The organism is Bradyrhizobium manausense (genome assembly GCF_001440035.1).
Taxonomy (GTDB): domain Bacteria; phylum Pseudomonadota; class Alphaproteobacteria; order Rhizobiales; family Xanthobacteraceae; genus Bradyrhizobium; species Bradyrhizobium manausense.
In genome coordinates, this window is the sequence record NZ_LJYG01000088.1 from 1 (window position 1) to 40,850 (window position 40,850).

At 56.6% G+C, this 40,850-nt stretch carries 28 protein-coding genes and 2 pseudogenes; 15 read left to right on the forward strand and 15 right to left on the reverse strand.

Going from position 1 to position 40,850, the window contains the following annotated elements; genetic code table 11:
* The first annotated feature begins 89 nt into the window (after positions 1–89).
* From AOQ71_RS20595 to AOQ71_RS20635, 9 genes are all read left to right on the forward strand, one after another.
* A complete protein-coding gene (locus AOQ71_RS20595) occupies positions 90–1,115 on the forward strand; it encodes an IS110 family RNA-guided transposase (RefSeq protein WP_057748104.1) in 1,026 nt (341 codons plus the stop codon).
* Between the two features lie 2,286 nt (positions 1,116–3,401).
* Positions 3,402–4,877 carry an acetyl-CoA carboxylase biotin carboxylase subunit gene (locus tag AOQ71_RS20600; protein WP_057750111.1) on the forward strand — a complete coding sequence of 492 codons (1,476 nt, stop codon included), beginning with the start codon at positions 3,402–3,404 and terminating at the stop codon, positions 4,875–4,877.
* 1 nt (position 4,878) lies between these two features.
* Positions 4,879–5,382, forward strand: coding sequence for an acyl-CoA carboxylase biotin carboxyl carrier protein subunit (locus AOQ71_RS43560; protein WP_162268386.1), 504 nt, complete (start codon positions 4,879–4,881; stop codon positions 5,380–5,382).
* Between the two features lies 1 nt (position 5,383).
* Positions 5,384–6,991 (forward strand): acyl-CoA carboxylase subunit beta, encoded by a 1,608-nt coding sequence (locus tag AOQ71_RS20610; RefSeq protein WP_057750117.1) that lies wholly within the window; start codon positions 5,384–5,386, stop codon positions 6,989–6,991.
* Between the two features lie 175 nt (positions 6,992–7,166).
* On the forward strand, positions 7,167–7,421 hold the full coding sequence (locus AOQ71_RS20615; protein WP_157083596.1) for a hypothetical protein: 255 nt from the start codon (positions 7,167–7,169) through the stop codon (positions 7,419–7,421).
* 488 nt (positions 7,422–7,909) lie between these two features.
* Complete coding sequence (locus AOQ71_RS20620; RefSeq protein WP_057750123.1) at positions 7,910–8,659, forward strand: P-loop NTPase family protein; 750 nt, start codon at positions 7,910–7,912, stop codon at positions 8,657–8,659.
* A gap of 32 nt (positions 8,660–8,691) precedes the next feature.
* Positions 8,692–9,363, forward strand: coding sequence for a hypothetical protein (locus tag AOQ71_RS20625; RefSeq protein WP_057750126.1), 672 nt, complete (start codon positions 8,692–8,694; stop codon positions 9,361–9,363).
* Between the two features lie 160 nt (positions 9,364–9,523).
* Complete coding sequence (locus tag AOQ71_RS20630) at positions 9,524–11,056, forward strand: class I adenylate-forming enzyme family protein (RefSeq protein WP_057750130.1); 1,533 nt, start codon at positions 9,524–9,526, stop codon at positions 11,054–11,056.
* 1,036 nt (positions 11,057–12,092) lie between these two features.
* Entirely contained in the window at positions 12,093–12,791 is a 699-nt protein-coding gene (locus AOQ71_RS20635; protein WP_205668244.1) for a transglycosylase domain-containing protein, read from the forward strand.
* Between the two features lie 1,472 nt (positions 12,792–14,263).
* On the opposite strand, the gene nifA is transcribed toward AOQ71_RS20635, so the two are convergent.
* The 10 genes from nifA to AOQ71_RS20685 all read right to left on the reverse strand — a co-directional run bounded on the left by nifA (position 14,264) and on the right by AOQ71_RS20685 (position 27,392).
* A complete protein-coding gene (nifA, locus tag AOQ71_RS20640; RefSeq protein WP_083514364.1) occupies positions 14,264–16,081 on the reverse strand; it encodes a nif-specific transcriptional activator NifA in 1,818 nt (605 codons plus the stop codon).
* A gap of 1,180 nt (positions 16,082–17,261) precedes the next feature.
* Positions 17,262–18,251 (reverse strand): nodulation protein NodZ, encoded by a 990-nt coding sequence (locus AOQ71_RS20645; RefSeq protein ID WP_057750136.1) that lies wholly within the window; start codon positions 18,249–18,251, stop codon positions 17,262–17,264.
* Positions 18,252–18,505: 254 nt separating this feature from the next.
* Positions 18,506–20,554 (reverse strand): carbamoyltransferase family protein, encoded by a 2,049-nt coding sequence (locus AOQ71_RS20650; RefSeq protein WP_057750139.1) that lies wholly within the window; start codon positions 20,552–20,554, stop codon positions 18,506–18,508.
* 164 nt (positions 20,555–20,718) lie between these two features.
* Positions 20,719–21,510: an ABC transporter permease gene (locus AOQ71_RS20655; RefSeq protein WP_430648638.1), complete on the reverse strand. Its 792-nt coding sequence runs from the start codon at positions 21,508–21,510 to the stop codon at positions 20,719–20,721.
* Positions 21,507–22,421, reverse strand: coding sequence for a nodulation factor ABC transporter ATP-binding protein NodI (nodI, locus tag AOQ71_RS20660; protein ID WP_057750143.1), 915 nt, complete (start codon positions 22,419–22,421; stop codon positions 21,507–21,509). Before nodI ends, AOQ71_RS20655 begins: the two co-directional genes overlap by 4 nt.
* The gene (nodU, locus tag AOQ71_RS20665; RefSeq protein WP_057750146.1) at positions 22,409–24,130 is read right to left on the reverse strand and encodes a nodulation protein NodU; all 1,722 of its coding nucleotides are present in this window, start codon (positions 24,128–24,130) and stop codon (positions 22,409–22,411) included. The genes nodI and nodU overlap by 13 nt, the downstream gene beginning before the upstream one ends.
* An 11-nt stretch (positions 24,131–24,141) precedes the next feature.
* Entirely contained in the window at positions 24,142–24,771 is a 630-nt protein-coding gene (gene nodS / locus AOQ71_RS20670) for a nodulation methyltransferase NodS (protein ID WP_057750197.1), read from the reverse strand.
* Between the two features lie 13 nt (positions 24,772–24,784).
* Entirely contained in the window at positions 24,785–26,128 is a 1,344-nt protein-coding gene (gene nodC / locus AOQ71_RS20675) for a chitooligosaccharide synthase NodC (protein ID WP_057750149.1), read from the reverse strand.
* A gap of 14 nt (positions 26,129–26,142) precedes the next feature.
* On the reverse strand, positions 26,143–26,802 hold the full coding sequence (gene nodB, locus AOQ71_RS20680) for a chitooligosaccharide deacetylase NodB (protein ID WP_057750152.1): 660 nt from the start codon (positions 26,800–26,802) through the stop codon (positions 26,143–26,145).
* A complete protein-coding gene (locus AOQ71_RS20685) occupies positions 26,799–27,392 on the reverse strand; it encodes a NodA family N-acyltransferase (RefSeq protein WP_057750156.1) in 594 nt (197 codons plus the stop codon). The genes nodB and AOQ71_RS20685 overlap by 4 nt, the downstream gene beginning before the upstream one ends.
* A gap of 974 nt (positions 27,393–28,366) precedes the next feature.
* Between AOQ71_RS20685 and AOQ71_RS20690 the strand changes: the two are divergent.
* A pseudogene (locus AOQ71_RS20690) lies at positions 28,367–29,299 on the forward strand (LysR family transcriptional regulator); the annotation flags it as partial.
* 212 nt (positions 29,300–29,511) lie between these two features.
* Positions 29,512–30,272, forward strand: a pseudogene (locus tag AOQ71_RS43570) (IS5 family transposase).
* A 256-nt stretch (positions 30,273–30,528) separates the two neighbouring features.
* Here AOQ71_RS43570 and AOQ71_RS20705 read toward each other — a convergent pair.
* Positions 30,529–31,638 (reverse strand): branched-chain amino acid ABC transporter substrate-binding protein, encoded by a 1,110-nt coding sequence (locus tag AOQ71_RS20705; protein WP_057750164.1) that lies wholly within the window; start codon positions 31,636–31,638, stop codon positions 30,529–30,531.
* 141 nt (positions 31,639–31,779) lie between these two features.
* Positions 31,780–32,238, reverse strand: a complete 459-nt coding sequence (locus AOQ71_RS43575; RefSeq protein ID WP_083514366.1) for a MerR family transcriptional regulator — start codon at positions 32,236–32,238, stop codon at positions 31,780–31,782.
* Between the two features lie 1,287 nt (positions 32,239–33,525).
* Between AOQ71_RS43575 and AOQ71_RS20710 the strand changes: the two genes are divergently transcribed.
* Positions 33,526–34,425: a LysR family transcriptional regulator gene (locus tag AOQ71_RS20710; RefSeq protein WP_057750167.1), complete on the forward strand. Its 900-nt coding sequence runs from the start codon at positions 33,526–33,528 to the stop codon at positions 34,423–34,425.
* A 396-nt stretch (positions 34,426–34,821) separates the two neighbouring features.
* Here AOQ71_RS20710 and metC read toward each other — a convergent pair whose 3' ends face one another.
* Positions 34,822–36,066 carry a cystathionine beta-lyase gene (gene metC / locus AOQ71_RS20715; RefSeq protein ID WP_057750170.1) on the reverse strand — a complete coding sequence of 415 codons (1,245 nt, stop codon included), beginning with the start codon at positions 36,064–36,066 and terminating at the stop codon, positions 34,822–34,824.
* A gap of 968 nt (positions 36,067–37,034) precedes the next feature.
* Between metC and AOQ71_RS20720 the strand changes: the two genes are divergently transcribed.
* Together AOQ71_RS20720 and AOQ71_RS20725 are read left to right on the forward strand one after the other, a co-directional pair.
* Entirely contained in the window at positions 37,035–38,120 is a 1,086-nt protein-coding gene (locus AOQ71_RS20720; RefSeq protein ID WP_057750199.1) for a pyridoxal phosphate-dependent aminotransferase, read from the forward strand.
* Positions 38,121–38,165: 45 nt separating this feature from the next.
* Positions 38,166–39,197 (forward strand): LLM class flavin-dependent oxidoreductase, encoded by a 1,032-nt coding sequence (locus AOQ71_RS20725; protein WP_057750172.1) that lies wholly within the window; start codon positions 38,166–38,168, stop codon positions 39,195–39,197.
* 481 nt (positions 39,198–39,678) lie between these two features.
* On the opposite strand, the gene AOQ71_RS48235 is transcribed toward AOQ71_RS20725, so the two are convergent.
* Positions 39,679–39,891: a flavin reductase family protein gene (locus tag AOQ71_RS48235; protein WP_245317027.1), complete on the reverse strand. Its 213-nt coding sequence runs from the start codon at positions 39,889–39,891 to the stop codon at positions 39,679–39,681.
* A gap of 68 nt (positions 39,892–39,959) precedes the next feature.
* On the opposite strand from AOQ71_RS48235, the gene AOQ71_RS48240 reads away from it, so the two are divergent.
* Positions 39,960–40,115, forward strand: a complete 156-nt coding sequence (locus AOQ71_RS48240) for a hypothetical protein (protein WP_245317029.1) — start codon at positions 39,960–39,962, stop codon at positions 40,113–40,115.
* Between the two features lie 284 nt (positions 40,116–40,399).
* Here AOQ71_RS48240 and AOQ71_RS48245 read toward each other — a convergent pair.
* The coding region (locus AOQ71_RS48245) for an indole-3-glycerol phosphate synthase TrpC (RefSeq protein WP_245317030.1) at positions 40,400–40,850 on the reverse strand (451 nt) is incomplete at its 5' end.

Below are 40,850 nucleotides of genomic sequence, written 5' to 3' on the forward strand. Positions count from 1 at the left end.
TCTTCACATGGCGTAATCGCGGCTGACGTCTTCTTGAGAACACGAGGATCGGTACGATCGGCGTCAGCAAATCGAAAAGGAGCCGCGCTATGAAGCAGTACGTTGGTCTGGACATCTCTATGGAAGAAACCAGCATTTGCGTTTTGGACCAGGCCGGCGGCGTGACATTCGAAGGTTGTGCGCCGACCAATCCGGAGGCGATCGCTGAGCTCCTAAGGCGTCATGCCGGCAATGCTGAGCGGATCGTCTTTGAAACGGGCTCGCTATCCAATTGGCTTTGGCATCAACTCAGGGCACTGGGCTTTCCGGTGATTTGCCTTGATGCGCGTCACGCCAACGCGGCGTTATCAATGCGTATCAACAAGTCGGATCAAAACGATGCCAAGGGATTGGCCGAAATGGCCCGCATGGGATGGTACCGGGAAGCTGCCGTGAAGGGGGCGGAGAGCTGGAAAACCCGTTCGATGCTGGCGGCTCGAAGCAAGCTGGTGGATCTGCGGCGTGACCTCGACAACCAGATGCGTGGTCTTTGTAAGGGGCTGGGAATATTGCTCGGCAGGGCCGGTTCGACCAATCTGGCTCGCAAAGTCAACGCCGTCCTCGCTGAATCGCCGGATTTGCAAAGTATTTTCGCGCCGCTACTCCTTGCTCAGTCCTGTTTGACCGAGCAAATTGAAAAATTTGATCGAGAACTTCTGGTGATGGCGAAGGGTGACCAAACTGTTCGGCGAATGATGACCGTTCCCGGTATCGGTCCCCTGACCGCTCTGGCCTTCGTCGTTACCATCGACAACCCCGCTCGCTTCAGACATTCCGCCGACGTTGGTGCCTATCTCGGCCTGACACCAAGACGTCATCAATCCGGCGAGATCGACCGCACTGGCCGCATCTCCAAACGCGGCAACCATCAGGTTCGGACTTATCTGTTCGAAGCCGCGAACGTCCTGCTGACCGTTGTCAGGCGAGGTTCTGCGCTCAAGCGCTGGGGCAGCAAACTGACAAAAAGGATCGGCGCCAAAAAGACGAAGGTTGCCGTTGCTCGCAAAATGGCTGTCATCCTCCACTCCATCTGGACCGACGGCACTGAGTTCCAGGCAGAGATGCGCGCCGCATGAAGTAACCCTAAACCGACACCCAGATCCGCCTCCGGCGGAACAAGCGTCCCTGCCGGGACGAAGGTGTTGGCAATCTCGAAGTCGTCCCTGCGGGCGTTACGCACCGCGCTCTTCACATCGAGATGCACACCTCTTGAACGCCATCATGCGGCGGCTGTAGAGACGACCGCGGAAAGAACCATGAACCCGGCAGTGGATGATTTTTGTCTAATCGGGGTTGACACCGTGCCCGCGATTAAAGAACGGACGACTATCAAAAGTGGCGTCGGGATGCATTCGTCCCCGTGGGTTGGCTCGATAGTAGCGAGAGCGCTCTCGAGCAAGCCGCTGCTTCTAAAAGCTTATGGCGGGCTGGGCTCGTTTCGCGGCGTCGCTCGACGTTCGCTCAATCACCTGACCGAGCCTCCGCACGAGGACCCATGGAAGGGACCATCGCTTGGCATGTTGTCGGCATGGTAGTTGGGGTTCGCAGACGCTCGGACGCTCGGGAGCTTTCTCGCGCTCAATCGGTCCGAGCTTATTCAATAAAGTCCCTTTGTTCGCAGAACCCGCCTAACTTGCCAACGCTTAGACTAGCGGACCGATCGAATCACGGCGAGGACAAAGATTAACCAAGTAGCGACGCAGAACAATAAAGCGAGGCGCCACGCTCTTACCCTGAATCGACGTCGCCATTTTACCAGCTCCGATGCGCAGCCGGTAAAACAGTGCCCCCGAACGACGCTTACGATCTGACAATAATCGTGAAATTCAAACTGCGAGCGATTTTTCCGGATGTACTTGATCCGCTCCCGAGGCGAGAAGCAGTAGGCCCATATGTTATGCGCCTCGTCGTCGTTCGACCCGCGGCATTCATTAGATAGAGCACGCTGGACTTCCGGCGTATCGATATGATGATCTATGTCGAGCGCATAAACGCGTAGCATGTGCAGTAGAAGCATGATGCGTATCTTTCGTGTTCCGCGATCCACGCCTACAATGTGACGCTGCGTGAGATTCAAGCTATTCCTTCGATCGCCCACCAGATCTAGTAAATACCGGCCGCGGTCTCGCCCGCGTTCCCGAACCTCGCAACAGTCGCGGAACTCGCGAAGTCGATTGATAGCAGCTCGGCACGCCGCAAAAGCGCCGCTTCTCTAGCGACAGCGGCTCTTCGAGCAATTTCAAGGATCGCCAGAGGAACAGCCCGGCCAATCCCGGTGCTTCGTAGAGGTGGCTTTTCGTCTACCTTGGCGGCCCACCCGCTAGTCTCGCGAATGACGCGTCTGCCGCCGGCACTGGAATTAACATATTTCGTCCGACCAGCCGTTCGGAGGGGTTGAACCGCACGCAGCGTCAAATTGTAGGATCTCGAACAAGTAGGCTCACCGGCCAGGCCGACGCCACTAACGAGTTCAAGGATCGCCAATGTCTCAGCCTGTTAAGATCTACGCCACACCATGCTGCGAGGATCCATACCTCCTTCGTGCATGCAATTTGGTATCATTTTTGGACAGCAAGCACTCCAAACACGACTGCGGAGATGGGCGCGTCGTAGTAGGCCAACTGCAAGAGCGGCCTCCAGGGCGCATTCTGCCGCGTACTCTAAGTCACAAATTACCGACATCCAATCTACAACCGGTCCGATGCGCGACCAAGCTGTCCGACACCGAACAGCGTGATTTTGGTAGTCGACGCGTAGCTTCCCTGCCCCTCCGACAATTGTAGACCTCTCTCTCATTGGTCACTTTCCGTAGCCGCTCCCACCACTGAGCCTTTGGCCTACTGTGTCTACAGGCACCGTTGAGCGTCCTGCTCCACGCCGCCCCCCAAGAGGATATCGTGAATCGAACGCATTGCCCCCTTTCTCGTCAGACCTATAGAGCGGTTTGGCATGTAGGAGCTTTCATTGCTTTTACGACAACGAGCTCTCTCAGCGCTGTCGCTCGAGAGCTTCGTGCCATGGAGGAAGAGCTACCGGCTTGCACCCCGGATGTGCTTCGCTTGTGTCGCAATGAGATACCGAACGTCGACGCTATCACTGCTTGCCTGCGAACCAAGCTCAACAGCTTGAGCGACCATTGTCGCTACGTGATGTCAGCGCATATTAGCGCGAAACCAAAAGCAGGCTCGAAATGACATTGCGGCACACATTCGATCGGTCCTGGTTCGTTTGGCTTCCCTGATCCATAGGATTATTCCTGGCGTGTCGTCGTTATGACCAGCCGGGACAACTCTTCTCGGAACCGTAAGTCCCCGCAGCTTTCGAGCGTCGCGCTCTCGAGCTGTGCTTGAGCAAATAGACGAATGCAGAAACTACCATTCGATACGGTTTTGATCGCCAATAGGGGCGAAATAGCCGTGCGCATCATCAAGACGTTGCGTAAATTGGGTTTGCGCTCAGCAATCGTCTACCACGAGGTGGATGCGGCGACATTAGCCGTTTCTATGGCGGACACAGCGATTGCCATCGAGGGTAGTTCCCCGATCGCGGCCTATCTTGATGCTGAGCAAATCATCGCTTCCGCCCGCAGAGCCAATGTGGGCGCGTTGCATCCCGGCTATGGGTTTCTGTCGGAGAGCCCCGAATTCGCGAGGGCCGTTTCGAACGCTTGCATCGCATTCGTCGGGCCAACTCCGGAAAGCATCGAATTGATGGGCGATAAAATCCGCGCCCGGAAATTTGTTCAGCAGGCTGGATTTCTTGTCGCACCGTCAGCCGTAGAAGAAGACGATCCAGAGACCTTCGCGTCCCGCGCGCGGGACCTTGGCTTACCTTTGCTGGTGAAACCTTCGGCAGGTGGTGGAGGCAAGGGGATTCAGATTGTGCGCGACCTCGGCGCCCTCGATGATGCGATTGTTCAAGCTCGTCGTGAGGGATTGCGGTATTTTGGAGATGGCCGGCTCTACGTCGAACGGTGTTTTGAGAAACCACGCCACATCGAAGTGCAGGTGCTCGGGGATTTCTTCGGAAACGTTGTCCATCTCTTTGAGCGCGAGTGCTCCGTCCAGCGACGCTTTCAGAAGATCATCGAGGAGACGCCCTCGCCCGCCTTGTCCGCCAATCTGCAGAAGCGTGTTTGTGAAATGGCGGTTGGTATCGCCCGTAGCGCCAATTATCGAAATGCTGGCACCGTCGAGTTCATCTTCGATGGGCATGAGTTCCATTTTCTCGAGATGAACACTCGACTTCAGGTTGAACATCCAGTGACCGAGATGGTCACCGGCATCGATCTGGTCGCCGAACAACTCCATGTGGCCGCGGGTTACGAGCTTACCCTCTCACAATCCGACATTGTGTCCAACGGTCACGCAATTGAAGCGAGGCTATACGCCGAGGCTCCTGAACGGGAATACGCTCCGACAACCGGAAAGATCCTCATGTTGGAGTACCCAGAGTACGAAGGCGTACGAATCGACAGCGGTATAGTCCAGGGTCAGAAAATCTCGACGGCGTTTGATCCGATGCTCGCAAAGATCGTCGTACATTCGGCCACGCGCCGTGAAGCCGCATTGAAGGCGGCCCACGTGATGCGCCAGTTGGTGCTCCTCGGCTGTGAGACCAACGCCGATTTTCTGGCTCGCCTGCTCATGGACGACACTTTTTTGAGCGGACAGATTCATACCGGTTATCTCGATGAGAACCCGCACCTGGCCGTCGGCCAATGCGGAAGCGATCTGCCCGCCATCTTGGCAGCCGCGGCACTTCTGACCAAGCCCGTTCGCGATGCGGCAGACAACGTGCCCAAGCTCCATGCAGAGCTCGGCAAGTGGAGAAACTAACGTGAGGCATTCTTTTGCGCTTAAGGCCGAGAGCTATGAATTATGGCTTTCACCAGGCCAACGCGACTATCGCCTTCACCTAGGCGGAGAGGTCATTGCGCCAGTGGCGTTCTCCCATCATCTCGGCGGCAGCGGCATACTGGAAATTGCGAACGAGACTGTGCCAGTCAGATTTGCAATCGATGGCGACGTGCTTCACCTGCATGTCCGCGGCAGGACGCACATCCTGCGATACCGCGATAGACTAAGTGAATTCGATTTATCTGAGGTGCTGGCAAGTCATGATGCGGCCCGAGCGCCGATGCCCGGCGTCGTGGTTGCGATCAACGTTTCGCGGGGCGATGCGGTCAGCCGAGGCGCAACGCTGATGTTGGTCGAAAGCATGAAGCTGGAATTTGTCGTACGTGCCCCTCGGGGCGGTGTGGTCGATCGCGTTCACTTTGAAGTGGGCCAAAGCTTCGAACAAGGCGCTGCGCTGGTTACGTTTTCCGACGAAGGGCGGTAACATGCAGCGGATTATTTCTCGGGTGGATACCACCTCGCAAGAATTTCGCGTTAACGAGCTCCACAACCGAAGGCTTGCTGCCGAGCTGAAGGAGCGCCAGCGTTCCGCTCGCTTCGATCGGCCGACACGAGACATTGAGCGCCTGCGGCGGCAAAACAAGCTATTTGTTCGTGATCGGATCGAAGCGTTGCTCGATCCCGAAACTCCGTTTCTCGAGCTTTCGACGCTTGCTGGCAACAAGGCTTATGATGGCGAGGTACCGGGCGCCGGGCAGATCGTCGGCCTCGGCATCGTGGCGGGTCGCGAGGTCATTGTTCACGCAGATGATGCCAGTGTGAAGGGCGGAGCTTGGTATCCACTATCCGTGAAGAAGATTGTGCGGGCATTGGATATCGCAATTGAGAACCGCCTCATGGTGGTCCATCTTTGCGACTGCGCCGGCGGCTTCTTGCCTCTGCAGGCTGAGTTTTTCGCTGATCGCTACCACGCGGGTCGAATCCTCCGTAACCAATCAATCCTCGCCAAGATGGGAGTACCGCAGGTCGCCATCGTCATGGGGCACTGTAGCGCGGGAGGGGCCTACGTTCCGGCACTGAGCGATTACAACATCATCGTGCAGGGAACGGGGGCCATCTTTCTCGGTGGACCTCCAGTCGTAAAAGCCGCCACCGGGGAGGTGGTATCTGCCGAAGAGCTGGGTGGCGCTGACATGCATACGCGCGTTTCGGGAACGAGCGACTACTTTGCGACTTGCGAAGTGCATGCGATCGCCATCGCGCGGGACATCGTCGCTCGCATAAAGCGCCCAACGAAAGAAGCGATTGATCAATCCGCTCCGGAGCCTCCGGCCTATAACGCATCCGAACTATACGGCATCATTCCGAAGGATCCTCGCGTTCAGTTCGACATTCTGGAGATCATCGCGCGCCTCGTGGATGGCAGCCGATTCCATGAATACCAGCCGTGCTATGACCGCTCCCTGATATGCGGTTTCGCACGTCTCCAGGGATATCAGATCGGGGTCATCGCAAACAATGGCGTGTTGCAGAACCACAGCGTCCTGAAGGGCGCTCACTTTATCCAACTCTGCGATGAGAACCGGACGCCCCTGCTCTTCCTGCAGAACACCACCGGCTTTATGGTTGGACGAGAATACGAACATGGCGGCATCACCAAGCACGGCACCAACCTCATCATGGCCGTCTCCGCCGCGTCGGTACCCAAACTCACCGTGATCTGCAATGGCTCCCACGGAGCAGGAACATACGCTATGGCGGGGCGAGCATTCGATCCACGTTTCTTGTTTACCTGGCCACAATCGCAGATTTCGGCCATGGGGGCGGAACAAGCGGCGGGCGTACTCACCCATGTCAAAGCAAGGCAATTGGCGCGTGAAGGCGGGCGTTTGTCCGACCAGGAACTGGCAGTCATTCGAGAGCCGATCATGAAAGAGTACCGGGCGCGATCGAGCGCCTATTATGCAACTTCCGAGCTTTGGGATGACGGTATTCTTGATCCCGTAGATACGCGAACCGCACTGTCAATTGCCTTGAGCGCTTCGCTTAATACTCCAATCGAAGCGCCGCGTTACGGTGTCTTTAGAATGTAGCTGCGGGCAACGCATTGAGCACGCGCTCTCGCGCAACAGGCACTTCGCAAGGAGAGCTCCAATTCAACGGGACCGGCCTTTCACTCAATCCGACGCATTGTTCCCGTCCAGCGGAGCGAGCGCGTTCTCACCACCACGAAGTCACTCACGCACTGAACCACCCGAAAGCCTGCCCATGCAATGCCCGAAATGTCATGCCAATGATCAAAGCGCATTACACGACCCCTGGAGCGGCCGTCCGGTGATCGCCTGCAACGCTTGCGCCGACTATGTTGAGGACGAGCTGGCCGAGCACAAAAGAGCGTGCGCCATAGTCGCCGATGTCGTTGCACCCGACTTGATCGGCAGAGACAACGGTGGTGCTCAGCGCGCTGCAAGCGAGATCCTCCAGGCGCTTGAGAATTCCGGCTTGACAATCCGTCGCGCCTGAACCTGTAGGAGCTCACCCGTGGTCGAACACTTTTTCCATCATTTTAGTCGCGGCTTTGCGGCCGTCTACTGTGATGGTTTTCTCTTCGCGTTCCGCGCGAGCAGAGCTTCTCGCGTAGAGATCCTGCCGAGGAATGGAAGAGGAGCGACATACGGGCTTGGTGTGTGCGCCCTGCTCAGCCGCATGATCCTGCCTACCAAGAGCTAAGTGTAACGCAGGTTAAGATCACACCACGACCTCTATGGCTGCGGCATACAGCGCGAAACCGAGGAAAAGTATCAAAACATGCAGAATCCGACAACGAACAAGATGCAGCCGATTCCGGAGCGACAATAGACGGGGCCCTCCGGCAACAATAGCTGCAAACGACATTCACAAATCGGACGATCTCCTCTTTCGGTCAACACAGGGTCGAAGGCAGGACCGGAAACACACAGACCGCTCGCTTCGCGATCGCACGTATGAAGCGATAACCTGAGAGGACTTCTATGGTAAAGCCAGTTGTAATTGTGGTCGGCGCAGACAAGGGAGGAGTCGGCAAGACGACCGTATCTCGGACGCTTCTGGATTATTTCAGCGCGAATAATGTGCAGACCCGCGCATTTGATACCGAGTCGCCCCGCGGCACGCTGAAGCGCTTTCACCCTGCGATCACCGAGATCGTTGACATGACGAGAACCGCGGACCAGATGAAGATCTTTGATACGCTGAACTCCAGTCTATCAGTTACCGTCATCGATGTTCGTGCCGGATTGATGTCCCCAGCGTTGGCGTCCCTGCGCGACATAGGTTTTTTGGAGGCCGCGCGGTCAGGCCAACTCACCTTCGCAGTATTTCACGTATTGGGATCGTCCATCGCCTCGCTAGATGAGATCGCTGAAACAAGCGATTTCATGGCCGGCGCAAAATACTATCTAGTCAAGAACTTCATCAACGACACCCAGTTCTTTCAGTGGGACCAGTCGACCTACGATTCCTATTTTAAGCGAATCAAAGACGCCACCGATCTGACCATCCCGAAGCTCAACGAGATGGCCTATGAACAGGTCGAGGTCTCCTCCGTTCCTTTCGTCAATTTCGTCGCGAACAAGGGACTACACGACGACGCCGCGAACTTCTCGTTCGTGCTGCGCGGCTACGTACGGCATTGGCTCGCCAATGTCTGGAGCGAGTATGACCGCATCAACCTGACCGATCTCGCCGGCGCTAAGTCGGTGACCCGTGCGGGCGAAAGATAGTCCCTTGCGGATCCATACGCGCTGGATTAGCGATTTTGGCCACCCCGGTCTACATCATCTGCTCTGCAAGCCCGCAAGTCGGCAAGACGCTGATTGCTCGGCTCTTGAGCGAGTTCTTGCTACTGAAGAACGGTGCGGTGCTCTCCTTCGATATCAACTTGAAGGAGCCGTCGTTGCTCGACTACCTCCCCTCCATCACAGAGACGGCGGATGTCACCGATACCTATGGCAAAATGCAGCTCGTTGATCGACTCATTCTTGACGACGGGGTAGCCAAGGTGATCGACCTTGGCTTCCACGCTTTCGACGAGTTCTTCAAGATGTGCGGCGAGATCGGCTTCCTCAGCGAAGCGATACGACAAAACGTTGTGCCAATCATTCTATTTGTCGCAGATATTAATCGCGTGTCAGCTCGTGCGCATGAGATGCTGCGGCGGCAGATCCCGAAGCAAATCCTAATCACCGTACATAACGAATTCTTTGTCCGCGGCGAACTGTTCGAGGCTATGCACCACGGGCCCGTGGTGCGTTTTGCGGCACTGCCGGTATTTCTCAATAATTACATCTGCCGGCTAGGTTTGTCCTTCACCGGCTATCTGCGCCACGAGAAGGACACTTCGACGGAACTTCATCAGTGGATTCGGCGGAATTACACTATCTTCCGCGATATCGAGCTGAGTGTGATCCCCCAATGGTCCTGTTAAGTGAGGCCCGACAGGGGAAACAATGCGGTCCATCGTAGCTTAAGCTGCATTTGCCGAAGGGGCGTAACACACGATCACGGCCCTCAAGAGCGCTGAGAAGCGATGGTTTGGCGAACGGGGATAGCTACTGTAAGCACCCAACGACACAGGATGAAGGATAGTGAATCTTTCCACGTTGATTGAGCGTAACGCGGCGTTCGCTCCTAACAAACCTGCGATCCAGTTCCAAGGCGACACCTTAAGTTACGCCGACTTTAATCAGCGTATCGGCCGGGCGGCACGGACCCTGCAAACTGCATTCGGCGTCAAGAGGGGCGATCGCGTCGCTGTCCTGAGCCTCAACCGCCCTGATTATCTAGTTCTCCTCTACGCTTGCGCACGGATCGGGGCGATATTGGTGCCGATGAATTGGCGATTGGCGTTGGCTGAGCAGCTTTTCATCCTTTCGAACGTTGGCGCTAAGGTTCTGGTCCTCGAGCAGGCTTTTGGAGCCGTTCTGCCGATATTGTCGGAGACGCTGCCCGGCATCGCAACCGTGGGCTTCGGCTTTGCGTCTCCCGGCGCGTGCACGTGGGAGGGCTTGTTGGATCAGACACAGGGGGACAGCTACGAGCCTCGCGCAAACCTGGCCGACCCGCTTCTGATTGTCTACACATCAGGCACCACTGGCCGGCCGAAGGGGGCAGTGCTCCGCCAAGAGGCGTTATTGTGGAACGGCGTGATGAGCCAACACATGCACGCCCTCACATCTGACGATCATGTGCTGACCGTATTGCCGCTTTTCCACGTCGGCGGCCTCAACATTCAGACGACGCCTGCATTGCATATCGGCGCGACCGTCACAATCCATTCACGGTTTGCGACTGAGGCTACCCTTTCCGCGCTCGAGCAGGATCGCCCCACTTTGACAGTCCTTGTGCCTGCGACCATTCAGGCCTTGACCGACCACCTGATGTGGTCCAGGACCGATGTGTCGTCACTGAAGGCGGTTTCCGTTGGCTCCTCGACCGTGCCGCAGCACCTGGTTGATCGCTTGGTTGCTCGCGTGCCGGTGCTCCACATTTACGGCTCCACGGAGACAAGCCCCATTGCGATCTATACAAGGCTCGGCGGCGACCTTTCGCGGCAAGGGTCGACCGGCCTGCCCGGAATATGCTGCGAAGCGGTTGTCATGGATGATGCAGGTAACGAGTTGCCCGCGGGGTCGCCAGGTGAGATCGCAGTGCGCGGGCCTAACGTATTGCAGGAGTATTGGGGCAATCATCCCGCCACGCGCGAGGTGATGCATGACGGCTGGTATCGTACTGGCGACATCGCCCGTCGCGATACCGACGGATATTTTTGGGTCGATGACCGTAAGAAAAACCTGATCATTTCCGGTGGAGAAAACATCTATCCGGCAGAGGTCGAGCGCGTACTTTTGGAGCATCCCGATGTTGCTGAGTGCGCGGTCATCGGCCGGCCGGATCCACAATGGGATGAGGTGCCGGTTGCCTATGTGATCAAGCGGTCAGGAGCCCGCATAGACGGCGAGGCACTCGTAACACATGTGCAATCCCATCTTGCACGCTTCAAAGCGCCGCGCGAAATCATTTTTATAGAAGAATTGCCGAAAACGGCCCTGGGTAAGATTCAGCATACTGTGCTCAAACAGCTCGATGCTCGCTCAGGCGAGAATGCCCTCAGCGATTGACGAACGGCATCTGGGGGTACGCGCAACTCTTCCTGTACCGATAACGTTCATGCGCTTCAGCGCCGCGTGCCGCTGCGAATCATCGGCGAATGCACGCTCCAATGAAGAACATCCCTTCCAGCGACCAGACCGGCTGAAGCTGTCGGCAACACGTCGCTCGTCGATTTTTTTGGGACGAAAGTTGACGCACTTTGCCGTGGATGTCAGGTGCTGCCGATTTTTCGCTTCAGCAACCGCGCGAAGCCGCCACACTTGCCCCCTATGTTGGCGGGCGAGCTTGCTTGCCGATTTAGAAGGCAGAACTCACATCAGACAGCGGGAGCATCGATGCTTGGTCAGAACGTCAATCTGTTTCGATATGCCTCTCGAGATACGGCGGGGAATGGAATAGACGCTTCGCATCTTTTTTGGCACCAACGGCTGCGACCGCGATCCATCAGTTCGTATAACCGATACTTTCACGGATGAGCATTAGCGAACGCTTCACTCCGCTTTCCGCGAGCCTCGCGAACATGCGAGCTGAAGCTAAGACCGACGTGCGATCCGGCTCTCCCTCACCGTCGTTCGAGCAATCTTTACCCGAATAGCTACCATGACATTTGCAGAATCGGACCTTGTCGCTCAGGGCGCATCCGGGCGAAGGCCCTGGGACGCAGCAGATCACGACCGCGTATCTCAACCTCGCGCTGGCCTCTGCCTCCCGCGCCAAACGGAAAAGGCATCCCGCTAAGCTATGCAATTCTTGAGGTTTGCCTCAGCCCTCTCGAAGAACGCCTAGTCGCCCGCCGCAGGCCCGTGTACGTAAACCTGAAAGATCCACGTGATTCAAATTATACCACCAAAGACGTCCACCATCCGGCACTGCTTGTCGGCTCGCGAGCGGTCCTTCGGACTCGCCCTACTGTCCTACGCGAGGGACTTGCGGGAATTATATTACTGTTACTCGAGGCTTCTAGTCGGCATCTCTCTGGGTCGGTGGCAGCGCTGGCTCCTTCTCGAACCTGTTTCCGAGGCCCTGACCTTCACTTTCTGTGGATTGCTTCTGCTGCTGGCGTTTGCCATCTCGACTACCCGCGCCCTTTGGCAAGAGGATTGCCTGAAGGCTTCCGATGTCACGGTGTGCCTGCTTAACGGACGCGCCGGGCCGATTGGCCATGGGGTACCGATCCCGCTTAGGGACCTTCCCGACTCGCTGATCAAGGCCACGATCGCAACCGAGGACCGCCAATTTTACAACCATCTCGACATCGATTTCCCTGGTACTGTCCACCTGCTACTTGAGGCGGAGAACGGCTCCCACCAGCACAGCTCAACAATCACCGAGCAACTCGCAAGGACACTGCTTTTGGATGCAGAGCCCAGCATCGGACACAAAATCAAGCAGGTTCTGCTCGCAATCTGGCTAGAATGGAATCTGACCAAAGATGAAATCTTGAGGCTTTATCTCAACTGTGTCGATATGGGCGCCGATACCCTCGGTGTCGATGGTGCGGCGCGCTTTTACTTCAATAAGCCTGCCCGCGATGTGACCCTCGCTGAAGCTGCGATGCTGGTCGGCCTGATCAACGCGCCGACAAGATATGCTCCTCCCATCGACCCGACTACCGCTCATGCTCGCGCCAACATGGTGCTGGACAACTTGATCGAAGCCGGATTCATGACTGAAGACCAAGCGATCGGAGCACGGCACAACGCCGCAAAAGTGATCGCACGGCGTAATGGGACATCAAATTAAAATGATCGCTCAGAAACACCTTTCTCGCACAATTTCAGATGGGTGCTACTGATGGCGCGACGTTTTCGCAAGCTCCAATTCAGCTTGCGTCGTCGACAAAGAAGCTCACCAGAGCTTTCCGATGGACATACTGTGCTACCTCGATTGTCCTGTCAGCTTATCTCTGCGGGGCGCTTGAAATGTTGCAGCGACCCAGTCCCCCATCGCATGTAAACACTATCTGACCTGCCACTGAGTTTTCATCCGGTGGCAGTTAGAGTCTCGGGGTTTTTGCAGTGAGACCGAACTTTGGACCACCCGGAACTAGAGTTTTGCGCCTCTGACCATAGTATTTGAATATTAATAGTCGCCACCTTAGCCAACAATCTAAAGCCTTCCGGTGACACCATCCCGTGGCAGATCTCCGGCCGGGCTTGGATACTCTCTTTCCCAAAAACGGTCCGTTTCGAGTCGTGATGCGTGGCACACACGACGCCGCTTCGGCTCGTCAACCGTAACTGATTAGAGATCCTTAATTTTTCAACGGCACGGATTGAGGTTTTGCGCGGAGTCTTTCTTGAGAGAACAGCGCAGTCCATACAGAGTTACCGCGCCGTCTCGCTAATGGGACAACAGCCGCGGCTGTCCCGCGCACAGATAGATTCGATCCGTGATTTGACGCATCAATCTTACTATTGAAGGTACTAAAATATCGAATTTCGCTAAGTACAAGCCACTTCAAACACCAATAGTCATCATGGCTTCAACGAGCGCCTGTATAGGCTTGATCAACGCATCGACATGCATTCAGTGGGATGAATGATTGCGACTGCTTCGCGACGCGTTCCAGCGCCAGCTACGTCCCACTTCTGGCCAGCAGCGTGCCGTTGCCGAAAGGATATTCTACTGGAGTTTCCGCTCATGGATCACCCTCCTCCCCAACAGCAGCAAGGATTTGACGCTCTGGTGAGCGTGGCATTTGAGAAGTCATGGCGTTTTGTAGAGAAAGACCCGTTCCTGACCCATAATGCCGAGGCATTGCTCCGCGCTCGGCTGCGCATCCATCTGGAGCGTTCATTGGAAACGGGCGAAAAAGATGTTCTTCATCTGGCAAACAACGCTATATGGAATCTACGCACCGAACTTGGACGGCAGCCGAGTATAGTGCCGCCCTCGCGGGGGCCCGGAAAGCGGTCGTAAGTCCCAACTACCATGGATCGGCGCTCTTGAAGGTAGGCAATGGTCTTCGTTTGGCTGCAGCCTCCGTTGCACCCGTACGGCCCGCTTCCAGTAGGTAGACATACAAGTCCGTCTGATGTTTGCGCGTCCCCGGCTAGAATGTTAGCATACAGCCGCCCCCGCGAGCGCGAGGCAGACTGCCTTCTTTCGAAGTCCGATCAAAGGTGATCGTCGCATTCCGCGGCTAGATCTACGAGCACTGCCGTTGATTGCGCGGGCCGACAAACTCACATCCTAACGAGCTCAGCAGCTACTCACAGGCGCTTAATTTCGATGCCGTATTTCCTCAGCGCGTAGCCGATTTGGCGCGGCGTTAGTCCGAGTAGGCGCGCCGCCTTTGCCTGCACCCAGCCAGCCTTCTCCATGGCAGCAATGAGGCGCTCGCGATCCGTCAACTTCGAACCGCTCGAGATGTTACCGGCAACCGGCTCGGCCAGGACAGGCGGAGTCAGAACCGCAACCGACGCGGTGGCGTCGCGGATTGGCCTAGCTGGCTCGGGCGATAGCACACTGATCAGCGGGGAGCGCGGCTTCGCTTCGTCCAATCCGCTTTTCCATAGTAGGGCGGAAAGACACTGACCATGACAGCAAGCGAAATCGCTTCTGACAATGAATGGCCCCGGCGCCAGTGTTGCGGTCCGCTGAACGCAATTCTCGAGTTCACGAACATTGCCCGGAAACCCACAATTCATCAGCACGTCCACGGCATCCGGATCGAACGTTAGTGTACGACTGTTCTCGCTGTTGAAGTTTTTGAGAAACTCAGTGGCAAGCAGCGGAATGTCGCTGCGCCTTTCCCGGAGCGGGGGCAGAAGCAATGGAACTACGCTAATACGATAGTAGAGGTCGGCGCGAAACTCGCCTTTTGACACCGCCCCCTCCAGGTCCTTGTTGGTTGCAGCGATCACTCGGACGTCAACTTTCATGGTGTGACCACTACCGACCCGTTCGAACTCTTGCTCCTGAAGAACCCGCAGCAACTTTGCCTGAAACGAGCCTGAGATCTCGCCAATCTCGTCGAGAAACAGCGTTCCCTTGTCGGCAAGCTCGAAGCGTCCTTTGCGTGAATTAAGGGCCCCGGTAAAGGCTCCTTTTTCATGCCCGAACAATTCGGATTCCAGCACCGTCTCAGGCAGCGCGGCGCAGTTCATTTTGATGAACGGCCGCTTGGCACGCGGGGATAGCTCGTGGATTGCCTTGGCAACCAGCTCCTTGCCGGTGCCTGATTCACCTCGCAAAAGAACCGTCACATTCGACTTGGCCACCACCGCGATCTTGTCGAGCAGTGCGCGTAACGCCGGGCTGGTACCGATAATACCATCGATGTGAACCTTCTTACGCTCTCGCGCAGGCTGCTTAAATTCGAGCAGTTCCTTCTGCCATCGATAGCTCTCCGCCATGAGGCGTTTGCGATCGCGCGCGACCAACCGATGGAGCTTCACCGCCTGCCCTATCAGGTTCGCGATCATGGTGAGTAGCCGGATATCGGAATCGAGTGGGAACATCGAGTCCAGGTCCGGCACACGCTCTATAGATAGGGTGCCAACCACCTTTCCATCGACGCTGATAGGAACCCCAATGAACGACAATCGCATGTGATCGGATACGCCGAGTACGTTCAAATCAGCTGCGCTAAAGGCCGGATGCTTGGCGATGTCTTCAGCGACGAACGGCATGCCCGTTGTCACGATCTCCTCAATCGCCTTTTGCGGCAGGCGCGTACGGTAGCGCTCATCGCTTCCTTCGGTCCAGCCAGCGCCGACTGCAATCTCGGGCACATCATCATCTGCCATGAGAGACACGACACCATGTCGCATCTGCAAAGAGGACTGCAGCAAATCGATGACATTTGCCAACGCGACTTCGAGCCGCGACGGGCTGGCGAGCATGTTCGATATTTCGAACACTCCTCTAAGTGCGATCTCGTTCAATGGCAGGATCACGGGAAGGTTCGATCCGGCTTCCGGGCCTTGCCACTCGCATTCGGAATCAATCTGCACTCCCACAACGTCGACGCCGCCCTTATTCTCCCTACATGCAGTTAGTTGGCACTTCGAAACATCGTCTTGCATCTCACGCTCGATCTCGCGCTAATTCTGATGGCGCTAAGATATAACATTTTTTCATGGCACGACGATAAAGAAGGGGCTTTCATTCGCTTCACGTTCCTTCAAACAATTGGGCGGAAACTCTTCGAACACAACCGACGTCCATTTAGCAACAATGGGCGATATCTTCGGTGTGAGCGAAACCGATCATATCTATTCCACCGTCATGGATCATGATCTAGGTGACCCCAGTCTTCGCCGAGCACTAGATCCTCTTTTCCAAACGTGCTGCATTCTGCATGAACTTTCGGCAACGTGAAACGGACCCTAACGTCCATTTCCGACAATGACGCCGGAGCGCGCTCTCGTACGACATGCCGATAAATGAACGATATCTTTCCTTCTTTTGTCGTTGTCCATTCACTCACGCCTAGGTGAGTGCAGGATTTGGACCAGTCGGATTACACAAGACGTTGGCACGATGCGAGACAATGTCACGCGCGCAAACGGCTTAGTCCCTTCCGGCCATCAGGCGCGCGGGGTCCTTCAGACAGCAGCACTTGCCGTGTATTCGTGCCTCTTCGAACTCCCGAAATGCTGCCGGCAGGCATGTGCACCATTGTCTTTTTCGGGCTTGCGCAACCGCAAAAGGGGTGCTTTTTTTGTCCGAAACCCTTCAATGCATCCAAAGGCAGGCAATTTGTGAGCTAACCGACGAACATCACGTCCGCGAGCGCGTTCCTTGAATTGATGGCACCGATCTTTTGGATGCGCAGGACAGTCAAGCGGGCCGGTGTTCATTGCCTTGACCACACCGGCCGGGATTGCCAACCAGACGCAAGCAGCCGATTAGGTCAGATTTATCGGCTAGGCCGCTGCGCGAGCGACATGCCGTGAAGGCGCGTCGTTCCAGCGGTTGGCGCCTTTTTTTGCTTTCGGTGCGCTCTAGAGACACACTTGATCTCCAACAGGCCGCTCGTCGACGCGAAGACGTATGTCCGCTCAGCGGCAATCGACATGGCCTTGCGGGACGCGCTTCATCTACGGGTCCACGCGGGGTATAATCGGCGGGAATCATTACGAAGCCAGGCAATCTGCTGCGCAGGCACCGTGCCGTTTAAGCCTCGGCAAGAGCGCTCGCCCCGAGGAAGTAAGAGGACACGCGACGACGCCGTATGATAAGCGAGAGCCAGCGTTATGCGGTTTATGAGATCGGGTAGCGTTTAGCCGGCTCTTCAATCAGGATTAAATGCGCCGGATCATTCAAATCGAACTCAATAATGCGGGGCGCGACAAGTCGAGCATAGCGCGTAAAGGCGCTCGTCGGGGGAAAACGAATTACGGTGTCGCATCGCCCGAGAAGGTACATCTCGATAAGGGCCGAAGATCCGCCGTCCGCTCCTAACTCGGTACTGTGTAACGGGCCGGCTTGATCCGCTTGAAAGCGCTTCGAGATCGTAAAGAGGTCGGGGAACTTGGCCGAGATTTGATCACGAACTTTCGGGCTATCCGTGCACAAAAAGACCTTCACTGGCTTTGCATGGGGCAGCGCTTTAGCTTTTTGGATGGCAGTGCACACCTGCCGCAAGGCAACCTCCGGATCGGCCCAGTAGGGCCTGTGCCCCATGATATCTTCGCCATTGCCATGTCGAACATGAACGCCGACTACACTGCACCCCTCAAGGTGTTCCTGATATATCGCGTTGATCCGCGCCTGAATTTCAGACCGCAGTTTGATGCTTCGAAACACTTGTCGCTCGGCGTCCTCATCACAAGCCCACATCAAACACGCATCGCACACCACGGTATTCGCGTCTGTATCGTCCTTCGACTCGAAAAGCTGCCTCAGCTCGTCGCGCTCCCGGAAGATCTGCTCATCTGGTCGATACACGCAGTCGATCGTTGGCCGATTCCACCACGTTGGAAAGAATGGTCCGGGAAGTGAGAGATTGTTGACTTGATCATCACAGATCACACGTACGCCGGCGATCTCATCAATTTGTTCGAAGAATACCGGAAACGCATTGGTGAAGGGTTGACCGAGATAGCAAGAGTCCCGCCAATCGATAACCAGTGTACGGCCTGTCCGTTTGGCGTACTGCCAGGCTGCCGCCAGCGACCACAGGCAATCGCCGAACCCAGTACGCCGCCGAGAAACGACGAACCTTTCCTTCCTAACTCCGTCATCAAGCATTTTAACCTCGTCGCAACGTACCGGATCGATCAGCAGGTCGCGCAAACTTTAGCCCGAGCCTGTCGCCATGCTTCACGACCCGGCAACTCCTGATGAGCTGCTTAGGACCGAGTGACTATCAGCTCGAACAATGGTGTTCGACACAACATTGAGCAGGTCCATCGGCTCCTCCGCATAGGAGCGCTATCACCGGAGTACGCTCCTCCCCCGGGCCTCGCCGCTCATGCTTCGAGATTTGCCCCGCCCTGGTGCGCTTATGCTAGTTCTGTCATCTGATGGGAGTCACTCTTCAAGTGAGTAGCGCATGAGGGTGGATGCAGGCGAACCCGCCGTTGCTCCCACAGGCCTCTCAGTTCTTCGACCAGCGCCTCACGCTTCGTGCGGTCCAAGACCATAGAATCGAAGAGGTCACGCAGGACGGCTTCGCCCTTGACCCGCATCAGCAGATCGAACAGCTCATCTGAGATACGGACTGCGCCACCGCCGGAAACCGTGGTGCGGACCTCGCATACCGTATCTTGCCGATCTCGTGCGGTGTGAGCGCGAACGCGATACAGGGATGCATAAGGTGGCAATGAAACCGCAAGCGACGTCCAATCGTCAAGCGTCACAGCTCGCTTTCTGACCAGAAACGGCCCAACCACAAGAGCATCGAGCTCGGTCGTCAGAAATGTGGCGACGGCGTCTGCAACCGAATCCACGATCGGTTCGGCATTATTGTTAAAGGAGGTGTTGAGCACAACTGGAATTCCCGTCCGCTTCTTGAACTCATCGATAAGGCCCCAGTAGCTTGGATTTGACTTGCGGGACACTGTCTGCAGCCGTGCAGTGCCATCAATGTGCGTAATCGCTCCCAGCAAGTCGCGCTTTGACTCATGCACGCGAACGACGAAGTTCATGAATGGAAATTCCCTCAAACCAGCCGGCAGATCGAAATATTCGGGAGCATCCTCCTCCAACACGGAGGGCGCGAATGGCCGATAGCCCTCGCGCTTCTTGACCATCGCGTTTATGCGATCCTTGTTAGCTGCTGGACGCGGGTCGGCGAGAATACTGCGGTTACCGAGCGCACGTGGTCCGAACTCCGATCGACCCTGCACCCAGCCAATGACTGCGCCGTTTGCCATCAAATCGGCTGCCCTACCCGCCACGTCATCACTGCGTTCAATATCGAGGTGCCCGACCCATGCACTCAGTTCCTGCTCCACGCAATGCTCGGTCCCGAGATCGGGCCCCCAATAGACCTCCTGGAGCCGCTCGCGCGGCGCGGACTGACCAATCTCACGAGAGGCCATCAGTGCCGCGCCTAACGCGCAACCGGCATCGTGCGCCGCGGGCTGCACGAAGATATCCTCGAAAAGTCCTGAATACAGCAGCTTACCGTTCACGGTGCAGTTGTGAGCTACCCCGCCAGCCAAGCAGAGGCGCGTCATGCCCGTGGCTTCTCGATAATGCCGAAGTATGTGAAACACGATCCGTTCGAGCGCTTCCTGCAACGAAGCGCTGACATCGCGGTGTTGCTGAGTGAATGGCATTCCCTTCCGCCGAACCTGAATATTGCGGACCAACGCCGGACCGATGCGATCCAGGTGGACCCGGTAGCCGCCGTAATCTCCCAGTTCGTAGAACTGCTCGAACAGCTTGCGATAAGGAACAGGATCCCCGTACGGGGCAAGGCCCATGACTTTGTACTCGTCGAATAAGCTGTAACCGAGGTATCGTATCGTCTCGAGATAAAACAGCCCCAAAGAGTTGCTCTCCGGGAAGCTCTCGAGTTGGTTAACCTCGCTTCCGTCTCCGATGGCCACGAGGCCGGAGAGGAACTCACCACCGCCATCGATTGCAAGGATCAGACTTTTTTCAAATCCGGACATTGCGAATGCGCTTACCGCGTGCGCCTGGTGGTGACTTACGAATGAGATACGGGTCGGATCAAGCTCGGTGTTGAACTCTTGAGCCAGCATCGTTCGCAGCAAAAGCCTGGCATCGATCGGAATAGCGTCGGACGGCTGCGAAACGAACAGGCGCTCGAGCATCGTATTGCAGTAGGCTTCGGTTGCATAGAACGCGATGCGATCAACGTCGCCCAGTCGAACACCTGCCGCTTCGAGGCAGTATTGGATCGAACGGCTTGGAAATTTGTTAGAGTGCTTGACCCGATTGAGGCGTTCTTCTTCAACGGCCGCGATAACACGCCCGTCGCGCACGAGCACAGCTGCCCCATCGTGAAGGAATGTGCTTGGAAGCTCGGGTCGACATTCATAAACCTTGTCTAGTCCGCCGCTCACGCCGAGGCACAGCATCTTTACTCTCCATTGATTGTAGAAGGCTCAATTGTGACAACCGGCCTTTCAGCCACTTGCCGCTGCATACACCAGCCCGACAACGCCGGCACACGAGACCTTGGAGGCTCCACGAATCTCCAAACCATGGGCCGAGCGTAGGTTCTATCCTCCACCGCGGTCTCTCATCGCATCAGACGTCTGAGGAGCAGCGCAACCGACAACAAGAACGGAGCCACCGCATAAATGCAAAGTGCGCCAATATGTGTACCGACGCTGGCGGCTGGCCGGCCAAGCATCGCCGGGCGAATAAGCTCAATCGAATGCTCCAGCGGCAACAAGGCGGCTACGAGCTGGAAGGCGGCGGGCAATTGCGTGATCGGGAACACTGCGCCGCAGAGAAACACCATGGGTGTAAGAATTAGCGTCTGGTAAAACACAAAATAGTCGTAGCTGGGCGCCAGTGATACAATGACCATCGCCAAACTTGCGAAGACGAATCCCGTGAGGGCGATAGCGGGTAGCGCATAGAGCATGGATGGCCATGCCGCATACCCCAGTCCGGCGGCGACGATTGTGATTCCTGAGCCGGCCAGCACGGCCTTGCTGGCTGCCCACGCCACCTCACCGAGCAGGATGTCGCCGAGTGTCAGCTGTGTACACAGCATTGCCTCCCAGGTCCGTTGCGTGTGCATGCGGGCGAATGTTGCGTAAATTGTTTCGAAGCTCGCGGAGGTCATCGCGCTGGTCGCGACCATGCCTCCCACCAAAAAATCGATATAAGAAGTTCCGTTCACGCTGCCGACGATTAGGCCGAGGCCAAAGCCAAGACCAAGTAGGTTGGTCATCGGATCGGCAAGATTTCCGAGAAGCGATGCTAGCGCGACCTTCCTCCAGGCCAGATAGTTGCGACGCCATACCGCGGTCCAGTTGCGCGCGTTAGCGGGCATGGCCGCTCCGTAAGTCATTCTGATCATATCTCTATCTCGCGTCCAGTAAGGCGCAAGAACACATCTTCGAGGTTCGGCGGACGCTCCAGAAGACGTAAACCCGCACGCCCCCGCAACTGCTTGCGCACCGGCTCCAGATCCGGCGCATAGCAAAAGATGGTCTCGCCGCTCTGTTCAATGCGCTGCGCGTAAGGCCTGATCAGTTCAATCGATTCGTGCGGATTGCCGCCATAGATCTCCATGACATCGCAGCCAATCTGCTCGTTGATGAGCGTGTGAGGCTCGCCCTCAGCGATCTTACGTCCTTCTTCAAGTACGCACAGCCTATCGCACAGTCGCTCTGCCTCTTCCATAAAGTGGGTCGTTAGCAGGATCGTCTTGCCGCGTGCAAGTAGCGAGCGCAGTCGCTCCCAGATCAGATGACGGGCATGCGGATCGAGACCGGTCGTCGGCTCATCCATAACAAGCAGTTGCGGATCGTTGATCAGCGCACGTGCCAGCACCAACCGCCGCTTCATGCCGCCGGATAGCTCCGCAACGCGTGCATCCGCTTTGCTTTCTAGACGGGCAAATTCAAGCAATGATGGAATGACTGCCTCGATTTCACGCGCGCTCATGCTGAAATAGCGCCCGAACACCGCCAAGTTCTCGCGGACGGTGAACTCGTTCTCTAGATTATCAAACTGCGGGACCACCCCCACGCCTGCTCGCGCCAAGCGAGCGTGGGCCGGTACTTGCTTGCCGAGCACAGTAATCTTGCCCGCGTCCGGCGGCACCATACCGAGGACCATACGCACAATCGTGCTTTTGCCAGCGCCATTCGGGCCGAGCAATCCGAAGCACTCTCCTGCTGCTACAGTGAATGTCAACCCGTTGACAACGACCTTGCCGCGATATGATTTGTCTACCGCGGCAAGGTCGATCGCTACGCTCGACATGTGTCCATCTCAGCTGGTCGTTCGGACGACGGCACCTCCGTTGCGAGCATTTTGGTCCAGAGTAAACCGTCGCACCAGACGTGTTCGACGCGCCCCCACTCGCAAGCAGCTGCGACATCGGGGAAGAAGCCACGTCCATGGTGGTTAGCGCTGGTATTGCAAAGCAGCGGAATGCCCGTGAGTTTTTCATATTCAATGAGCAACTCAACAGCCGTCTGCTGCGATGTTCTGCTAATCGTCTGCAGTCGGGCAGATCCGTCAAGGTGCACAACGGCCGGGATCCTGTCTCGCCATTCTGGCCGCGTCTGATGATCGAAGAGCATGTACGGGTCCGGCGTTCCAGGATCGAAAATGTCCGGCGCACGGTCCTCCAGGCATATTGGCGCAACAGGGCGGAAATGTTCGCGAAATTTGATGTCGTTGAGGTAGTCCTTCATTCCCGGCGAAGTCGCGGCGGCAAGAATGCTTCTGCCACCCAAGGCGCGTGGTCCAAGTTCGGCGCGACCAGCGAGGAATACCACGGGCTTATTACTTGCAAGGAGCGCGGCAAGCTCCCTTATGCTGCACGGTCTGGCGTCCCATTCCGATGACGCATCACCGCTTCTGAGGGCGGGGCCGCTATAGACCGACCACTCTAGTGGCCCAAACCCCTTGTCCGCCACCATCGCTGAGCAAGCGGCGCCGATTGCGGAGCCACTGTCATTCGGAAACGGCGGTACCCATACAGCATCGAACAGACCGGTCTCACGAAACGCACTGTTCCATTTGATATTAAGACCGCATCCCCCGGCTATGCAGAGGTTGCGCGGCCCCGAAAAGTACGAATGCCGCAGTAACGCAAGTGCCATCTCTCGCACGAGCAGGCGCTCAAGGAAAACATGAAACGATGCAAGGATATCTTCGGCTCGCTTGGCGTCTAATCGAAGGGCGCTTTCCGCGAAGAAGTCGTGTGTAGCCGCGAGTGACGCCTCGCCGTTACTTATGTTTTCACGGTATTGCCGAGCGGACTCCGTGTCTGCCGCAAAGTGCTTCTCATAGAGGCTCCTAAACACGGTTATGATGTCTTCATCAGGCGTACCAAGACCGATATAGGCCATCAGTTTACCCGCGACACCCAGGTCCCAATTGGTTCGGTTAGGCTGCCGGTACGGTCCAAAGTGGTGGCCGGCGACGGCATAGGCATGGCCTATCATTGGGAATAGGCATTCCAGGAAGCGGCCGCCACCAGGTGCTACATGATAGAGCCGTGGAAAGATGCAGCCGTCCCACACGAGGCAGAAGGCGGGCTCTCCATTTTTTGCAAAAGGGCTAGTGCAGTATGCGGAAGTAACATGGCCTGTGACGTGTGCATAGCTTCTGTAAGAGACACTCTTGCCGTCAAGCACAAGGCCGCACCCTTCGTTTGAAAAGAGGAGTCCCTCGGTACGTTCCACATACGGCGCACCTTTGAGAGTGAGACGTTCCGACCCACTCAAGACCTGGAACTCCGATTCGACTTCGCCATCCCAGCCATCGATGACGAACTGATCGATATCGTTGGGAGTGAGCCCATGTTCCGCCAAGGCAAGAACAACCGTGTCAAGATTCTCGATGGTCTGGTACCGCCGATTGTTGTCGCGTTTCTCCTGTTCGATGCAAAACACCAGACGTCCGTCCTCCACAAGAGCGACAGACCCGTCATGCGTCAGCTTGATGCCACAGATGCGCATAGTGCCTCATGCTAAGATTGGCTTTGGAATGGAAACGACGAGCGGTTCGAACTGCGAAAACAAGCGAGCAAACAGTCTTCGTTGGCCGACTCACCTTGGCATTGCACCCGCTCGACCTCGACCAATGTCTCGCTCAACATCGCGATGATCGTCTCTGCGCCGGCAGCATGGCCCCAGCGACGGCAAGTGGCATCACGCGCTGATCCGAAAACCAGATGACCATTCGGCGCAAGCATGCGTATCAAATTGCCGATGGCCGCACGCATCTCGGCGACATCGCGGAGGTAATAGAGGACTTCGGCCACCACGATCAACTCGAACGGCTCGGCTCTCGAGAAATGTTCGATGTCGGAGACAACCCAACTGATGTGTGACCATTGCTTCGTCCGGACACTTGCCCGAGCGATCGCTCGCGGCGCGACATCGACCACTGTAAGTCGGTCGCAGTTAGGCGCCAACTTTTCCGTGAACGCGCCTGCAGCGCATCCGACTTCGAGCGCATTCCTGATAAGGCCATTGGAAAGCGAAAGCCGCAGCATTTGCGCGTGACGCTCACGCTCGAACGGATTGCCGTCCAGTTGCCAGGGATCATCGGCAGCCAGCTCTCGATCCAACGATGAATGAGTCTCATCCAACTTCATGGCCAGCCGTTCCTCAGTCCGCACCGTCACTCGCCACAAGCGCAGCCCCGTCACCGCCAGAAGGACGGCGCGAGCCATCCCGCTTGCGGACCGGCATCGCTGGGTCTGATTGAGGCTGCTGGCTTTGCTTGACCACCTGTTCTCCGCCAGCCCCGAGGGTCTTGGCCGGCTTGCGTGAGAGCCAATCGCTGTTGCTTAACGTACACAAGGCATACGCTTTTACTGGAAGTAGCAGAAAGATGTTGATGGGCGTATGCAGGGAAAACGCTAAAAACCGAAGTTGACGAGCACGAAAGGACGCTGCGGCGCATCGCACCATAGTCATTGATGCGATCATCAGAACTGTCCACCACGGCACGGTACCCGTGACTGCGACCTGCGCCATGCCCGTTACAACCGAAAACGCCAGAAGCAGCGGTCCGAGGTTCTGCCCGATAACATCTAGTGTCAGGTATGGGTCGAGACCTGGCAAAAGGCGCAACGCAAGCAGTGTGTCGCGGAACGTACTCCGAGCCCAGCGAAGCTGTTGGCGCAGATAGGGGCTTAACCTATCCGGAACGAGCGTCGCGGCGTAGGCGTCGGAAACGTATTCAGTTCGAAATCCCGCTTTCAACATAAGGATCGTGAGATGACGATCCTCGCCGAAATCGCTTGGCTTCCCTCGAAAGTATTGCGCTTCGTATTGATCCAGCAGCAAATCGAGTGCGGATCGTCGGTACATAGCGCATGGGCCGCAGCAACACATGACCGCACCGAAACGGGCTTGAGCTGCACGCTCTTCGTTGCACGCCAACCAGTACTCCATGTCGATCAAGCCAGTTAGCCAAGTGGCGTCCCGATTGCTGGCCGTCAGCTGCCCCATGGCAGCACCGATCCCGGCATCTTGCATTCTCAGCGCAAGCTTCCCGACCATGTCGCCCGCGAGTATTGTGTCTGAATCGACGTTCAGCACCAGATCTCCGGACGAGGCGCGGATCGCCGCAATCTGCGCTTTCCGCTTGCCAACATTTTTCGGAAGCAGAATGAAGCTAAATCTTGGGTCACGCGCAAACTCTTGATGGACAGGCGCCACATCCTCGCGATTCGAAGAGCCGTCATCAACCACATAGACGCGCAGCTCTCCGACGTAGTCTTGGCCTGCGATGGATTGTAGACACGCCGACAGCGTACGAGGGTCCTCGTTGAAGCATGGTACGATCACATCCACGCTCGTCGCGGCTTCAGGGCGGACCGCATGTGTCGACACCGAAGGCGTGTGTGTCGGCGAGGCATGGAACGCCTGCGCGGTCTTGTAGACCGCTGAGAGCAGCGCATAAGACGAAACGATAACAGTGCTAGCTGTGTCAATCAGATTCATGGGACTTGGTTTGTTCAGTGAAGTTCGGGAAGCGGGCAGATCGCAAATCCGCGATCCCGCAGGGCTGGAATAAGTTTGGGGAGCGCCTTCAGGGTCTGCTTGCGCCGATCGGCACGAATGCCCCGTCCCAACTCGTCTGGCGGGCATCCATCGTGCAGGAGCACAATTGCACCGGGACGGACGGTTGTTAGCACTGCATCGACGATCGCATCGACGCCGGGGCAGGACCAGTCGCGCGGGTCGACTGACCAGGGAAGTGCAGCCAGGCCGGCCTTCGCTGACATCGCCATCACTTCTTCGGTCCAGACGCCATAAGGCGCACGCAGGTGTCGCACTGACGCCTGCGGGCACGCCCATCTGATAGCGCCGCTCGCCGCTAGTATCTCATATTGCACTTCATCCGGTTTGCACTTGGATAGGTCCGGATGCGTCATCGTGTGATTTGCGACCTCGTGCCCCTCCGCGATCATCCGTCGGATCAGCCTCGGCTCATTCGCCGCATATGTGCCGACTACGCAGAACGTCGCTGGTGCACGAAATTCCGCCAGCACATCGAGAATATCCGGCGTACAATAGGAATTAGGCCCGTCATCAAACGTCAAATAGACGCCGCAGCCGACCGTATCCTCGGCGCGCTTGCGGCGCGCATCGAAGGCTAAATTGGCGTGTTTCACAGCTCTGGCCCGTTTCGCTCGATGATTGTACCAGGCGGCCACTCGCTCATGGACCTCGCTATCGGAAACACTACGAGGAGTGCATCATCGACGCGAGTTGGCGGCAGGTTGGCATAGATATCCGCAAGAGTGGACCGCACGCGAATGCCCGGAATAATCGTCGCCAACCCTGGGCGGCCGAGTAGCCGGTGGATATGCTCTTTGAGTTCATGTCGAACCGTACCGAACCCGAACGGAACGCCAAGCTCCTGCAGCACTGGATACATCACGCGCATAGAGTGCGAGATTCCAAGTCCTTCGAGGTCCGGCCGTACCGCGTATAATCCGAGTTCAGCGACTAACAGATCGACTTCGCCGACCTTGATGAACCGGCGCAGCGCGCCGATATGAGCCGCCACACCGCGATCATCGTAGCCAATTACACGGAGCTCGGGTCTCGCGCCGGCCCAGCTTCGATCGCCTTCAAAGGGTTTTGCGTTAAATACCCCGGTTCGCCCGTAGGCATTGCGAAAGAACTCGGAGATCTCGACGTGGTCGGCGAGCTGTAAGTCGTTTTCCCAGCACGTCCTCCACTGGAGTTGAGGGCGCATGAAAGGATCTCCTGCTTCTTGCAGCGCTCCTGAAGCACGCATCAGGCGAGCGACGAGCAGTGCGATGGCGCTCGTTCCATGGTGTCGTCAGAGACTGTGAATGATGTTGACTTGCCGACGGCGTTTGAGGCGCGACGTGCGAGGAGAAATCCTTTTTGGATACTCCCGATCTTGAACGTACCGCAGCTAAATGTCGCCGTCCTCTCCTTCAGGCGAGTAACGGCCGGCTCTGCTACCGCTATTGCTTCATGAATTATTCCGCACTTCCGTTTTTCTTTATTACGCCTGAACGCCAATTCTTCGCGACGTCTCTGCGCAACAAGGAAGCTATCGAAGGAGCGCGCATTTACCCACTCATATCGGAGTAGGCACCTGCCATTGAATCGTATGTAGGGAGTATACGATGGTTTAAACCGCGCTCCTGGCGGCGTTATTAAACGGCGTGCGGTTGCTATTAAACACGACGTTGATGTAGAGCATTTCTCAGGAGGGAGCATTTTACGAAGGTGCCGCAACTTTGCTGCACCCGACGTTATGCTCCTCAGCTTGCGCAGCGGGAATGCTGACTGCATGCGGATAAAGCGGGACGGGACGATGTTGGTCGCGCCATGACTTGCTTCGTGCAAACTCTGGCATCGTCCTCGATGGACGCGACGAACCTCGTGCCGTTCAATGATCTTAAGACGAGCGTGAGGGCTCACTGCGTGTGCGATCGTAAATCGTTCGCACGACTGGTTAATGCTGGACTCTGTACAATGTACTCGAATGTTACGATCGAATGACGACCGTCGAGCTAGGCTGCGCGCAGCCGCGGACGGAGCCTCGTCGCCGTCTTCTGCGATCTGCCGCGTCACGCTCCGCTGCTCCAAAACCTACCAAGTTCTTAAAGTCTGTCAGCTTTCCTAGCTGGCGCTGAGCGAACTGGTAAAATCGATTGTTTGGATGAGAAACATCTACATTGCGGATAGGTGACAATGCGTTTCCGAGGCCTTGATCTAAATCTCCTCGTCGCGCTCGATGCTCTCATGACCGAGCGCAATCTCACGGCGGCAGCACGCAGCATAAATTTGAGTCAACCGGCCATGAGCGCGGCAGTCGGCCGACTGCGCACTTACTTCCGAGACGAGCTCTTTACGATGAGGGGGCGCGAACTTATCCCGACCCCGCGTGCGGAAGCCCTCGCCGCTCCAACTCGGGAGGCTCTGCTCCACATCCAGGTCTCGATTACGTCGCGGGATACGTTCAAGCCAAGTGAATCCGACCGCCGTTTTAGAATCTGCCTGTCGGACTTTGCTACGATCGTGTTGTTCCGAAACGTCGTCGAGCGCGTCGCACGAGAAGCTCCCGGAATACGGTTCGAGTTGATGCCTCTCGCGGACCCGTTCGATCACCCGCTCGAACGCGCAGAAATCGACTTTCTTATCGTGCCTGAGGTATACATGTCGCATACGCACCCCAGGGCGGCCCTCTTTGACGAGACAATTGTGTGCGTCGGTTGCCGTTCGAACAAGCATCTGTCTCGGCAGCTTACATTCGGACGATACATGTCGATGGGGCACGTTGCGGTCAAATTTGGCCGTTCGCGAGTGCCCTCCATCGACGATTGGTACATGAGAGAGCACGGCCTCAGGCGACGGGTTGAGCTCGTCGTGCCGAGCTTTAGCATGATCCCGCACATGCTAGTGGGCACCAACCGAATAGCCACGATGCCCTTGACGCTAGTGAAGTACTTCGCAAAGACGATGCCACTGCGGATCAACACACTTCCGCTACCACTTCCCGGTTTTACCGAGGCGGTTCAGTGGCCTTCGGTCCACAATACCGATCCGGCGAGCATATGGATGCGCGAGGTTTTGTTACAGGAGGCAGCTCGCCTAGCTCCTGGGCGCGCTAGTTCCAAAACTCGTTTAAGCCATTCATCGAACGACCTTTCACCAGCTAACGACTCGGCTGCAGACGCTCAAAAAAATGGCAACTCCGGCTCCTAACCTGCTTCTTGCTCCAAGAACTGATGTCGATGATAATGGTTAGTCAATAGCGCTTGCTGTACTAGGGTCTGTACCTAATTAGCGAACTTTGATTCCCTCGCACCGAGTTGATTCGATGCGGGGGGACTTGGATGCGCAAAGGACTGTTCTGGCTCAACGACGAGCAATGGGCTCAGATAAAGCCGCATCTGCCAACGAACCAGACTGGCCCGGCGCGCGATGACGATCGACGCATTATCAGCGGTATTATTCACATGCTTCAGTGCGGCGCACGCTGGCGCGATTGTCCGCAGGACTATGGTCCTTACACGACGATCTACAACCGCTTTAATCGCTGGGCCAAGCGCGGACATTGGCAGGCGATCTTTGAAGCGCTCGCCCGCTGCGGCAGGGACGGCGTGATTTTGTCCATCGACTCCACCTCGATCAAAGCGCATCGCTCGGCGAGCGGCGGAAAAGGGGGGAGCATGAACAGGCGATCGGCCGTTCGCGCGGTGGGCGGACCACGAAAATCCACGCGCTGAGCGATCCTGATTGCAGGCCTTACGCATTTCATCTCACTCCAGGCCAGGACGCAGATATTGCCGCAGCGCCGGCCCTCTTGAAACTCGCCCCACCCATGTCTGCCCTCATCGGCGACAAAGGATACGACGGCGACGGCTTTCGCGCCGAAATCGTCGATCGTGGTGCCAAGCCCGTCATTCCAAACAAATCCAACAGGGTCACTCTCCACAGCTTCAGCAAACGCGCCTACAAGGGGCGCAACGTCATCGAGCGCTGTTTCTGCCGCCTCAAGGATTTCAGGCGTGTCGCAACTCGCTATGACAAACTTGCCAGAAACTTCTTGGCTGCCGTCCACCTCGCCGCCATCGTCGCCTATTGGATCAATTGAGTCTGAACCCTAGCGCTTTTTCACGATCAGGACTTTTCCACGCAGCTCTCGCCGGGACTTGATGACGTCAGCTTAGTGGCCGGCACTCCTCCGATTAATGCACTTGGCCGCCAATTGATCACGTTGCATCTCGTGGCCAGCGCTCGTTTCCCTCCAATCGACTCGGCTCGCCAGAAAGAGGCCATTTGGCGAATGGTTCGTCAGATCAACTGCCGGCGGCGTCGACGTGACGGCTATCGATCTGGTAATATCGAGGTTACTCGACCATCTCAACCGCGTGGTCGCGCCAGCGATTGACTACGAAGGCGGCAGACCCATTGTCACCTTTGGCATCAAATCGAACTTGGCCGACCACGGTCTCAATTTCTTGCGACCGAAGTTCTTTCGCCACGCGCAGAGCGTTGAACGAGCCCGCGCGCTTCACCGCGTCGGCCCATGCTTGTACGGCAGCATAAGTGTAAAGCGTGTAGCCCTCCGGAGACTTGCTAGATGCTTTCAGTCGAGCGACGACGTCGGCCGCCTCAGGCCTTTTGGTGGCGTCGGGCATGAAGGTGAAGAGAGTGCCGTTTGCGGTACCGCTCGCAATCGCCCAAAACTCGCCGGTCATCAAGGGATCGTTAGCCATGACCGTGAAGCCGGCTTGTGCGTCCGCCGCTTGCCGTACGATCAAGCCGATTTCCGTGTAGTAGCCACCGATATAAGCGATCTGAATGGCTTCTCTCTTCAATCTCGTCACCAGCGCCGTGTAATCCTTCTCGCCGGCCATATAGCTTTGCCGCATCAGAGGCTGCAGACCCGCATCATTGAGACGAGATGCAACAACGTCTGCAATGCCCTTCCCGGCAGTGCTCTTGTCATCAAGGATGGCAATCTTACTCTTCGAATAGTGCCGCAAGATATAATCGGCGGCGACTAGGCCTTGCTGATCGTCACGGCCGCAGATCCGAAAAACAGTCTTGAGGCCTCGCTCGGTCAGTTGAGGATTAGTTGATCCAGACGAAATCTGGATAATTGCTGCTTCATCGTAAACGTCGGAGGCGGGAATTGATGAAGAGGAGCAAAAGTGGCCAACGACCAACCTGACCTGATCCGACACCAATCGATTTGCGACCGCCACGGCTTGCTTAGGATCGCAGGCGTCGTCGGCAACAATCAATCTGATCTTTGTATCGAGAAACACGCCGGAAGAATTCAAATCGTCCACGGCCGCACTAGCGCCATACTGCATCTGTGCACCAACCGCGGCGTTGCTGCCCGTCATGGGACCCGCTACTGCAATATAGATATCGTCAGCGGACGCGACCGAAACCAATACAGAAGCAAGGACCACCGCGCCGGCAACCGAACTTTTGCTAAAGAAGGCCATTTGACGTTCCTAACTGTGGTTTGTTCTTGCGGTAAGGCTTGCAGTGGTTTCGAGCACCTCGGTCGCGGATGTTAGCGGACGCACAGAGCGTCGCCTTGTCTGAGCGATCGTCCGCGCAATCCAATTGTTCCTCTTACCCGGCTATTGATCTGCATCATCTGGAGCGCGTGCACGCCGGCGGGTATGTCCGCACCCATCATGCGACATCGCATCGAGGCGAGCAGGTAGTTCGTCCACACTCACGTTCGATTCGGCATTCTTCGTGATGTTGCGCAAACGATCGCGCAACTCGGTTGCGCGCGCGACCTGAAGCTCCGCTCGCTCCAATTGCTCGCTCAACAAGTTAGGAAGCGAGGATCTGCCCTCCATCGCTTTCCGGATCTCTTGCAGAGTGAAGCCAAGCTCGCGAAGTGCCAGGATATGATAAACTCTTCTAACGCTTTCAGAGTCGTAAATCCGGTGACCACCACCCGTGCGCTGCGATGCTCTAAGCAATCCCGTGTGTTCATAATGACGCAGCGCGCGCACCGTCACGCCGGTCGCCTCTGCAAGTTCACCGATGCGTCGCCAGCGACGCCTGAATACTGTAGGTCTGGTCATGTTTCTCTTTCTCAAACCTACAACCTAACGTCACGTGAGGTTCAAGCGGTTTCAACGGCCTGGAGATTTTGTTGCCAACTTTCCGTCGACAACATCGAACCTCGAATTGCGGGGAGCGCCTTAGCGGGCTGAGTGACATGCAAGATACAAGCACCACTCTCCTGCCATGACGTCGGACGAGTCGTCATGGTGTATCCAAGCGCTAGACTAAGCGACTGACGCAATGGCCACCATTAGCCTTCTTAAGAGAACCAATTCGGCCTCACCAGCGGCGGTACGACCAAGTACAATCTTGGCAATCTCTGTTCGATTGACGGGAGTTCTCATACTTGCAGGTAGCGCCGCCACCGTCTCATCATAGATCTTCCCCAACACTGAAAGGTCTTCTGGATCGAAGACGCCACTTCGTACCTGCAAAACTTGCACCGTCTCTCCTGTCGACGTATCGCGCCGGCGGCGCGGCTCCTTGCAAGGACGTTTGGCTGCGTTAGGGCAAAAAAAAGACCGACCTGCGGCGCGCCAGCCTCATGAGCATGTCGACTCGTCGCTCGATGCAGCACTTCGGCGCATTGGCGCGATGGATGCGGGCAACCGGTCGACTGTGGATTTTGACCGCGCAACCAACATCGCGAGCGTTGGAACGCCGGGGCCGAGCCCATTTCTACTTCGCTCACACCGAATCGCCCAGCTCGTGATGAACCAGCCGGAAGATGAGCTTTTTCCAGCACCGACGCGCTAAGGCATGCAAGGCATTGTCGCTGCCTAAAACACAATACTGTATACAACGCGAACGGGCACTCCGCTCGATCGTCTTCGCCAGGCCGAAATCGTACCTGACGTTTTCGGCACGCCTCAACGGTGTGGCGCGAAGTCCGATCGTTGCTTGTAGAACAATCCCCAAGAGTTCAGCCAGTAAGCGCCATCCGGATTACCCGTTGCATTCGAACTGAATGCTGCTACTAGCGGAAAACCACACCGACGGTCCGTCCTGGATCGGCACCAACATCGCGTAGCAGCTGCGGAACTTCAGCATCATGCAGGACAGTGCGCGGCTCACAGCGAGGCGGCAAACCGGAAAGCATGATCAGGATGTAAGACCACCGGTTCAGAACAGAAAACCGCCCCAAACGAGCGAAAGCAAGAATGGATTTCTCGGCCCGCAGAGTTGCACTGTCCTGGCGGGTCCGATGCAAAGAATGAGTTTGGGACGCAAGCTCACCTCGAGAACACTCCGATGGCGCAACGAATGAATTGATCGACTAGCGTCTATTCGGCTTTGGAATTCACATGGACGTTCGGAAATTACGCGCTTTCGTGGAGGTCGTACGGCAAGGCGGGTTCTCAAAGGCTGGCAAAGTCGTATTCGCGACGCAGTCTACGGTGAGCAAGGCGGTCAGGCAGCTTGAGGACGAGATTGGTGTGCCATTGCTTGACCGGATCGGCCATCGCAGCAAACTTACCGCTGCCGGCGAGATTGTTTATCGTCGTGCGATCAGCATTCTGGCAGAACGGGATGATCTAGTTTCCGAACTGAACGAGCTGCGCGGCCTGAAATGCGGCATTCTCAAGCTCGGTTTGCCACCGATTGGCAGCGGCACGCTGTTCGGGAAGCTATTTGCGATCTATCGCAAAAGTTATCCCGGCGTCGACATCCGGCTCGTCGAGTACGGATGCGAGCGCCTGGAGGAGATTTTGCTGTCGGGCGAGATCGAACTTGCCGCCTCGCTTCTTCCCGTATCGGAAGGCTTTGAATGGCAGGACGTCAAGCGCGAGCCCCTCACGGTTCTGCTACCGGTTGACCACAAGCTTTCACGGTGTCGATCCCTTGATATTCCGGCCTTGCGGGAGCTTCCGCTCATTCTCTTTGAAACCGGATTTGCATTGAACCGCGTAATTATAGAAGGTTTCCGACGGCACGGTTTTGAGCCGCGCGTCGCGGCGCGGAGTAGCCAGGTTGACTTCATCGTCGAGCTTGCGGCTGCGGGCATGGGCGTCGCCTTTCTGCCACGGATGATTGCCGAGCAACGCACACATCTTTCGATCGTCCGCGTTCCGCTCGACGAAGCCGATACGGACTGGCGCATTGCGATGATCTGGCGGCGCGGCGCCCATCTGTCGCATGCCGCGAGGGCCTGGCTCGATCTGGTGGCTCGCACGCGCTTCGAAAATCATTCCGGCAACGACTGAATTGCAGTCGAACAATTCATGGCCGTGAAACCTACGAGGCATTCGCGCTTTGACACCGACTTCTCGTCGCGAGACACATTGTCGCAGTTCTGCCAACGCTGTTGCTGAGTTTGGAATCCAGCGCGGCGTTGGAACGAGAGTGATCTTTCCGAATGGCCTCTCCGATGCGACCAACCGGAGCATCGAGTGGATTGATGACCCGCGCGAGAAGCGGCTGGGTTCGCGGCTAGGCCAGGTCATATCTCACGGGGTGAGATTGCCGTGGGTGCATCAGGTTGGGGCCTGGCAGCTACCTCCCAGTTGCATAACACGAATTCCACGAGGGGCCGCTGACCGAGCGCCAGTGCGGCAGCCTTGAGGTACCGCGAAAATCCGACCTAGGATCAAGCACCAAGTCTAACTGACTATTTGACATTTACTGACGAGCTCGCTCTCTTCTCGGGTCACGATGCCATTACCTGCAGCTTCGCGGGCGGCGTTCAGTGCGTTATGCATGTCCGCGATCAGCTCGCTGGGATTTTCCATGCCCGCGTGTATGCGAATCAGCGGTCCGGGGAACGCAAGCGAGGTTTCCGTTCGTTTCGGTGGCTCCGAGAGCAATGCGAGACTTTCGTACCCGCCCCAGGACAAACCAATTCCAAAGATACGTAGGCGACGGAAGAGAACCGAAAGTTGCGGCCGTGACATCGGCTTTAGAACAACCCCAAAGAGTCCACCGGCACCCAGAAAGTCTCTCTTCCAAATGACATGGCCAGGATCATCGGGAAGCGCCGGGTGCAATACCCTGTCGACTGCTGGGTGGGTTTGCAGGCTTTGCGCCAGAACAACGCCGTTTTCCCAATGCCGCTTCATGCGCAAAGCTAGGGTACGAAGTCCCCGGAGGGCCAGATAGATATCATCTGGTCCGCCAATTTCGCCGAAATGATGCGCAGTTGATTTCAGCGCGGCCCATGCCGCTTCATTCGCTGTTGCAACGCCAAGCAACGCATCGGAATGGCCAACAATATACTTCGTCGCAGCTTGAATCGAAATGTCGACACCGTGCTCGAACGGCCTGAAATACAGAGGTGTCGCCCACGTATTGTCCATAATCACAAGAGCGTTCGACAGATGTGCAATGGCCGCGAGTGCCGGCACATCTTGAACCTCGAAGGTCATGGACGATGGCGATTCCAAATAGATGGCGCGTGTATTTGCGCTGATCTTCGCGGCCAATTCTGACGGCTTGGTTGGACAGAAATATCGCACCTCAATGTGCAGCCTCGAGAGAACGTTGTCCGCGAAGGCTCTCACGGGCGCGTAGACGCCGTCGCTGATCAGAACAGCGTCGCCCGCTTTTACACAGGCCAGCAGCGAGTGAGTACAAGCCGATTGCCCTGATGGGAAGAGAATCGAACGAAAGCCGCCCTCTAGCTTGCAGATGGCAGCCTCAAGCGCGCGCGACAGGGGCGAGCCAAAACGACCGTAGCTAGGATTGTCTTTATTCCGGTCGTCCCATTCCTCTAAGGTTTCCGAAATAATGGTTGAGCCGCGGTAGATCGGCACATTCACCATCCCCGCGTGTTCCGCCGGCGCGCGGCCGAGGTGACAAAGTAGAGTTTCCGTGTCCCGTAGGTTCTTGTCGTCGTTCAGATCCTTCATGCCAATTGCTCTTCCATCCCATTACCCTCCCGCTCGCGCCATGTCGCCACGCTCGTTGATCCGCTCGCATGCTTCCGCTGCATTGCAAGTGCAACAACAGTGCCAATCTCAAACAATGTTACTGCGACGTTACGCCAGTGATGTCTCTTGAGCGTTGGCTAGAACTTTTCAATCGTCGCGACGACTAGGACGATTGAATACGACTTTGACGTTTGCCCAATTCGCTTACTGGATGCTCCGCCCACGACTCGCTCACGAGATTATGCATGGCGTGGCGCTTCAGCGCGCCCATTATGAGCTCTTTGTAGCAAGTAACACATTGTCCGATGTTCATCGAAATCGCTTGAAACGAACGTAAGGTGAAGTTGTAAACTACCAAAACTGGGGAAGGCATCGGGGCCTTCGTCTCTCAAAACGAGGATTGTGATGTCTCAAACGCAAATGTTTGCGCTGCGCCCGTCCCTCATGCCTCCCGGCCAATTCCGAGAAACCAGCCAAAGGCATTTGTGTATGCCCGCTGGAGAGCAGCGACGTCGCCCCTCCACGCGACAACGGACGGACATCCTTGAGCGCCGCGGTGGCCGGTCAGCAGACACCATTCTGTCTGAAATTACGAGCGACAGCTTACAGCGAAGTGTCGCTGAAGTGCTCAAGGCCAGTAACGAGTATTCGCTGGAGTTGAACCACGCTCAAGTTGCGCATTTTTGTCCGCTTGATGATGACAGAGCGCACATCCGACGAGCGCCCTCTTGCAATTCAGGCCTCGCTACACAAGTATTAGTTTTTCTCAACAGTTCATGCAACTGTTAGGATTGACATATAGAAAGTGGTGAAGACCCGCGCGGACCGGCTGTGTAGAGACATAACCGACCTGCTGGTGCGGAAGCTCATGTGCAAAATACAGAATGTTTCACTCAGATGGGATTATCGCCATGCTCAGAACCCATGCCTTCCGACGGAGCGACCACATGTCAGACGCAAGACTGCTAAGCGCACTCTCATCCCTTTCACACGTGGCAAAGCAGTTAGAAGTGCCGCCGCCCGCTCCGGCTGAGCTTGACGCAAATTGCGTCAAGCTCAACATGAATGAGAACCCATTCCCGTTGCCGGTAGTCGTCAGGGAAGCCGCGATTGCAGCCTTTGAGCGGCATTATCTGTACCCGGAAGATGACAATGTCGGCCTAAGGGAGGCGGCCGCCTCCGCTTACGGCCTTTCCGCCGATCAGGTGATTGCAGGGAACGGTTCGTCTGAACTCCTCGGCCTTATCTACAAAGCGTTTCTGGCTCCCGGCGACGCCGTAGCGATGATGTCGCCCGGGTTTTCATTTAACCGCAAGCTCGCCATGTTGCACGAGGCCCAATTTCTGGAAATCGGGTGGGGTAAGGACCATTCCCTACCAACGCACCAGCTTCTTTTCGGCCCCGCCCACGATGCCAAGTTCGTCGTGCTTGCCAATCCGAACAATCCGACGGGAACGTTTGTTCCGATCGCGGACATCGAAAGGCTCGTCGCACAATCGGACCGATTGATCGTGCTTGACGAAGCGTATGTCGACTTTGCGCCTGATAATGCGCTACGGCTCGTCAACCGCTATTCGAATATTCTCTTGTTACGCACTTTCTCAAAAAGCTATGCCACCGCGGGCCTTCGTGTCGGCTTCGGTCACCCCGAGCTTATCGGCAGGCTTCGTACCATGCAGAATCTCTTCAATATGAATGTGATTGGTCATGCGGTCGGCATGAGCATCATTGAGCATCGAGCAGCGTTCGAGGAGCACCATCGACATATCATGCTTGAAAGGGAGCGAACGAGCGTCGCGCTATCAAAGCTTGGCTTTACTGTGTTGCCTTCCCACGCCAACTTCTTGCTAGCCCGCGTGCCCGAAGGACGGGATGGCGCCTGGTGGCAAGCCGCATTGCAGAAGCAAAACGTGCTTGTCGCGTTCTTCCCCGAAAACGGTCTCGAGAACTTTATACGCATTACGATCGGCACAGAAAGGCAAATGGATGTGTTTCTTTCGAACGTAAGCCGCATTTCTTCATCGTCAAACTAACCCCCAAACTGATCATTATCCAGCTTCACTACATGAGGTGATCGAGTGAGAACTACCCAACATTCAAAATTAGCGTTCGGCATCTTCGATCACCTGGACGCGGACGGCCACGATGTCGCCAAGCAGTATAACGATCGCCTCCTACTCGCTGAGGCATGCGATCGGTTGGGATTCTATGCTTATCATCTGGCAGAGCACCACTGCACCCCGCATGGGAGAAGCCCCGCACCGAATCTGTTTTTGTCCAGCGTCGCACAACGCACAACACATCTTCGCATCGGCCCGATGGTCATGCTGCTTAGCCTTCATCATCCCCTGCGAGCATTTGAGGAGGCCTGTATGCTGGACCACTTGAGCGGCGGCCGACTTGAGCTTGGCATCGGGCGCGGCTCCCTTCCCGCAGAATTGAGCTATTTCGGGGTCAGCGCGGATGCGGCACCAGGCCGTTATGCAGAAGCCAGCGAAGTCCTTGTTAAGGCCATGCGAGGCGGCCCGCTTTGCTACGAAGGCGATCATTTCCAGTTGGATGACGTTCCATTGGCGCTCGCGCCTCATCAGCGACCGCATCCCCCGACATGGATCGCCGTAAATCGACCGGAGTCGGCAAGCTGGGCCGCTGAGATTGGTGCAAACATCGCAAGCATCGGACCTTCATCGGCTGTCCGAAAGGTCACTGATGCCTACCGCTCGCGTCGAGAAATACGCTCGGACACGCATGATCAATCGTCGCCGTTTCTTGGATTGCTGCGCATGGTCGTAGCCGGAAATTCTGAAGCGGATGCTTATTCACTCGCTGCGTCTGCCTATGACCGCTGGCTCAAGAGCTTTAAGTTCCTTTATGAGCGCAACAACATCCCCACTCCTCCGAACCTGCCCTTGACCTTTGACGCAGCAATCGAGAGTGAGTTGTGCGTCGCCGGCACGGCCGCTTCGATACAACAAACGCTTCTTAGTCATCTGGAACAGGCGGGTGCCAATTATCTTCTTTGTCAGCTCGCATTTGGGGATATCCCCCTGGAGGCTTCATTGAATACGGCGATCATTATTCGGTCCATCGCGGTAGCTGGCCGAAGATGAAGCTGGCCATGCCAGCGCTGGCGAGGAATGGTTACCTACTGTCTCTTGGCGCCTCCTAAATGCCAACGCTGGCGGCTACCTCAACCATTGCTCAGCTGCACTTCATACCCTGTCTAGGTCCCCCTAGCGCAGCGTCGCTCGTCCTTTCGCTTGTCATTGAATCGCCTCGAGTATGCGGCTCACCTCGCAAATTCTGGTCGAAGGGCCACGGCTGAAGACGTTGCGGTGAACGCGGACCTGCGCAGTGTTGATTGCGCGCCTCAGGCGGGAAATCGGCGCCGCTCTGCAGGCGTTGGAAGTGACGGATTCGACGTCCGGGGTCGACCAAGTGGCGTAGGAGTGCCGACAGCCACACTTTTTCTTTTTGGGCGCCCTCGCAGACGCTCAGTCTAGCCACCCCTGTCGAAACCCAACTGACAAAAACGGCGCTCAACCCTGTGGCAACAATGTTCGGAGTTCGCCGCGACAGTTATTAAGCGGACTACCATCTCCTGCGCGCGCCGCAACCCGTTCGGCCGATGAATACCCCGTGCGTGCCAACGACTTGGTGGTGGTGTAGAACGCATTCGAGAGCGCAGATTGCGCTTTGCAATAGCGGCACATCGAGGCCCCCCTGACTCCAAGGAGCCGTATCGACCCTTTGGACACCTTTGGAGCCATCCCGGCCGACAAATCGCAGAGCAAGGAGGCTCACGCCAAACTTGCCGTTCGCAAGTATCGCATCGTGTGTCCCAGAACTGATATTGATCCCAAAGTGACTCTATGCAAATCGATGCAATAGAACTCACCGTTAACCCACGCCGTTCAAGCGCCGTGCCCGTCGTCACGATCGCAACGCCGCTGGCCGAATTTCGCATCGCCTGGCGAAACTCGGCCGCCTCGATTGATCGTATCCCGCTCATCGGCAATTCAACCTAGAAACTTCAACCGGACTGTGGGGCAACGTTGCAAGTTTGACCGTACCCTTGCGGTCCTTGTCTTGCTCGCGGGCCGACGTGCGATGAACGCTCGCGTGGGCCGCCACGGTCCTCGGGCCGATTCCGAACTCGTCGCACGAGAACCATTTGCTTTGGCGGGCTGCACATTGACGTGTGCTGCCGAACCACAGACCATGCGAAGGCTGCTGTTCTCGTCGTGGATCTGAGCGTTCCGAATCAACTGGTTGGAGCCTTTCTATGTCATTGATATGCCCCGGTGGCAGCTTAGTTCTTTGAGAGCAGCGTGCGAGTTGCTGCCGTCACGTCGGACTGACGCATTAGACTTTCGCCCACAAGGAAGGTTGCGATACCGGCACGTGAGAGCCGCTCGAGATCAGTGAACGCACAGATTCCGCTTTCGCTGACAATCAGTCGATCCTTCGGAATGAGCGGCGCCAACGTTTCAGTCGTTTTGAGATTTGTCACAAACGTGCGCAGATTGCGGTTATTGATGCCGATCATCCGCGAGCGAAGTTTGAGGGCGCGATCAAGCTCGGAGCGGTCATGGATCTCGATCAACACATCCATACCGTACGCTAAGGCTGCAGCCTCGAGCTCCTTGGCAGTCCCGTCGTCCAGCGCCGCCATAATCAGCAGAATGCAGTCGGCGCCACGGGCGCGAGCCTCGATCACCTGATAAGTGTCGAAAATGAAATCCTTGCGCAAGACTGGCAGG

What these genes read in the sequence shown, in the direction of transcription:
- AOQ71_RS20710 (WP_057750167.1), top strand. Translation starts at nt 33,526, where the DNA reads ATGGACGTTCGGAAATTACGCGCTTTCGTGGAGGTCGTACGGCAAGGC.
- AOQ71_RS20600 (WP_057750111.1), top strand. Translation starts at nt 3,402, where the DNA reads ATGCAGAAACTACCATTCGATACGGTTTTGATCGCCAATAGGGGCGAA.
- AOQ71_RS20650 (WP_057750139.1), bottom strand. Translation starts at nt 20,554, where the DNA reads ATGCTGTGCCTCGGCGTGAGCGGCGGACTAGACAAGGTTTATGAATGT.
- AOQ71_RS48240 (WP_245317029.1), top strand. Translation starts at nt 39,960, where the DNA reads ATGCAAATCGATGCAATAGAACTCACCGTTAACCCACGCCGTTCAAGC.
- AOQ71_RS20705 (WP_057750164.1), bottom strand. Translation starts at nt 31,638, where the DNA reads ATGGCCTTCTTTAGCAAAAGTTCGGTTGCCGGCGCGGTGGTCCTTGCT.
- AOQ71_RS20655 (WP_430648638.1), bottom strand. Translation starts at nt 21,510, where the DNA reads ATGATCAGAATGACTTACGGAGCGGCCATGCCCGCTAACGCGCGCAAC.
- AOQ71_RS20720 (WP_057750199.1), top strand. Translation starts at nt 37,035, where the DNA reads ATGTCAGACGCAAGACTGCTAAGCGCACTCTCATCCCTTTCACACGTG.
- AOQ71_RS20615 (WP_157083596.1), top strand. Translation starts at nt 7,167, where the DNA reads ATGCAATGCCCGAAATGTCATGCCAATGATCAAAGCGCATTACACGAC.
- metC (WP_057750170.1), bottom strand. Translation starts at nt 36,066, where the DNA reads ATGAAGGATCTGAACGACGACAAGAACCTACGGGACACGGAAACTCTA.
- nifA (WP_083514364.1), bottom strand. Translation starts at nt 16,081, where the DNA reads ATGCAAGACGATGTTTCGAAGTGCCAACTAACTGCATGTAGGGAGAAT.
- AOQ71_RS20620 (WP_057750123.1), top strand. Translation starts at nt 7,910, where the DNA reads ATGGTAAAGCCAGTTGTAATTGTGGTCGGCGCAGACAAGGGAGGAGTC.
- AOQ71_RS43575 (WP_083514366.1), bottom strand. Translation starts at nt 32,238, where the DNA reads ATGACCAGACCTACAGTATTCAGGCGTCGCTGGCGACGCATCGGTGAA.
- AOQ71_RS20595 (WP_057748104.1), top strand. Translation starts at nt 90, where the DNA reads ATGAAGCAGTACGTTGGTCTGGACATCTCTATGGAAGAAACCAGCATT.
- nodU (WP_057750146.1), bottom strand. Translation starts at nt 24,130, where the DNA reads ATGCGCATCTGTGGCATCAAGCTGACGCATGACGGGTCTGTCGCTCTT.
- AOQ71_RS20610 (WP_057750117.1), top strand. Translation starts at nt 5,384, where the DNA reads ATGCAGCGGATTATTTCTCGGGTGGATACCACCTCGCAAGAATTTCGC.
- nodI (WP_057750143.1), bottom strand. Translation starts at nt 22,421, where the DNA reads ATGTCGAGCGTAGCGATCGACCTTGCCGCGGTAGACAAATCATATCGC.
- nodS (WP_057750197.1), bottom strand. Translation starts at nt 24,771, where the DNA reads ATGAAGTTGGATGAGACTCATTCATCGTTGGATCGAGAGCTGGCTGCC.
- AOQ71_RS20685 (WP_057750156.1), bottom strand. Translation starts at nt 27,392, where the DNA reads ATGCGCCCTCAACTCCAGTGGAGGACGTGCTGGGAAAACGACTTACAG.
- nodC (WP_057750149.1), bottom strand. Translation starts at nt 26,128, where the DNA reads ATGAATCTGATTGACACAGCTAGCACTGTTATCGTTTCGTCTTATGCG.
- AOQ71_RS20645 (WP_057750136.1), bottom strand. Translation starts at nt 18,251, where the DNA reads ATGCTTGATGACGGAGTTAGGAAGGAAAGGTTCGTCGTTTCTCGGCGG.